The following is a 56,000-nucleotide window of genomic DNA, read 5'->3' as shown; positions in this document are numbered from 1 at the left end:
CGAGCCCTTGATGGTGGTGACGGTCTGCTTGCCCGCGTTGATCAGGTCGGCGTCGACCTGGTCCTCGGTCGGGAAGGGGCCTATGCCCAGCATGCCGTTTTCCGACTGCAGCCAGACTTCCTTGTCGCCGGTGAAATTGGCCACCAGGGTCGGGATGCCGATGCCGAGGTTCACGTAAAAACCGTCTTCGAGTTCCTGGGCGGCGCGCGCCGCCATCTGGTCTTGGGTCCAAGGCATATCAAACTCCCGCTTTCTCGGTAATCGTCCGCTTCTCGATGCGTTTTTCAGGATTCGCATTCAGCACGATGCGGTGCACATAAATGCCCGGCAGGTGGATGTCGTCGGGCGCCAGCTCGCCGACTTCGACGATCTTCTCGACCTCGACGATGCAGACCTTGCCGGCCATCGCGGCGGCCGGGTTGAAATTGCGCGCCGTGAGGTTGAAGCGCAGGTTGCCCGACTTGTCGGCCACATGCGCCTTGACCAGGGCCACGTCCGGCACCAGCGAGCGCTCCATCACATAGGTCTCGCCGTCGAAGTCGCGCAACTCCTTGCCCTCGGCCACCTGGGTGCCCACGCCGGTCCTGGTGAAAAAGGCCGGGATGCCGGCGCCGCCGGCGCGCAGCTTTTCGGCCAGCGTGCCCTGGGGCGTGAACTCCAGTTCCAGTTCGCCGGCCAGGTACTGGCGCTCGAACTCCTTGTTCTCGCCCACGTAGCTGGAAATCATTTTTTTGATCTGCCGGGTTTCCAGCAGCTTGCCCAGACCGAAGCCGTCGACGCCCGCGTTGTTGGAGATCACCGTCAGGTTTTTGACCTGGCTGCCCTTCAAGGCATCAATCAGCGCCTCGGGAATGCCGCACAGGCCGAAGCCGCCCACGGCCAGCAACTGGCCGTCCTTGACCACGCCTTTGAGGGCCTCCGCGGCGGAGGGAAAAAGTTTCTTCACAAATCATCTCCTTGTGTTCCAGGCAATCCATTACGATACTACTTATCAAGTTACGTAGTTTTCCCTAAAGGTTTGTACTGTGGAAGTGGATTACCAGCTCGCATTCGACCTGGCACCGGTGGGACTGGTGCTGTCCCGCAACCGCTCGATTGTGGACTGCAACCAGCATTTATGCGAGATGTTCGGCGCCACGCGCGAACAGCTCGCCGGCCAGTCCTTCCTGATCCTCTACCCCAGCGCGGATGAGTATGAGCGCATAGGGGCGCGCATGCTTCCCGCCCTGAATACCAGGGGCCTGTACTCCGACGACCGCATCATGAAGCGCGTGGACGGCCGCAACAAGGGCGAGACCTTCTGGTGCCACGTCACCGGCCGCGCCCTCAACCGCAGCGCGCCGCACGAAGCCGGCATCTGGACCTTTGAAGACCTCAGTTCGCGCCGCCCCGTCACGGCCGAACTGACCGCACGCGAACGCGAAGTGGCCGCCCACCTGATGGACGGTCTGACCTCCAAGGAGATAGGCCGCGCGCTGGTCATCAGCCACCGCACCGTCGAGATTTACCGCGCGCGCCTGATGCGCAAGTACAAGGCCTCCACGACGGCTGACCTGGTGCACAAGCTGATGGCCGGTTCCTGATTCCATTCCCAAATCAGGCGTGCACTTTGTCGGTCCGCCTTGCCGTGCTGTAGCACTGTCTGCGGCGGGCCTTCGCGTTCACACCTGATTTGGGAATGGAATGAAGCAAGCGGTCAGGAGCCCGGGCCGCCCTCTTCCCCCGCCAGCCGGTCAAACGGCAACGCCTGCTTGACCAGGATCACCGTGCAGGGCGCCGCCATGGCGACCTTGATGGGCACCGTCGCCAGCAGCCGCTGCATCTGCAAACCGTGCGTCGCCGCGCCCATGACGATGATGCCGACCTGGTTGCCCTTGGCATAGTGCAGCAGCGCCTGCGCAACGTCGCCCGACTCGATGACGTGGAAAGACAGCGTCCGGCTGTCCAGGCCCAAGGGCTGGGCCCACTGTCTGAGCATGCCCAGGTAACGCCGGTGCACACTGGTTTCACTCGCCCCGGTGTCGTGGCCGGCCGCTTTCGCCGTCTCGATCACCGTCACGCAGGCCAGCCGCGCGCCGGGGGCCGTGCCCAGCACCCGCATCACGGCGCGCCGCAGCGAATACAGCGTGGCGTCGCTCACGTCCAGGTAAGGCACGGCCACCATGACGATGGGCGCCGCGTCCAGCTGCCGCGAAGGCAGCGCGCTGGGCCGGTAGTGCTTGCCCGCCGCGCGCAGCCAGCGCTTGAAATGTGCCCAGAAGCCTGTGGCGTGCAGGCGCCGTCCCAGCTCCGTCACGGCGATCTGCGACGGATCCGACAGGTCCAGCGCCAGGTGCGCGGCCGACGCGTAACGCCGGCCGGCTTCGCCCTGCAGGCAATGCAGGATGACTTCCTGCAGCCACTCGGGCAGTTCCGGCCGCAAGGCGCGCGGCGGCACCGGGTCCATCCACAGGCGCTGGCGCAGGCCGCCCCGGGTCTGCGGGTTGCCAAAGGGCAGCTCGCGCGTGGCCAGCTCGTACAGCATCACGCCGATGGCAAAGATGTCGCTTCGCGGGTCGCCCCGCACACCCACCACCTGCTCGGGCGCCATCCAGGCGGGGGAGCCGACGGCGGGGCGCAGTTCTTCGGCCAGCAGGTCCGGGTAGTGCGCATGGCAGGACAGCCCGAAGTCCAGCAGCACCGCGCTGCCGTCAGGGCGCAGCAGCACATTCGCCGGCTTCAGGTCCAGGTGGCAGGCCTCCTGCAGATGCAGGCTGTGCACCGCCTGGGCCATGGCGGCACCCAGCCGGGCGATTTCCTGCGCGGGCAGCGGCCCCGGGCTGTCGTCCAGCAGTTGCTGCAGGGTCCGGCCGGGCAGGTATTCCATCACCAGGTAGGGCAGCTTTTCGAGGTCTCCCGCTGCCACGAACCGCGGCACGTGCGGCCCCGTCAATACCGACAGCAGCTGCAGCTCGACCTCGAAGCCCACGATGTTTTCAGCGCCGTCCCCGGCCGTCATGCGCGGCACCTTCATCACCATCGGGAAAGGCGCGGCCCGCGACGGGTCGGCATAGCCCACCTGGTAGATGTGCGCCATGCCGCCCGCATGCAGGCATTCGCCGACGACAAACCCGTCGACCAGGGTGCCGGGCGCCATCAGCCTCACAAGCCCGCCTCCAGCCGCGCAGCGAAATGGCCGGGCAAACCCGCCGCGCGTACGTCGGCCGCCGCGGCCAGGTGGTCGTAAACCACACGGTGGAACGTCAGCTCGGCTTGCGTGGTGTCGAACAGCGCATACATGGCCCTGGTGTCGCCGTCGCGCGGCTGCCCCACCGACCCCACGGTGGCGATCCAGCGGCGGTGCGGCGGCACCGGGATGGGCACGCCCGGCGTGGGCGCAAAGCGCATCAGCCCTTGCCCCGCGCCCCGGAAATAAAGCGCCTGCTCGTGCACGTGGCCGCAGAACACATAACGCACCGCCGGGTTCAGGCAGGCGGCATCCAGGCAAGCTTCGGCGCGGCGCTCGTTGTCGACATACAGCCAGCGCTCGGGCGCGTCGGCACTGGCATGCACCAGCAGCGCCGCATCGACGGTGGCCGTCAGCGGCAGCGCCGCAAGGAAATCCAGCGCATCCCGGTCCAGCCGTTCGTGGGTCCAGGCAGCGCCGCTCTGGTCGAGAGAGTGGGCCTGGCTGGGCGGTGCCACGGTGTACTCGTCATGGTTGCCCTTGAGCACGATGGCGCCCTCGCCTGCCAGTTCGCGAATGCGCCGCACCACCTCGGCCGGTTGCGCGCCGTAGCCCACCAGGTCTCCCAGCACGGCCAGCCGGCCGGCACCCTGCGCGGCGGCATGGGCCAGGCAAGCCTGCAGCGCGCGCAGGTTGGCATGTACATCCGACAGTAGGGCAATTTTCATGGGCTTGGCGCGAGCTTTCAATCCACCGTGAAACACGGCTTTGCCCCCAGTTTGCACCAGCCGGCAGCAAAATTTCCGCAACAGGAACAAAATCGGGGCCGGCGTCTTGGCGCCGCCCCGAATTCACCCCATCCCAGGAAAATTTCCATGTCGCTGACCCTCTACCAGGCCTCCATTCCCGTCTTTATCCGCGGCTTTCACAACCTGTCGGCCGTGCTTGAAAAAGCCAGGGCCCATGCCGAGGCCAACAAGGTGGACCTCGCCACCTACGTCAACGCCCGCCTGGCGCCCGACATGTACCCGCTCTCGGGCCAGGTGCAAGGCGCAAGCGATGCCGCCAAATTCGGCGCGGCGCGCCTGGCCGGCATCACCCCGCCCAGCTTCGCCGACACCGAAACCACGTTTGAAGAACTGCAGGCCCGCATCGCGAAAACGCTGGACTTCCTCAAGACCGTGGACGAAGCGCAGATCAATGCGCGCGCGGGCGGCACCGTGACGCTCAAGGTACGCGGCAGGGAAATGAACTTTGTCTGCGAGCCCTACCTGCTGGATTTTGTGCTGCCCAATTTATTCTTCCACCTGACCACCGCTTACGACATCCTGCGCCACCAGGGCGTGCCGCTGGGCAAGATGGATTACCTCGGGAAGTTCTGAGCGCATGCGCATCCGGCCTTGAATTGCGCGGCGCGCAGTTCAGGCGTTTCGCCATGGTGAACGCGCTGGACAGGCCTTGGAACCGCCGCACCTGAGATACGCTAAGGCGTCCCGGACTCAGGCGCGGGTTCGCGCCGTATGGTTTCGCGGTCGCGGTGGTGGTCGCGCAGTTTTCCCAGGGTATGGTCCAGCACGCGCTTGAGCTTGTCGCTGGCACCGCGAAACGCCAGGTCCTGGTTGGGCGCCTGGTGGTTGACGGCCAACGGGTCGTGGTGCGCCAGCCGCGCCTCCATCACGCAGCGCTTCTGGTCGGGGCTGGCCTTGTCGCCGTTTTCGTCGCTCATATGCACCTCGATTCGCGTGATCTCGCCCTTGAAGCGGCTCAGTGATTCATGCAGCTCGCCGCTGGCCCAGCGTTCAAAGGATTCGCCGGTATGCAGGGTGTGCTTGGAGTTGACCTGGATTTGCATGGGGAGTTTTTCCTTTCAGGAATCTTCGGGAACGGCAACGCGCGGGCCTGCGGGCCGGGCTGTCTTGTGATCCGCCAGGGTGGCGGCTGAAATTTCATTGTGCGCGCGATACGCATGCAGGTCTGTAGTCCTGGATGCAACCCTCAAGTAAGGGCGGGTTTGAACACCTGCTTGCATATCCTGACGCGGCGTTGCAAACTAGGTCTTGCTCAGGGCAGCGCAACGCTCCCCGATAAACTCCCGCAGCAAACGCAGGCCCGGCGTCAATTGCCGCCGCCCCGGTAACACCATGTACATCGGCGAAGCCTCGGTTTGCCAATCGGTGCACAGCGCCACCAGCCTGCCCGCAGCCAGGTCCACCATCACGTCCAGCCGCGATTTGTAGATGATGCCCCTGCCGGCCAGCGCCCACAGGCGCACCACGTCGCCGTCATTGGCGATGTTGCCGCCGCTGGCGCGCACCGCCAGCTCTTCGCCGTCGCGCCAGAACTTCCAGCGGTCGTACACATCCTCCCCAAGCATGAAGCACAGGCAGCTGTGCCCGGCGAGCGCCTCTGGCGTTTCGGGCGTGCCGTGCGCTTTCAGGTAGGCGGGTGATGCGCACAGCACACGGCGGTTGGTCAGGTGCACTGGCAGCGCCAGCATGCTGGAGTCGGGCGGCTCGCCCTGGCGGAATGCGGCATCAACGAGGTCGCTGTAGACATTGGTCACGCGGTCCGACAAATGCAGGCGGTACTGGATGCCGGGGTGCAGTTGCTGGAACTCTTCGAGCCAGGGCAGCAGCAGGTTGCGCCCGAAGTCGGAGGGTGCCGCCAGCTGCAGCATGCCGCGCACCTGCTGCCGGCCGCTGGCCAGTTCCAGCTGCGCATCGCGCAAGGCCGCCAGCGCGGGCCTGCAATGCGCAAGAAAAACCTCGCCCTCGCGCGTGAGGCGCAGGCTGCGCGTGGAACGCACAAACAGCGGCGCCTGCAGTTCTTCCTCCAGCCGCTTGAGCGCGGCGCTGGCAGCGGCGGGCGTCAGGTCCAGGCCGCGCGCGGTAGCCGACAAGCTGCCCGAATCCACGGTGCGTACAAAGATTTCGAGGTCTTGCAGGGCTTTCATTTACAAATTTTATTTGCAAATATCTTCAATTGGCCGCTTGTTTATCTTGATTTTCAAAATCCATACAGTTCAAGACCTGACTTCCACCTTATCCCCACTTTGAGGAACATCCCATGAAAGCCATCGGCTACACCCAGGCCCACGCACTCAACACCGCCGGCCAAGCCGGCCTTGCCGACATCACCCTGCCCGACCCGACACCCACCGGCCACGACCTGCTGGTGGAGGTCAAGGCGATTTCCGTCAACCCGGTGGACACCAAGGTGCGCACGGGCGTCTCGCCCGCCCCGGGCCAGAACTACAAGGTGCTGGGCTATGACGCCAGCGGTGTCGTGCGCGCCGTGGGCCCGGACGTCACGCTGTTCAAGGCCGGCGACAAGGTCTGGTATGCGGGCTCCATCACGCGCGCCGGCACCAACAGCGAACTGCACCTGGTGGACGAGCACATCGTGGGCCGCATGCCGGCGTCGCTCGATTTCGCGCAGGCCGCCGCGCTGCCGCTGACCAGCATCACCGCCTGGGAGATGTTGTTCGACCGCCTCGGCCTGCAACCGGGCAAAAAGCCCACGCACAAAAAACTGCTGATCATCGGCGCATCCGGTGGCGTCGGCTCCATCATGACGCAACTGGCCGCGCGCCTGACCTCGCTGACCGTCATAGGCACGGCCTCACGGCCCGAAACCCAGGCCTGGGTGAAAGAACTGGGCGCCCACCACGTCATCGACCACAGCCAGCCGATTGCCGCGGAACTCAAACGCATAGGCATTCCCGAAGTCGACTATGTGGTGAGCCTCACGCAGACAGACTCGCACCTGGACCAGATCGTGGAGGCGCTGGCGCCCCAGGGCCACTTCGGCTTGATCGACGACCCAAAGAACGTGGACATGACCAAGTTCAAGCGCAAGAGCATTTCCATCCACTGGGAGTCGATGTTCACCCGCTCCATGTTCGGCACCGCCGACATGGTGGCGCAGCACCGGCTGCTGACCGAACTGGCGCAGCTCGTCGATGCGGGACTGGTCCGCACCACGCTGACCGAGCGCTTCGGCAGCATCAACGCCGCGAACCTGCGCCGTGCCCACGCCCTGATCGAATCGGGAAAATCGCGGGGCAAGATCGTGCTGGAAGGATGGCTTCAGGGTTAAAAACCCACCCTAGCCCAAGGTCTTGAACATCACAAATGCATCCACCAGCCCCAAGCGCAAATGCCGAAAAGCCCTCGGCAAGGTCGCCACGGTCTCGAACCCCAATCGCTGCCACAGGCGAACGGCCCGTTCGTTGGTCGACACCACGAGGTTGAACTGCATCGCGAGAAAACCCATGGCCAGCGCTTCGCGCTGCGAGTGTTCGCACATCGCCGATGCCAGGCCCTGGCCCTGGGCCTCGGGCGCGACCACATAACCGCAATTGCAGACATGCGCGCCCAGGCCGGGCTGGTTGGGCTTGATGAAATAGGTGCCCAGCACGGGACCGTCACCTTCGCGCACCACGTAAGTGGCGCGCGGCGCCTCCATCCATGCGGCGTGGATTTCGGCCTCGGTGCTTTGCGGCGAAAAGGCATAGGTGTCGCCGGCCTCGAAGGTGGCGCGCAGCAGCGGCCAGACGGCCGGCCAGTCGGCTTCCTCGCAGCGGCGTATCTGGATCTGCGTCATGGTTTGGGCGCATCCACCACTTCGGCCGCCGTGCGGAAGGCTTCGACCGCGGCGGGCAGGCCGCAGTAGATGCTGGCGTGCAGCAACACTTCCTGGAGCTGCTCTGGTGTCACGCCGTTGTTGAGCGCGCCGCGCACATGGCCTTTGAGTTCATGCGGCTTGCCCAGGGCGGTCAGCATGGCCACGGTGATCAGGCTGCGTGTCTTCAGGTCCAGCCCCGGGCGTTGCCACACATCACCCCAGGCATTGCGCGTGATGTAGTGCTGGATGGGCATGGAAAAATCGCTCGCCTTGCCGAAGGCATTGGCCACAAAGTCTTCGCCCATCACCTGCTTGCGGGTGGCCAGGCCTTTGTCGAAGTCGCTGGAAGATGTAGCGGTCACGTGAGCTCCTTGGAACAGTCTTAAAAGCCCAAGCGTAGTGGAAAACAAAAAAGCCCGCCCAGGCTTTCACCAGGGCGGGCAAGATCAATACAGATCAGGCAAGGTCGTAACGGTCCAGGTTCATGACCTTGTTCCAGGCGGCCACAAAGTCGCGCACGAACAGATCCCGTGCGTCGCTGGAGGCGTAGACCTCGGCGATGGCGCGCAGCTGGGAGTTGGAGCCGAAAACCAGGTCGTTCACGGTCGCCGTCCACTTGAGCTCACCGCTCGCGCGGTCGCGGCCTTCCAGCACGCCCGCGTCAGTCGCCGACTTCTGCCACTTGGTGCGCATGTCGAGCAGGTTCACGAAGAAGTCATTGCTCAAGGTGCCGGGCCGCTTGGTGAAAACACCGTGCGGCACCTGGCCGACGTTGGCATTGAGGGCGCGCATGCCGCCGACCAGCACCGTCATCTCGGGAGCGCTCAGCGTCATGAGGCTGGCCTTGTCCACCAGCAGTTCGGCCGCCCGCGCTTCCTGCCCCTTGCGGCCGTAGTTGCGGAAACCGTCCGCGGTCGGCTCCAGCACGGCAAAAGCCTGCACATCGGTCTGCTCCTGCGAAGCGTCCGTGCGCCCCGGCGAAAAAGGCACTTTCACATCATGCCCGGCCCGCTTGGCGGCCGCCTCGACGGCCGCGCAGCCGCCCAGAACAATCAAATCGGCCAGTGAAATCTTCTTGCCGCCGGACTGCGCAGCGTTAAATTCGGCCTGGACCTTCTCCAGCACCTTCAGCACTTTCGCGAGTTCGGCCGGCTGGTTGACTTCCCAGTCCTTTTGCGGCGCGAGGCGAATGCGCGCGCCGTTGGCGCCGCCGCGCTTGTCGCTGCCGCGGAATGTCGCGGCGGATGCCCAGGCCGTCGTGACCAGTTGGGCGATGGAAAGCCCGGATGCGAGCAGCGTGGCCTTCAGCGCGGCAATGTCGTTTTCCCCGACCAGTTCATGGTCGACCGAGGGAACCGGGTCCTGCCACAGCAACTGCCCCTTGGGAACCAGCGGGCCCAGGTAGCGCGCGGCAGGCCCCATGTCCCGGTGCGTGAGCTTGTACCAGGCCTTGGCGAAAGTGTCCGCAAACTCCTGCGGGTTGGCCATGAAGCGCCGCGAGATTTTTTCGTAGGCCGGGTCCATGCGCATGGCCATGTCGGCCGTGGTCATCATGGGCGCATGGCGCTGCGCGGGATCATGGGCGTCCGGCACCACATTCGCCGCGGCGGGGTCTTTGGGCTTCCACTGGTGGGCGCCCGCGGGGCTCTTGGTCAGCTCCCACTCGTAGCCGAACAGGTTCTCGAAATAACCGTTGTCCCACTTGATGGGGTTGTTGGTCCAGGCGCCCTCGATGCCGCTGGTGATGGTGTGCACGCCATGGCCGCCGCCGAACTTGTTGGTCCAGCCAAAGCCCTGGTCTTCGATGCTGCCGCCCTCGGGCTCGGGGCCGACATATTTGCCCGGCTCGGCGGCACCGTGGGCTTTGCCGAAGGTATGACCGCCGGCGGTCAGTGCCACGGTCTCTTCGTCGTTCATGGCCATGCGGGCAAAGGTCTCGCGGATGTCGCGCGCCGAACCCAGGGGGTCCGGGTTGCCGTTCGGGCCTTCGGGGTTCACATAGATCAGCCCCATCTGGACGGCGCCCAGGGGGTTTTCGAGTTCGCGGTCACCGCTGTAGCGCTTGTCGCCCATCCACTCGGCTTCGGGTCCCCAATAAACTTCTTCCGGCTCCCAGGCGTCCGGGCGCCCGCCGGCAAAACCAAAGGTCTTCAGGCCCATGGAGTCCATGGCCACGGTGCCGGCCAGCACCATCAGGTCGGCCCAGGATATTTTGCGGCCGTACTTCTGCTTGATGGGCCACAGCAGGCGGCGCGCCTTGTCGAGGTTGCCGTTGTCGGGCCAGCTGTTCAGCGGTGCGAAGCGCTGCATGCCCGAACCCGCGCCGCCGCGGCCGTCGGCGATACGGTAGGTGCCCGCGCTGTGCCAGGCCATGCGGATGAAGAAGGGGCCGTAATGGCCGTAGTCCGCGGGCCACCAGTCCTGCGAATCGGTCATCAGCGCGTGAAGGTCCTTGACGACGGCATGCAGGTCCAGGGTCTTGAACTCCTCGGCGTAGTTGAAGGCCTCACCCATGGGGTCGGCCTTGGGGGAGTTCTGGTGAAGAATCTTGAGGTTGAGTTGCTCTGGCCACCAGCTGGCGTTGGTGGCAGCGCCGGCCAGTGCGTGTTTGCGGGCACCGCCCGAGAATGGGCAGGCGCTTTCGCCTTGTGTCGTGTGATCAGCCATGATGAGTTCCTTCGATGAATAGGGGGTGAAGCACAGTCTAGATTTCACAGCAAAATAATCAAAGACAATTAAAAATATTTATCTAATAGTTTTTCTTAATTACTTGCGTTTTGCACCCAGTCCACGTGGCAGGATGGGCCGTGTTGCCGTTACGCTTGAGCCGAGTCACTTATAACGCCTTTGAAGGAAACCCTCATGACCAAGCCCGCAACGCCAGGCGCAGCCCGCTACCCCGCTCCCGAACTCAAGGACCTGCCCGAGGACATCAAGGCCAAAGTCCTGGAAGTGCAGGAAAAGGCCGGCTTTGTGCCCAATGTGTTCCTGGCGCTGGCGCGCCGTCCCGCCGAGTGGCGCGCTTTTTTTGCCTACCACGATGCGTTGATGCTCAAGGAGGAAGGCTCCAACCCCGCCGGCACGCTGACCAAGGGCGAGCGCGAGATGATCGTCACCGCCACCAGCGCGGCCAACAACTGCCTTTATTGCGTGGTCGCGCATGGCGCCATCCTGCGGATTTATGAAAAGAAACCGCTGGTCGCCGACCAGGTGGCGGTCAACTACCGCAAGGCCGACATCACGCCGCGCCAGCGCGCCATGCTGGACTTCGCGATGAAGGTCTGCCTGCAGGCCGACCGGATTGAGGACGCCGACTTCGAGGCGCTGTACGGCCACGGCTTTGACGACGAAGACGCCTGGGACATCGCGGCCATCACGGCTTTCTTCGGCCTCTCCAACCGCATGGCCAGCTTCAGCAACATGCAGCCCAACCCCGAGTTCTACCTGATGGGCCGTGTGCCCAAACCACCCAAGCCAGCCTGACAACACGAGTTGAAAGGCGTATGGCAAAGCTCAATAATGCGCATCACCCGGCGTTCGCGCGGGGCTTGAATTGGACCAGGATTTCATGACCTCAACCGCTCCCCCCCTCGCTCCGGCCACACCCAACCCGGCATCGGCCAGCCCCTCGGGCCTGACCGTGCGCAAGCTCGAGATCGACCTGAGCCAGGGCTTTGACCGCCACTGGTACGGCGGCGACGCTTTCATGAGCCAGTACCACAACGCCCTGTCCATGAGCTTTCCGGTCGGCGAGCAGTCCTTTATCGACGCGGTGCGCGACTGCGCCAAACTGCTGCCCCAGACGCCCGAGCACGCCCTGCTGCACGAAGCGGTGGCGCAGTTCATAGGCCAGGAAGCCACGCACCGCCATATCCACGGGCTCTACAACGCGCACCTGGAAACCCAGGGCCTGGTCAACCGCTGGCAGCACTGGGCCACGGCGCGTATTGAGTATGCGAAAGAAAGAGGCGCGCAGCCCCTGCACTTCCTCGCGGTGACCGCCGCCTACGAGCACCTCACCGCGGTGCTGGCCGACTACCTGCTGCGCCACAACAACACGCTGGACAGCGCCGACCCGAGAATGCAGACGCTCTGGCGCTGGCACGCGGCCGAGGAGACCGAACACCGCGCTGTCGCCTACGACCTCTACCATGCCGTGCAGGGCAACTACGCCTGGCGCATACGCTGGTACATCTATGCGCTGCTGGTGTTCACCTTCGACTCAGGGCGGCAGACGGTGCTCAACCTGTGGCACGACGGCACACTGTTCAAGCCCGGCACCTGGTGGAGCGCAGCCAGATTCTTCTGGGGCCGCAAGGGCGCGATGTGGTACACCATAGGCCCGCTGCTGGCCTACTTCAGGCGCGATTTCCACCCGGACCAGGAAGCGTTTGCCGCGCCCGAGCAGCAGACGCGCGGCCTGGCCCGGCGCTGGTTCAAGGAGAACGGCGACAGGTTTCGCGTGGTGCGTTGAGCCGCCCTCTCAGTCCTCGACGATCTTGCGCATCCAGTCCGGCAGCGGCCGCGACTTCTGCGCGGGGAAATCCACCCAGATGGTGGTGGCGCCACCCGCGGCGCAGATCACGCCCGGCGCATCGCTGCGCTCCATGGTGGCCCAGCTTTCAAAGGTGCTGCGGCCCGGGTCGCTGACATACATCTTCATCAGCACGTCGCCCGGGTATTCGAGCTGCTTGTAGAAATTGCAAAAGGCGTTGACGATGACCGGGCCTTCTCCCCGCGGATCGGGCCGGCAGCCTATCGCGTACATCCAGTCAATGCGTATGGTTTCCAGGTAACGGAAGTAGCTGCCGTTGTTGAGGTGGCCCATGGCATCCATGTCGCCCCAGCGAATCGGGATGAGCATCTCATGGACCAGTTTTTTCTTCTCGGGGATTTCGATCTTCATGATGGACACCGCACCTAACGGTGCGCCCTGATGGAGGCAAGAATGCCCAGCGTGAACAGCACGCAGGCGGTGAGCTGCACCAGGGTGGGCCAGCGGCCGTCCCAGGCAAAGGAATACAGCAGCGCAAAAATCGTTTCGCTGACGATGAGCTGCCCGCACAGGCTGGCGCTGAGCCGCTGGCTGGCCATGTTCCACAAAATCGTGGCCAGCCAGGTCGAGCCCACGCCGGCCACCACGCACAGCAGCACAAAGGTTCCGAGGTCCGCGCGCGCGGCCAGCAGGCCGGCATCGGATCCGGCCGCCAGCCACATCAGCAGCGCACCCAGGCCGGTGGCCACGCCCAGCCAGTTGGCCCAGTCGGTGGCGTTGACTTCCGGATGCCGCTTGAGCCAGGCGGAGTTGAGGATCGCAAAAACCGTCCAGCACACCAGCGAGCCCACCACAAACAGCATGCCGCGCCAGAAATGCGCGGCCGCCCCCTCGCTGGCCTCGTGCGTGGAACCCATCATGAGCACCAGCCCGGCCAGCGTGAGCCCCAGCCCCGGCAGCAGCGCGGCCCAGCGCAGGCCCTGCGGTTTGCCCAGCAGCATGACCCAGATCGGGATGGTGCCTATGACCAGCGAGGGCACTTCGGTGCCCGCATCGCGTATGGCCAGCACCAGCAGCAGGTAGTAGCCGCTAAAGCCCAGGATGCTCATGAGCAGCGCGGCCCCCGCCTGTCGCAGCGTGGGCAGGCGGCGGCTGCGCAGCCCGGCCAGCATCACCAGCACGGCGACCACACCGTAAACGGCGAAGCGCCCGGCCGTGAGGTCTATCGAGGAATAAGCACCCGCGCCCATTTCGAGCATGCGCGGCGCCACAAACACCAGGCCCCACAGCGCGCCCGCCGCGAGCCCGGCCAGAATGCCGGTCAACATCTATCGGGCATCAGGCGGTGTGCGCGGTGGCGACCAGGCGCAAGCCGAGCAAGCCCATGGCACCGGCGGCCGTGCGGTCCACCACGGCCTTGCTGCGCAGATAGGCGGCGCGCGGCACCGACGAAGACAGCACCAGCGCCACCACGGCATACCAGCCGGTCTCCATCACCAGCACGCCGGCCAGCACCAGCATGGCGGCGGGCAAGGGAAATTGCGCGGGCAGCAGGGCCGCGAACACGCTGCTGTAGACCACCACGATCTTGGGGTTGCTCAGCTGCGTCACCAGCCCCTGGCGAAACGATTGCAGCACCGTGCGGCGCGCCGCGCCCTTGTCCTGGCCGGCCATCTCCAGCGGCTGGCGCGCGCCGCGCCAGATCTGAATGGCAATCCACATCAAATAGAGGCCGCCCAGGACCTTGAGCGCCATGTAGACGCCGGGCAAGGCGGCCAGCAGCGCCTGCAGCCCGGCCAGCGCCAGCGCGGCAAACACCAGCGCGCCCAGGCCCATGCCCAGCGCCGCGGCCAGGCCGTCGGCGCGCGAGCGCGACACCGCGATGCGCGCGACCTGCACAAAACTCGGGCCGGGACTGACCACGCCCGCGAGCAAGGCCAGGAAGATCAGGCCTATGGGGCCGAGGTAAGGCACTACGGAATCCATCATGTTGTTCTCCAGAAATTGATTGATATTGTGAGTATCAGGTTGCGGGTGGGTATTAAACCGGCCTGGAGCCGTTCACAAAACCCAGCGAAGCGGTCCTGGCTAGGCGCGTCGCCGCAGACAGTGCTGAAGGCACGGCAAGGCGACTGCAACAACGCCAGGAGGGTTTTGTGAGCGGCTCCTAAACGCCGAAGCCGTCGTCGGCGGCAATGACGGCGCCGTTGACGAAGTGGCTCTCGCCGCTGGCCAGCATCACCAGCAGCGCGTCCAGGTCCTGCGGCTTGCCGATGCGCTTGCGCGGCAGCATCTGCACCAGCTTCTTGCCCTGTTCGGTCTCCCAGTGGTGGTGGTTGATCTCGGTATCAATATAGCCGGGGCAGATCGCATTGACGTTGATGCCGAACTTGCCCCACTCCAGCGCCATGGCTTTGGTCATCTGCACCACGGCCGCCTTGCTCATGCAGTACACGCCGATCTGCGGCAGCACGCGCAGCCCGGCCATGGAGGCGATGTTGATGATGCGCCCGCCGGCATAGTTGCCGGGGCCGGCGCCGCGCGAGCGGGCCAGCATGCGCTTGCCGACTTCCTGCGCCACAAAAAAAGCGCCCTTCACATTGGTGTTGAAAATGAAGTCGTAGTCTTCCTCGCCCACGTCCTGGATGCGCTGCGTGGTGCTGACGCCCGAGTTGTTGACCAGGATGTCTATGGGGCCGACCTCGGTTTCGGCATGGGCCACGCCGGCCTTGATGCTGGCATGGTCGGTCACGTCGAGTTCGACCACATGCGCATCGCCGCCGGCCGCCTCGATCTGCGCGCGCAGGTCCTTGAGCTTGTCCAGCCTGCGGCTGGCCAGCACCACAGCCGCGCCGGCGCGGCTCAAGGTCGTGGCGAACTGGGCGCCCAGTCCACCGGAAGCGCCGGTCACGAGGGCGACACGCCCTGTCAGGTCAATGCTGTAAGCCATTAGAGGCTCCTCTCTCAATTTAAAGCACACAAAAGAGAACGACCGTTCGCATCGCTGCATTCGCGACATAAAATCCAACGCGAGACCGACAATCCTTCCTGAAAAATCATTATCAGCGAGTCCCCGATGAATACCCAAGAAATTCTGGCCCAGTTCGGCCCCCGTGAGGCGATGGAATACGACGTGGTCGTGGTGGGCGGTGGCCCCGGCGGCCTCGCCACCGCCATTCGCCTGAAGCAACTCGCGGCCGAAAAAGGCAAGGATATTTCCGTCGTGGTGCTGGAAAAAGGCTCGGAGCCCGGCGCCCACATTCTCTCGGGCGCGGTGATGGACCCGAAAGCGCTGACCGAGTTGCTGCCCGACTGGAAAGCCCAGGGCGCGCCGCTGAACCAGCCCGTCACCGCCGACGAGGTGCTGTTCCTCAGCGAAAAAAGCGCGGTCAAGACACCGGCCTTCTTTGTGCCGGACTGCTTTCACAACGAAGGCAACTACGTCATCAGCCTGGGCAATGTAGTGCGCTGGCTGGCGCAGCAGGCCGAGGGCCTGGGCGTTGAAATCTTCCCGGGCTTCGCGGCCGCTGAAGTCCTGTACAACGACGACGGCTCCGTCAAGGGTGTGGCCACCGGCAACCTGGGCATCGGCAAGGACGGCCAGCCCACCGACAACTTCCAGCTCGGCATGGAACTGCACGGCAAGTACACCGTGTTCGCCGAAGGCGCGCGCGGCCACCTGGGCCGCCAGCTCATCAACCGCTTCAAGCTCGATGAAGGCCGCGACCCGCAAGGCTACGCGCTCGGCGTGAAAGAGCTGTGGGAAATCGACCCGGCCAAACACAAGCCCGGCCTCGTGATCCACACCGCCGGCTGGCCCATGGACAGCCAGACCTACGGCGGCGGCTTTATGTACCACCTGGAGGACAACAAGGTCACGCTGGGCATGGTCACCGGCCTGGACTACAGCAACCCCTACCTCAGCCCCTTTGAAGAGATGCAGCGCTGGAAGACGCATCCCAGCATCAAGCAATACCTCGAAGGCGGCAAACGCATCAGCTACGGCGCACGCGCCATCACCGCGGGCGGCGCTTTAAGCCTGCCCAAGACCGTGTTCCCGGGTGGTGCGCTGATAGGCTGCGACGCCGGCTACCTCAACGCGGCGCGCATCAAGGGCAGCCACGCGGCCATCAAGTCCGGCATGCTCGCAGCCGAAGCCGCCTATGAGGCCGTCACCGCCGGCCGCCAGCACGACGAGCTGGCCGCCTACCCCGAGGCCTATGCCAAGAGCTGGCTCGCGCAGGAACTCAACCAGTCGCGTAACTTCAAGTCCTGGTTCAAGAAGGGCCTTTACGTCGGCGCCCTCATGACCGGCATCGAGCACTGGCTGCTGCCCAAGCTGGGCTTCAAGTCGCCGCCCTGGACCATCCACAACAGCATTCCCGACTACGCCAAGCTCAAGCCGGCGGCCGAGTGCACGCCCATCGTGTACCCCAAGCCCGACAACAAGATCACCTTCGACCGCCTGAGCTCGGTGTTTGTCTCCAACACCAACCACGAAGAACACCAGCCCGCGCACCTGACGCTGAAAGATGCCAGCGTGCCGGTCAACATCAACCTGGCCAAGTACGCCGGCCCCGAAAGCCGCTACTGCCCGGCCGGTGTCTACGAGTTCGTGAAGAACCCCGACAACAGCGACCGCTTGCAGATCAACGCGCAGAACTGCGTGCACTGCAAGACCTGCGACATCAAGGACCCGACGCAAAACATCGTCTGGGTCACGCCCGAAGGCGGCGGCGGGCCCAACTACGCGGGCATGTAAAAGCCGCCTCCCAAAAAGCCCGGATGCCTCCGGGCTTTTTTTATGGCCGCGCCGCATCGCGGCCTGCCCGGCCAAGTCGCATGCGCGCCACAACACGCGGCGCAAACCTTCGCAAGCTTTGTGACTTTCTGTCCGGCCCGGCACGCCGGCTCCTGCCGTGCACGCATGGTGCACACCCCGCCGGCAGGCGGTTTGTGCCTTCCATTCACAAGTGCTTACTGAACGATTCGACACGCTTTGAGGCCTGTGTCACACCATCCCACGCGGGCTCGCGGCTTACGCTGACACGCTTTCTCCCCTTGCCGCAAAGACACTGGAACTGTCCTTGATTCGGTATGTGGCCGCGCCAATTCACCGGCCGCCACACCGCCGTGTTCCCCTTTTTTGCCACATCCGTCCGCTGCCCGGCAGCTTTCCTAGCCCATTGATCCATGACAGAAAACACCCCCAGCGTACTGCTGACCGGCGGCGCCGGTTATATCGGAAGCCACACTTTTGTGGCCCTGGTGGAGGCCGGCTACCAACCGGTCATCCTCGATGATTTCTCAAACAGCCACCCCGCGGTGCTGGAACGGCTGGCGCAACTGACGGGCCGGCGCGTACCCTGCGAAAAAGGCAATGTGCTGGATACCGCCTTTGTGGCCGAGGTGCTGCGGCGCTACCGCTGCGTTGCCGCCGTGCACTTCGCCGGTTTCAAGGCCGTCGGTGAAAGCGTGCAGCAGCCCCTCATGTACTACCGCAACAACGTGAACGGCCTCGTGAGCCTGCTCGAGGCCATGGCTACCACCCCAGCCTGCCGGTCCGTGGTGTTTTCTTCCACCGCCACGGTCTACGGCAACCCGGCTAGCGTGCCGATTAACGAAGGCTTTCCCTGTGCGCCCGAAAGCCCTTATGCCCAAAGCAAGCTGATGTGTGAAAACATCCTGGCCTCGCTGCGCGTGTCGGACCCCTCCTGGCGCACCGGTGTGCTGCGCTACTTCAACCCGGTGGGCGCGCACCCCAGCGGCCTGATCGGCGAAGACCCGAACGGCATTCCCAACAACCTGATGCCTTTTGTGACCCAGGTGGCTGTAGGCAAGCGTGCGCGGCTGCAGGTCTTCGGCAGCGACTACGCGACGCCCGACGGCACCGGCGTGCGCGACTACCTGCATGTTTCCGACCTGGCCGACGGCCACGTGGCCGCCGTGCAAGCCCTGCTGGCCAAAGGCGACAGCTTTACCGTCAACCTGGGCACAGGCCAGGGCACCAGCGTGCTGGGCGTGGTGCGCGCCTTCGAACGCGCCAGCGGCCGGCCCATCCCGTTTGAATTCGCGCCGCGGCGCGCGGGCGACGTGGCGCAGTATTTCGCCGAGGTGTCGCTGGCTCGCGACCTTCTGGGCTGGCGCGCCACGCGCGGCATCGACGAGATGTGCAGCGACTCCTGGCACTGGCAGCAGCGCAACCCCGACGGCTACCGGACCCAGACGCCGGGCAGCACAGCCCTGCACATGCCGGCGCCTGTGCGCAATAGTCCGAACGGCCCCATGCGACCGGCGGTCAGCGCCTGATCCGTCTTGACACAAGGCCCACACCGGATGAGGACAGGACACATCTGCTTTCACCAGCACAAACCGGACCATGGGCCGTTCGGACTATTGCCGATTGCTGCACTGCACAACACACTCATCCCCTGCTTTGACAGAGGAGAAATTCATGCCTAAAGCTCTTATCACCGCCACTTTGCTGGCCGCCTGGATGGCCTCAGCATCGGCCTATTCCGATGCTTCCGACCAGCGACCGCGGCAGCCCCTGGCCAACAAGGCCGGCGCCGCCAAAACCACACCCATGAAACTGCAGGCCGGCGCCGACAGCGTCAAGGTGCGCGCGGTCTACAGCCCCGACATACGCCCGAATCCGCCACAAGCCTTCGCGGCCGACGATGAGGCGGACGCGGACCAGTCCGGCTGGCGCTCCTACGGCATGCTGCTGGCGACGCTGGTATTGATGGCCGTGATCGCCGTGCGGCGCTACAAGGCGGGAAGGCCCTGAGCATGAGCGGACTCGGCCGGCCCGGCGTCGCGGCGGTCAAATGGAGCGCGGCTTCCACGGTCGCCCGCTTTGCGCTGCAGCTGACGGCGCAAGTCGTCCTGGCGCGCACGCTGGGCCCGGAGATCTTCGGTATCTTCGCCATCGGCATGGTGGTGCTGACCTTCGCCACCTTTGTGTCCGGCTTCGGTTTCAGCTGGAGCCTGCTGCAGCGCGAGACCCTCAGCGACGAGGATGTGCGCTTTGCCTGGACCTGGCAGCTCATCGTGGGCCTGGCGACCACGCTGGCCGTCTACCTGCTGGCACCCTTGCTGGCAAGCTATTTCCGCGAGCCGCGCGCGCAGGCCGTCATTGAATGGCTGTCGCTGGCCTGCCTGCTGGGCGCGGCCGCCCAGCCGGCCACCTATCTGCTGCAGCGCGACCTCAACTTCCGCGCGGTGGGCCTGGTGCAGGTCGGCAGCTATGCGGCGGGTTATATCGCGGTGGGCCTGCCGATGGCGATGATGGGGCGCGGCGAGGCCTCGCTGGTGGCGGCCTGGCTGGTCCAGGTGGCCGTGCAGCTGGCGGCCAGTTACGCCCTCAAACCCCATGCGGTACGCCCCCTGCTCTGGTATGCCGATGCGCGCGCGGCCGTCGGCACCGGGCACACGGTGTTCTTCACCAACATCGTCAACTGGGTACTCAACAACCTGGACCGCGTGCTGATAGGGCGCCTGCTCAACGCGCAGTCCCTGGGCCTGTACAACGTGGCCTACAACCTGGCCACCATGCCCAACACCTTGCTGCTGGGCGCGCTGCAGCCGGCCTTCCTGGCGGCGGGCGCGCGCCTGCAGAACGACAAGCCCCGCCTGGGCCGCGCTTACCTGCAGATGCTCGCCACCATCGTGGTGCTGGGCCTGCCGGCCTTTGTGGCACTGGCCTTTGTCTCGCGCGACATCGTGCGCGTGCTTTACGGGCCGGCCTGGAGCGACGCGGCCTGGGTGCTGGGCACGCTGTTCCTGTGCATGCCGGCCTACGTCATCTGGGGCCTGTCGACGCCGGTGCTCTGGAACACCGGGCGCAAGCACTACGAGTGCCTGCTGCAGTTGCCTCTGCTGGCCATCGGCGCGCTGGGCTTTTACCTGCTGGCCGGCCGGGGCATCCATGTCGCCGCGGCCGTGGCCGGCGGGTTGCTGGTGCTGCGCGCGGCCGTTGTCGCCGCGGCAGCCTTTCGCGCGCTGGATCTGCGCGCCACGGCCCTGCTGCCGCACGCCTTGCGCGGCCTGTTGCTGAGCGCGCTCTGCGCCGTGGGGGCGCTGGGCGCGCAGCATGCCGTGGCGAGGTTTGACATGGCTCTGCTGTCGCTGGCGGCCGGCGCGCTGGCAGCCGGCCTGCTGCCTGGACTCCTGCTGCTGCTGCGGCCGCAGCTGCTGGGCCCGCACGCCTCCGACATGGTGATCCGCTTCGTGCCCGGCCTCGCGAATTTCCTGCGCCCCACGGCCGCGCCTGCTTCCGCCCTGCCCGCTGCGCTGGGCGAGCAGCGCCCCTGATCGAGGAGCCGTTCACCATGGACCAGCCCGTCGTCATTTCAGTCCTCGTCGCCGGCGCCATCCTGGCGGCGCTCATGGCGGCGCTGGGCATGGCGGGGGCGGTCCACGTGACCTCGCGCCGGGCGCACGGCTACATGCACTTCATCTTCTACGCCATCCTGCTCATGGTGGCCCTGGCCAACCTGCTCTCGGGGCGCGATCTTTCCAGCAGCAACATGAAGTTCGACGAAGTGGTCGTGGTTGTTCGCCATCCGCTGGTCTCGCTGATGCAGCCGCTGGCCTCGCTGCTGCTGCTCACGCTGGCCGGCGAACGCCTGATCACGCACTGGATACGCCGCGACAAGGCCGCGCAGGCGCCTTCCGCGCTGCTGGTAGCTTTCCTCACGTTCTGGCTCTGCACCGTGGCCGCGCCGGCCCTGCTGGGCGCCAACCCGCATGTCTCGCACGACTACGTGTACCCGCTGGTGATAGGCTTCGCAGCGGTGCTGGCCACCGCCACCGAACGCGACCTAGCCTTCGGCGCGGCGCGCAATGCCCTGCTGCTCTTTATCGCCGCCGGCTTGCTGCTGCTGCCCTTCAAGCCCAGCCTGGTGCTGGACGCCTCCTATACCCAGGGCCTGCTGCCCGGCGTGCCGCGGCTGGCGGGCCTGGCGCCGCACGCCGTGTCGCTGGGCATGCTGGCGCAGCTGGGCCTGCTGTGCCTGCTCGCGCGCCCCTTTCAGCGCGCCTGGCTCAACCGCGTGGCCTGGACCATGGGCCTGGGCGTGCTCTTCCTCGCGCAGTCCAAGACGGCGTGGATTTCGTTTGTGCTGTGCTCGGCCTGCATCCTGGCCGTGCGCCAGGGGCCGCGCTTCATGCGCCGCGTCGGCGACCCGGTGCGGCCCGAGTTCGGCATCGTCGCGCTGCTGGCCTTCATGGCCGCCGTCACGGGCCTGGCCGCCCTGCTGATGTTCGGCGAGGTCGACGCGCGGCTGAGCAGTTTCTTCGACAGTGCCCAGGGCGCGCAGCTGGCGTCCATGACGGGGCGCGACCAGATCTGGGCCATCGCCTATGACGAATGGCAGCGCAACCCGGTGTTCGGCTATGGGCCGACCCTGTGGGACGCGAGCTTTCGCGAAGCCATAGGCATGCCCAACGCGACCCACGCGCACAACCAGTTCATGGACACGCTGTCACGCTCGGGAAGCGTGGGCGCGGCCGCGCTGCTGCTGTATGCGCTGGTGCTGCTGGTGCTGTCCCTGCGTTATGCCCGCGCCAGCGGCGGCCTCACGCTGGCCTTGTTCGTGGCGCTGGCGCTGCGTGCCATCAGCGAAGTGCCGCTGCTGCTTTTCGGCTACGGCCCCGAACTCATTGCCCACGTGCTGCTGCTGATGGCGCTGGCCGCCGCCGGGCGCGAAGCCCGTGAACGCAAACGCAGCCTGGCCAAGGCACCGCCGGCCATGCCTCGCGCTCGCGCCGCGCCGGCCTTCGCCCGGGACACCCGAAATCCCAGAGACCCCAAAAACCCCCTGGCCGCCGCGCGGCTCCACTCATGAAGCCATGAAATTTTCCATCGTCATTCCGCTTTACAACAAGGCGCCCTATATCAGCGGCACCCTCGCGTCGGTGCTGGCGCAGACCTTCACCGACTTTGAAGTCATCGTGATCGACGACGGTTCCACCGACGGCGGCGCCGAACTCGTGAGCTTTATCACCGACCCGCGCGTGCGCCTGGTGCGCCAGGCCAACGCCGGTGTCTCGGCGGCGCGCAACCACGGCATCGCACTGGCGCGCGGCGAATGGGTGGCTTTTCTCGATGCCGACGACGGGCACCACCCGGACTACCTCGAGACACTGGCATGGGTGCAGGCGCGCTGCCCCGGCGCCGACACCGTGGCCACCGACTACCTGCCGGTGCCCGACACCCTGGACATGTGGCCGCCGCGCTGGCCCGAGATGCCGCGCGCGCCGGATATCGAGCTGATCACCGACCTGCCGCGGCGCTGGATGGCTTCGCCCACGCTGTGCACCAGCGCCGTCTCGGTGCGGCGCGCGCGGCTGCTGCGCCTGCAGCCCTGCTTTCCGCCCGGCGAGTCGCATGGCGAGGACCTGGACCTGTGGTTTCGCCTGGCGGAGCAGGCGCCGGTCGCGCTGGTCCACTCGCCGCTGATGGCCTACCGGCTTGCCGTCGAAGGCAGCCTCAGCAGCGGCCATGCGCCGCTGGCCATGCCGCCCTTCCTGCAGCGCATGGAGCAGCGTGCGCTGGCCGGCGCCATGCCGCCCGCTCGCCGCGGGTCCGCGCTATGGCTGGTGGCCCAGTACCAGCTCACGCTGGCGCGCCAGGCGCTGGCCGCCGGCAGCCGCCGCGAGGGCTGGGCCTGGCTGCTGAAGGCGCGCCGCGCGGCGGCCGGAAGACGCTGGTGGCTGACGGCGGCCATGGCGCTTTTCATGCCGGGCACGCTGGTCAGGAACTGGCAGCGCTGGCGCGTGCGCCGCACCGTGCACGCGGCGAGCCCCATGGAGGCGGGGTAAACCATGAACCCGATACCGTTTGGCAAGACGCCCGAAGCACCGCAGCCGGCACCGCCTGCCCCACCCGCTGCGCGCCCTTGCCGCGTCTCCGTGATCATCAAGGCGCTCAATGAGGAACGGCGCATAGAGGCGACCGTGGAAAGCGCGCTGCGCGCGGTCGCCGGTGTGGGCGGCGAGGTGATCCTCGCGGACTCGTACTCCAGCGACCGCACGGTGGAGCTGGCCAGCGCCTACCCGATACGCATCGTCCAGCTGGCCAACCCCGAGGAGCGCTGCTGCGGCGCGGGGCCGCAGCTGGGCTACCAGCATTCGCGCGGCGAGTTCGTCTACATCCTGGACGGGGACATGCAGATGCGCGAAGGCTTTCTGGAGCAGGCCCTGGCCTTCCTGGACGTGCATGCCGACGTGGCCGGCGTTGGCGGCCGCGTGGTGGAGCAGAACACCGAGAGCCTCGAGTACATGGCCCGTGGTGAACGCGCGTCGCCGCACCTGCAGCCCGGCCCGGTGGACAGGCTGGACGGCGGCGGCCTGTACCGGCGCAGCGCCATCGAGGCGGCCGGCTATTTTTCCGACCGCAACCTGCACAGCTATGAAGAATTCGACCTGGCGATACGGCTGCGTGCGCTGGGCTGGCGGCTGTGGCGCCTGCCTGTTGATGCGGCCAACCACTGGGGCCATGACGCGCCGCCCTACCGCCTGCTGGTGCGGCGCTGGCGCACACGCTACATCTGCGGCCTGGGCGAGCTGGTGCGCGCCGCCGTCGGCCAGCCGCGCCTGCCGCTGGCGCTGCAGGGCTTGCGCGAGCTGCGCCTTTACCTGGCGGTGCTGGGCTGGTGGGCGGTGCTGGCCAGCACCCCGCTGTGGCCGTTGCCGGCCAGCTTGCGCCTGGCATTGTTCTGCGCCATCGCCAGCGCGCCCGTGCTGCTGATGACCTGGCGCAAGCGTTCGGCCACCAAGGCGCTATATGCCGTGGTGTCCTGGTGCTTTAACGCCGCCGGCCTGCTGCGCGGCCTGCTGCGGCCGCAGCGCCCAGCGCGCGAGGCCATCGCCAGCCGTGTGCTCAAGGAACCGGCGCAGGAGGCCATCCCTTGAAGGGCGAGACACGGCAATTCACCGGCGTGCAGGTACTGCGCTTTGCCGCGGCCATGCTGGTCGTGGTCATGCACATTACCCAGGCGATTTCCATGCATATCAGCGGCACCGGGCCGCGCCATTATTGGGAGGCCGGCTCCGCCGGGGTGGACATCTTTTTTGTGATCAGCGGCTTTGTGATGGCCATGTCGACCGCCTCGCTGCCATCGGGCGGGCCCGCGCGCCCTTCGCAGTTGAGCGCCGCCTGGGTCTTCATGCGCCGGCGCCTCATCCGGATCGCCCCGCTCTACTGGTTTTACACCCTGCTCAAGGTGGCCCTGCTGCTGGCCATGCCGGCGCTGGCCGCGCGCTCCTCGGTGGAGCCCGGCCACCTCGCGGCCTCGCTGCTGTTCGTCCCCACCATGAGCCCCTGGGGCCTGGTGCAGCCCACGCTGCCGGTCGGCTGGACCCTGAACTTTGAAATGCTGTTTTATGCGGTGTTTGCCGTGGCCATTGCCCTGGGTGCGCCGCGCATACGCTTTTGCCTGGCGGCCTTTGGGCTGGTGTTCGCGGCCGGCTACCTGCTGCCGGACTCGGTGGCGCTGAATTTTTATGCGCAGACCCTTGTGTTCGAGTTCATCCTCGGCGTCTGCATCGCCCATGCCTATTTGCATTTCCGGCGCCCGGGGCCGCTGGCGGGCCTGGCCGTGATCGCGGCGGGCGCGCTGTACATGTTCGCGCCCGACTGGGGCCACTCGGCCGACCGCTTCGCCACCTGGGGCTGCGGTGCCGCGCTCATCGTGCTGGGCGCCGTCTGGCTGGAACCCTGGACCGTGCGCGCGCCGCTGGCTTCACGCCTGTCCTTCCTGGGTGATGCCTCGTATTCGATTTACCTGTCGCATACCTTTGTGGTGCCGGCCGGCGTGCAGGCGCTCAAGCGCCTGGGCGTGCAGGACAGCCTGGCCGTAGCGCTGGCCGTGGGCCTGGCCGTGGTGGTGGCGGGCTGCCTCTCCTATGTGTGGCTGGAACGGCCCATGACCGCCTTCTTCAAGCGCGCCCTGTTCGGCGCGCCCAAGCTCTCTTACCAAACTCCCGGAAAGTAATCTCCATGCGAAGTGAATCGCTGCCGCGCAGCGCCATCCGCGAACGCGAAGGCCGCTATATCTATATCGCCTGTCCCTGGACGCCCCTGGGCGGCGGCATGTTCAAGGTGGCCGACTACCTGATACAGGCCCAGGCGTCCTCGGCCGCCATCGCCTCGGCCGACGCGGCCGAGCTGCGGCCGCTGGACACGCGCGGCGGCGCCAACGCCCTGTACTCCTTCTGGGTGCTGGCCACGGCGCTGGCGCGCATCGCGCGCGGCCGCTTCAGCGGCCGGCTGGCCGGCGTGCATGTCAACATGGCCGAACGCCTGAGCCTGTTCCGCAAGGGTGCGGTCATCGCGGCCTGCCGCGCCCTGGGCGTGCCGGTGGTGCTGCACCTGCATGCCGCGCAGTTGCACCATTTCTACCGTTCGCTGCCGCGGCCGCTGCGGGCGCTGACGCGCTGGGTGTTCTCGCTGCCGGCCAGTGTCGTGGTGCTGGGCTCGGCCGCGCGGCGCTTTGTCACCGAAGAGCTGGGCGTGGCGCCGGATCGCGTGGACATCGTCATCAACGGCGTGCCCGAGCCCACCCATGCACGCCGCGCCGCCGGCGATACCACCATGCAGCGCGTGCTCTTCCTGGGCAACCTGTCGGAGCGCAAAGGCGTGTCCGACCTGCTGCAGGCACTGGCCCTGCCCGGCTTTGACACGGCTCACCTCGAAGTGACCCTGGCCGGCGGCGGTGACGTTCAGGCCTATGAAGCCAAGGCCAGGGAACTGGGCATAGACGGCTTTGTGCGGTTTGCCGGATGGTCTGACCAGCAGCAGGCGGCCCGGCTGATGGCGCGCACCGATGTGCTGGTCCTGCCCTCTTACGACGAAGGCCTGCCGCTGGTCATCCTGGAAGCGCTGGCCAACGGCGTCGCGGTGGTGTGCAGTCCCGTCGGCGAAATACCGTCTGTGCTCAACGACGGCGTCAACGCTTCATTTGTGCAACCCGGGGATGTCACCGGCATCGCGGCCGGCCTGCAGCGCGTGTTGCAGGATGGCGAATTGCGCGCAACGCTGGAGCGAAACGGCCGGGCGCTCTACGAACAGCAATTTTCCATCGCGCACTTCTTCAGCAGCGTGGCGCATATCCACCAGCGTGACTTCGGCGTGGCCGGGCGCCCTCTGCGCGCCGCCGCAGTTTCACAGGACGGCAAAGCATGATCCGGGACGCCGACAGCATTCCCAACGGCAGCCGGCTGGAAGCCGATGTCTGCGTGGTCGGCGGTGGCCCGGCTGGCATCGCGCTGGCGCTTTCGCTCAGCGACCAGGGCTATGCCGTGCTGCTGCTCGAGTCGGGCCGGCTGCAGGCGCATGCGCCCACGCAAGACCTGTATGAAGGCGAGGTGGCCGACGAACAGCTGCACAGCCCGCCCGGCAAATACCGGCAGCGACGGCTGGGGGGCTCCTCGGCGATCTGGGGCGGGCGCTGCATGCCTTTCGACCCCATCGACTTTGAAACCCGCGCCCATATCCCGCACAGCGGCTGGCCGATCTCGTATGAAGACCTGCTGCCCTGGTACCCGCGCGCCAACGCGCTGGCCGAGGCCGGGCGCTTCCTTTACGACGCAACCCAGGCATTGGAGCCGGGGACCGGCCCGCTGATTGCCGGCTTCGACAGTGAGCGCGTGCTCAGCAACGGGCTGGAGCGCTTTTCCTGCCCCACGCACTTCGGCAGCCGCTATGCCAGGCGGCTGGCGCTGGCGCCCACGCTGGAAGTACTGCTGGGCGCCAACTGCACCGCGCTGCGGCTGCAGGAGGACGGCCAGGCGCTGCGCGAGCTCGAGGTGCGCACGCTGGCCGGCACACAATTCACCGTCGCCGCGAAAAGCACCGTGCTGGCCGCGGGCGGCCTGGAGACCGCGCGGTTGCTGCTGGCCTCGCGCGATGTGGCACCGCAGGGCGTGGGCAATGCGCACGACGTGGTGGGGCGCTACTACATGTGCCACATCGCCGGCAATGTCGGCACGCTGACGGTGCACGGCCCCACAAGCGACGTGCGCCACGGCTATGAAATTTCGCCCGAAGGCATTTACTGCCGGCGCCGCCTCTCGGTCGCCGCCGGCGAGCAGCGGCGCCTGGGCCTGGCCAACGCGGTGGCGCGCCTGCACTTCCCGCGCATCACCGACCCGGCGCACCGCAGCGGCGTGCTGTCGGGCCTGTTCCTGGCGCGCAAGCTGATCAGCTATGAATACAGCAAACGTCTGAAAGACGGCGCGCCACCAACGGCCGGCGTCTATGCGCGCCATTTGCTCAACGTCATGGCCGACCCGCTGGACACCACGGCCTTCCTGTCGCACTGGTTGATGAAGCGCACGCTGGCCGAGCGCAAATTTCCCTCGGTGATCCTGCGCAACCGCAGCAACCGCTTCAGCCTCGAAGTGCACGGCGAGCAGATCCCCCAGGCCCACAGCCGGGTCATGCTGGCCGGCGGCGTCGACGCGCTGGGCATGCCCCGCCTGAAGGTCGACTGGCGCTACAGCCGCGCCGACATCGATTCCCTGGGCGCCAGCCTGGACGTGATGGCCGAGGAGTTCGCGCGCAGCGGCAAGGCCCGCTTCGACTACAAGCCCCACACCCTGGAAGAGGACCTGATGCGCTTCGGCGCCTACGGCGGCCATCACATCGGCACGGCGCGCATGGGCACGGACCCGCGCAGCAGCGTCGTCGACGCCGACTGCCGCGTGCATTCGGTGCGCAACCTGTTTGTCGCCGGCAGCGCGGTATTCCCGACCTCCAGCCAGGCCAACCCGACGCTGACGCTGATCGCGCTGTCGCTGCGGCTGGGCGACTTCCTGTCGCGGCAGCTGCGCGCCGAGCGCGCGCCCCTGCAGATGAAGGAGGCCGCATGAAAGTGCTGGTACTGGGCGCTTCCGGCCACATAGGCGCGCGCCTGCTCGAAATGCTGCAGGCCACGAATTGGGCCGCGGCCACGGGCGCGTCCAGGCGCAAAAAAAGCACCGCGAGCTGGCTGGAACTCGACAGCCGCGACCCGCGCCAGCTGGCCCAGGCCTTGAAGGGCTTTGACGCCGTGGTCAACTGCGTGGCAGGCGATGCGGCTTCGATCGCCGACGGCGCGCGCGCCCTGGTGCAGGCCGCGCTGCAGGCCGACTGCCCGCGCATCGTGCACCTGAGCACCATGTCGGTCTACGGACCCGCCGAGGGCAATGTGCGCGAGGACACGCCGCTGGACCCCACCCTGGGCTGGTACGGCCAGGCCAAATGCGAGGCCGAGGCCGCCATGCACGACTTCGTGCGGCACGGCGGCGAGGCGGTGATGCTGCGGCCCGGCTGCGTTTACGGCCCCGGCAGCCAGCTGTGGGTCGGCCGCATAGGCCGCTGGCTGCAGGCCGGGCGCCTGGGCGACCTGGGCATCGCGGGCGACGGCTGGGCCAACCTGGTCCATGTCGACGACGTCTGCCAGGCCCTGCTGCTGGCGCTGCGGCTGCCCGCAGCCCAGGGCAAGATACCGGTGTTCAACCTGGCGGCGCCCGACAGCCCGCGCTGGAACGATTATTTTGTGGACCTGGCCCTGGCGATCCAGGCAACGCCGGTGCGCCGCCTGGGCAGTCGCCGGCTGCAGCTCGATGCCTGGCTTTGCGGCCCGCCGCTCAAGGCGGCCGAGTTGGCCTTGAAGCGGCTGGGCAGCCACGGCATCAAACTGCCCGATGCCCTGCCGCCGGGCCTGCTGGGCCTGTGGTCGCAGCACATCCACCTGGACACGCAAGCGGCCACCGGCCGCCTCGGCGTGCAATGGACCCCGTATGCCGACGGCCTGCGCGATTCCGCCGCATGGTTTACTGCGCCCGCCGGCGCCGGCCAAACCACCCTGGACAAAATCATATGCACGCCCTGAAAGCCGACACCCACCGAAAATTCGGGTACACCGCCCCCCGGCTCGCGCTCAAGGGCGCACTGCTGGACCCGGCGTTTCGTGTTCTCGTGTGCCTGCGCCTGTGCCAGGCCGCGGATCAGCTCGCGCCCCACTGGCGCTGGCTGGCCGTGCCGCCCGCGCGAGTGCTTTACCGGCTGGTGAGCCAGTTGGCCGGCACGGAGATCCCCTGGCGCACGCAGATCGCGCCGGGACTGGCGCTCACGCACGGGCGCGGCATCGTCGTCAACGCCGGCGCGCGCATAGGCCGCAACGTCACGCTGTTCCATGGCGTCACGCTGGGCCAGCGCGACCATATCGACGCACAGGGCCGGCGGCACACGTTGTACCCGGTGATAGAGGACGAGGTCTGGATAGGCCCGCACGCCATCATCGTGGGCGGCGTCACCGTGGGCAAAGGCAGCCGCATTGCCGGAGGCGCCTATGTCTTCGAGGACGTGCCGCCCTATTGCGTGGTGCTGGGTAATCCGGGGCAGATCGTCAGGCGAGACTGCACGCCTGATGTGCAGAATCGTTATAGCGAGGAAGACATTCCCCTGGCCCAGGAGAACCATCCGGCCGCACGGGCCGATGCACATATCAACGCTGGTTAGAGTCGCTCACAAATCCGGTGAAGCGGTCTTCCGCAGACAGTGCATTTAGGGGCCGCTAATGTTGCCTATGCAAGATGCGTTACCTGTCATTTTTCTTAATCTGCGTAGATCTGCGAAATCTGTGGATAAGAAATTCATCCGCAGATTTCGCAGATTTACGCAGATTGAATACAGGGCATCTGTGGCTAAGGCTTTACCCATGGCGCCGCCGCAGACGGTGCTTGGCGTTCGCCGGCGCTGTTGATGCAAGATGCGTTGCCTGTCATTTTTCTTTATCTGTGTAAATCTGCGAAATCTGCGGATAAAAATTTATCTGCGGATGGGAATCAACGCCGGCCGGTGGACGCCAGCCGCAGCGCCCGCGTCAAAAACAGCGGGTTGCCGATCACATAGCGCTGAAACAGCCGGCGCGGCTCCAGCGCCAGGCGATACATCCACTCCACGCCAGCCTTGCGCATCCACAGCGGCGCGCGCGGCGTCTTGCCGCCCAGGAAATCGATGATGGCGCCGCCGCAGACGATCAGGCAGGGAAAGTCCAGCGCGGCGCGCAGCTGGGCCGCGACCTCTTCCTGCCGCGGCATGCCCATGCCCAGCACAATCAGCGCCGGCCGGTGCGTGGCCGCCAGCAGGCAATAGGTGCCCGTGTCGAGAAAGCCGTTGGCGCGTGTGAGCGTGCTGTGCGGTGCGAGTTCCTCGCGCACGCGCCGCGCGGCTCTTTCGAGCCAGGGCTCGCGCGTGCCGAACAGCGCGATGCCGCGGCCGTCGAAAGCCCGCACCAGCCGGGGGATCAGGTCGGTGCCGTTGAGGTTGAGGCCGGGCTCCATGCGCAGCAGCTTGAACAGGGTCGCCATGCCCGAGCCGTCCCTGAGCACCCTGTCGGCCGAGCGCATGGCCTCAAAAAACGGCGTCGACACCGCCATGGAATTCATTGCGTGTGCATTCGCGAAAGCCAGCACTGTCGGCACGCGGGGCTGGCTCAGCTCGGCCAGCAAGGCCTGGCCTTGGTCGGGGCTTTGCACGCGCTCGATTTTTGCCAGCAGCAGCGCCCAGCGCAAGCGCCAGTCGGAAGGATTGTCGGTGGAGGGATTCAGCATGGGTTTGCCCGTTTTCGGGTCTGCGGCATGAGAAAATCGGGCCCATGGCCAAAGCACTGTCCCTTGAAAATTTCCAGCGCAGCGTCCGCATTGCCGCGGCGCTGACGGTCGCCATGAGCGCCGCGGTGCTGTATGTGGGCGGCGCCCAGCCGGTGGCCGTGGGGTTGTTCCCCGCGCCCTGGGACAAGCTGGCCCACCTGCTGACGTTTGCCGTGGTCGGCATGGCCGCGGGCCTGGCCGGCGGCATGCGCGGCTGGCGCATGGCCCTCTCTTGCCTCGCGGGCGCACTGCTGGTCGGCGGCATGGACGAGCTGCACCAGATGTTCCTGCCGGGCCGCTCCGCGAGCTGGGCCGACCTGGCGGCCGACGCGGCGGGCGGATTGCTGGGCGCGGCGGTGCTGGCCGTGCTGCACCGCCTCTGGGGCGACCGCCTTACGCATCGACTCACGCATCGTTAAGCACCGAGCCCACCAGGGCCACGCCGAATTCGCGCAGGCTGTGCGTGAAGCGCGTCATCTGCGGCAGCGAGCTGGTGTTCTGCCGCGCCACCACCAGCGCGGCCCCCGCGCGCACCGCCACGGTATGGGCGTCGGCGCATTCGCTGGCGGGCGGCGTGTCGATGATGATGATGTCGAAGTCCTGGCCCAGCGCCTGCAGCAGCCTGGAAAATTCCTGCCGGCCCAGCAGTTCCTGCGGGTTCGGCGGAATCACGCCGGCCGGCAGCACCGACAAATCCTGCAGCGCCGCGACGCTGACGACGGCCTCCAGCCCGGCGCGGCCGGCCAGCATGTCCGACAGGCCCGCGCCCTTGCCGAGGTTGAACAGCAGGTGCTGGCGCGGCGCCCGCATGTCGGCATCGACCAGCAAGGTGCGCAGGCCCAGCTGCGAAAACACAATCGCCAGGTTGGCCGAGATGTAGCTGCGCCCTTCCCGGGAGCCGGCGCTCACGATGGCCAGCCCGCGGCGGTCCGGGCCGGTGTCGAACCAGCGCAGCATCAGCTGGCTGCGCAGCGCCCGCAGCTGCTCCACCGGCTGGCTGTTCGGATGGTGGGCCGCCACCAGTTCGCGGCTTAAGTTGCTTTCGCGGGCCAGGTAGGGATAGTCGAACTGCACCGACAGCGCATAGCGCACATCGTCATCGGTGAGCAGCCCCAGCGCCTTGCCGGAATCGCCGAAGCGCGCGCCGCGGTCCTTCTGGAAATGCACGATGCGCTCGGCATCCAGCGGCGAGAGCCGCCCGGCATCGACCAGGATGGCGCCTATGGAGCGGCCCGAGCCGGTGGCCGGCTTGCTGGGCACGGTCAGGGGAACGGGGCGGACCACCGTCTGGTTGTTGCTTCTGTTCATGTTGATGCTCATGCTCATCCTCCCAAACCAAGCGCCAGCCGGCGCGGACCGCTGAGCCGGGTGTTGCCCGTGCTCGAAGAAATGCTGGCCAGCACCGGCAGCTCCAGCATCTGCACCAGGTCCTCGGCGGAGCGCACGCGGCGGTTCGCCAGTTCCAGCAGCAAGGCGCAAGCAATACCCAGCAGGGTGCCGCCGAAGGCGGCAATCAGCAGGTTGACCAGCAGCCGCGGGCTGGACGGGTTGACGGGCGCCGTCGCGGCATTGAGACGCACCACATTGGTCTGGTTGGTCAGGCTCTGCAGGCGCGTCTGCGAAGCGCTCTGGCTCACGGTCTCATAAGCGCGCTGGGCCGACTCGACGTCGCGGCGGTAGACGTTGAGCTCGTCGCGCTGCTTGTTCAGGGCCAGCACGCGGGCCTTCTGCGCGCCGACCGCACCCTGCAGTTCGCGCTCGCGGTCCTTGCCGACGCGGTAGGTGGTTTCGATGGAGGCATTGATGCGCGCGGTTTCGCTGGCCAGGCGGCTCTTGAGCGCGGCCAGCTCGGACTCGGCGCGCTGGCGCTCGGGGTGGTTCTCGCCCAGGCGCACGCTGACTTCCTGCACCTTGGCCTCCTGCCGCGCCACGTCGGCCTTCAGGCCGTTGATCAGCGGGCTTTGCATCACCTCGGCGATGGTGTCGCCGCGCGAGCCGCGCTTGCTCTGGCTGTCGGTGGTGTCGCCCTGCACCGTGGTGAGCTGCGAGGACAGCTCCGCCAGCTTGGTGGTTTCGTAGTCCACGCGCTCGTCGCTGCTGACGATGCCGGCCTTTTGCTGGTATTCCGAGAGCCGGGCCTGGGCTTCTTCCAGCTTGGCGCGCGAGGCCTTGGTCTGCTCGTCAAACCATTCCGCGTAAATGCGGGCCGGTTCGGTCTTCAGCGCCAGGTTGATGTCCAGGTAGGCCTGGGCAAAAGCGTTGGCGACGTTCGCGGCTTCTTCGGGCTCGCTGCCCTTGTAGGTGATGTTGATCACGTTGCTTTCGCGCGCGGGCCGCACGTCCAGGCGCTTTTGCAGCGAATCGGCAAGCCAGCCTTCCAGCGTGCCGCGGCCTTCGGTCGCCTCCATCCAGCGCTCCTTGGTACGCGGGTTTTCGTCGAGCTTGAGCATCTTCACCACGCGTTGGGCCACGCGGTCGCCGCCGATGATGTCCACCTGCGTGGCCATATAGCTGGGGGCCACCAGGCCCTGTATGGGCGCGCTGCCGGCTCCGGCCACCGGATCGGGCGAGCGCACGTCGACCAGCACGGCGGTCTGGGCCGTGTATTTTTTCGGCAGCACCAGGCTGACCGCCAGCGCCGCGGAGATCGCCAGCAGGATGATCAGCACCGCCACCTTGTAGCGGGCGCGCAGTATCAGTAAAAATTGATGGAGTGTCATGGCTTTCCAGTCATGGCTGTTTAGAAAAGGCTTTCGCGGACGTAGATCACGTCCTCGGGGCGAACCAGGTCGTTGAGGTTGGGCGTGGTTTCCACGACCTTGCCCGCGGCATCGCGGCGATGCAGCTTCAGGCGGTTCTGACTGCCGCGCACGGTCGGGCCGCCGCCCTGGGCCAGCGCCTGCATGACCGTCATGCCGCGCTCGATGCGGTAAGGGCCGGGGCGCTGCGCCTCGCCGTAGATGTAGAACATGGGGGCCTTGTTGACGTACAGGGTGTCGCCGCCGGCCAGCACGATGTCCTCATCCGATTTTTCATTGAGAAACAGCGCCGGGATGTCTATCACCTTGCGAAACGGCTTGCCGTCGCGCTGGCCGGTGACGATCAGCACGTCGTCGCCGGTCGGGGTGGTGCCGCCGGCGGCGGCCAGCATGTCGCTGACGCGGGTGTTGAAGGTCTCCAGCGGGAAACGGCCGGGCCGGCTCACCTGGCCCAGCACCGCCACCTGGTTGCCGCGCACCTGGCGCAGCACGATGTTGACTTGCGGCACCTTGACGAAGCCGCCGCTTTTCAAGGCATCACCGATCTTCTTTTCCGCCTCGGAGATCGTCAGCCCGCCAAGCTGCACGCTGCCTATCAGCGGGTAACTGATCACGCCGCTTTCAGAGACGCGCGCATCGATGGACAGATCGGGGCTTTGGTACACCTGCACGCCGATGGCGTCACCCGCGCCCAGGCGATAGTCCTGGCTGTTGGGCAAGGCGGGTGTGGCCGACACCGCGGGTGGTGCTACCGGGCTGGTCGTTGCCGCAGCCTGCAAGGCCGGCGGGGCGACCGGCGAGGCGGGCGCCTGCGGGGTTTGCGCCCACAGCGGTGCGGCCGCCGCGCACAGCAGCAGGTTCAACAGGTATCGGGTCATGGGTTTCAAGTTCAGCGGGTTCATCTTGTCGCCTTTGGGGAAAGCAGGGATTCAGGAAAGCTCGGGAAAAGCGGAAAAAAGCCGGTCAGGAGAAGGTTTGCTCAAAAGCTCGCGTCGGCCGACAGGCCGAAGGAGTTGCTCTTGTAGTCAAAGCCCGGCTCGTTGGACTTGCGCCTGTCGCTTTGCACCGAAGCGGTCAGCTTGAGCGCACGCATGGCCTGCCATTCGAGGGCCAGGGACAGCAGGTTGGTGGTGTCGCGGCGGTTGCTGGCGGCAAAGCCCGGCAGCGGCCCCTTGAAGTCGCGCGCGCCGTGGTCGTAACGCAGGCGCACCGCGGTTTTTTCGCTGGGCTTCCAGGTCGGTGCGACAAAGAATCGCCAGCCCTCGTAATAGCTGGCGGTGTTGGTCTGATAGCTGGCCAGCTCGCGCACCAGGCCGCCCGCCAGCGTGGTCTTGGGCGTGAGGGCCCAGGCCGCGTCGAGCTGGCCGGTCACGCCGGAAAAATCCCGCGCCCCCAGGCCGTCGTGGTCGCGATCCAGGTACGCGACCTTGGCCCGCAGCGTGGTCTTGGCGCTGGGCGCCCAGTCAAAGCGGAACTCATGCTCGCGGTCCGTGAAGTTGCCGGCGATCCCCGGCGACAGGAAGCGCCCCGGGTACTCGCCCTTGCCTTCCCTGAAGCGGTAGGCCATGGAGGTGCCGGACGGGTAGACATAACGCACGCCGCCCTCGGCGCCGTGGATTTTGGAATCGGCCTCGAAGGTGTTGGGCTGGCTGTTGGAGCTGGTGCGCTCGAACAGCCCGCCCACCAGGCGCCAGGCGCCGTCGAGTTCGTACTCGGCATCAAAAATGGTGGAGCGGTTGGTGCGGCGGTTGATCTGCCCCGCGCCCTGCACGTCGGCATAGGTGTCGACATACTCGCGCCTGTCGCTGGTCAGGTTGCCGTGCAGCCTGGGCGTGAAGCTCCAGCGCCAGGCGGCCGCGTAGTTCACCGCCGTGAAATCCAGGTAGGAAAAGCGGCTGTACTGGTGGTCTTCGATATTCGCGTCGAATTCGAAACGCTGCAGCCCATAGGGCTTGTTGATCTTGAAGCCCGCCGTGGTCACCGCCACGTTGTCGTCGCGCTCGGGCCTGCCGAGCACTGCCTGCGTATTGGCGGAGTCGGACAGCCGGAACACATTGCTGTCGTGCGTCACGCTTTGCCCCAGCCGGAACTGCAGCGTGTCCAGGTCGTCGGCCTGCGCGGCCAGGGGAAACAGGCCCAGCAGCAGGAGCGGAATCGGGAGGAGTCTGGAATGGGGACTCAAAGCAAGCCCTCCGCGCCGGAAACGGCAAAAGTCTGGAAGTGGCTGCGCCCACCGCATGGAACGGCAACCGCAGGGGGGTCAAATGAAGATAGCGGATTCATGATGGGGAGGCGATAGTCCTTTTGTCCTATTGGCTGCGGCCCTGTCGGACTGGCGGATTCGCGCTTTTTTCCTTTCTTTTTTGTTTTTCCGGTTTCAACAAACTTCAGTAAGCCGCGCCATCCTTGAAGACCAGGCGAATGGTTTTCAGGATGATGAAAAAATCCAGTTGCAGCGACCAGTTGCGCAGGTAGTCCAGGTCGCAATCGATGCGCGACTGCATCTTGTCCAGCGTGTCGGTTTCGCCTCGCTGGCCGTTGACCTGGGCCCAGCCCGTGATGCCGGGCCTGACCTTGTGGCGCACCATATAACCCTTGATGAGCGAGCGGTACATCTCGTTGTGCGCCACGGCGTGCGGGCGCGGGCCGACGATGCTCATGCGGCCCTGCAGCACGTTGACGAACTGCGGCAGCTCGTCGAGCGAGGTCTTGCGCAGGATGGCACCCAGGCGGGTGACCCGCATGTCGTTCTTGCTCGCCTGGCGTATGGTGCCGCCGTCCTCGGTGACGGCCATGGAGCGGAATTTGTAGACCAGGATCTGCTCGCCGTCCAGGCCGTAGCGGCGCTGCTTGAAAATGACCGGCCCCGGCGAGTCCAGCTTCACCAGCAGGGCGATCACCAGCATGACGGGGAAGATCAGCAGCAGGATCAGCAGCGACAGCACGATGTCGCTGGCGCGCTTGAGGAAACCGTTGACGCCGCGGAAGGGTGTGTCGCAGACCGAGATCACCGTGACGCCGCAGACCGTGTCGCTGCGGCCCTGGATCAGGTCGGTGATGAACATGTCGGGCACAAAGTAGATCGAGGCGGTGGTGTCCTTGAGCCCGTCCAGCACCTGCAGGATGCGCGGGCGCGAGGCCATGGGCAGCGACAGGTAGATGAACTGGATGCGGTGCTGCTTGACGTAGGCCGGCAGGTCGTCGATTTTTCCGACCAGCCGGTGCTCGTCCTGCGCTTCCCTGCGGTCTTCGCCGCGGTCGTCGAAAAAGCCCTTGAGCTCTATGCCCGAGTAGGCCGAGCCGGCGATGTTCCGGGCCAGCGACACGCCCTGCTCATTCATGCCGACGATGACCGCCCCGCGCGGCGGCCCCTGCAGTTTCAGCAGCTGCGGCGCCGCGGCCCTGAGGGCCAGGTGCGCGCCGGCCTGGGCCACGGGCGCGACCCACAGCCAGTGACTCAGCACGGTCATGGAAAACTTGTGGAAATACTCCGTCACATAGCCCGTCAGCAGCAACAGGCCGGCGATCCATAGCCAGTGAAAGGCGATTTTCGAGAACACCTTCCATACCGGCAGGCGCAGCTGGGAACTGCCCGGAAAGGTCAGCGAGAACACGATGACGGACAGGATCAGGTAGGCGGGCCGGACCGAGCCTTCGAAATAAAACGCCAGGGCCCACAGCGAGAACACCAGCACCAGCGGATCCAGCCCGGCTTCGACAGCGGTGAACAGGTGGCTGCGGCCCAGCCCCATGGAGCGCGGTTCGCGCTGGTTGAGCCAGGCGGACGCCGAGTTGAGCTGGTTTGCTTCAGCCATACATGCCGACCCTTGTTACTTTGGAAACCGCCTGCGCGCGGTTGAAGACATTGAGCTTCTGGAAGATGCGCTGCATATGGTTCTTCACGGTGAAGCCGCTGATGTTGAGAATGGCGCCTATTTCGGAATTGGTTTTGCCCATGGCCACCCAGGCCATGATCTGGGTCTCGCGCTCGCTCAGGCCGCTGGCGTCCTCGGCCGGGCCGCGCATGGCGGCGGGCCGGCGCTGCTGCGGCAACGGCGTCATCTGGCGCAAGGCGGCATCCACGCTGGGCATCAGCATGCGCAGGGCCGTGCCGCAAGGCTCGGCCGGGATGTCGCCCGCGCTCATGAATACATACAGGCACTCCTGCTGCGCCCGCTCGTCCTGCAGCCCGTGGATCAGCACCGTGCGCATGCCGCGCAGGCTGCCCGGGAAGGAACCCGGCAAGCTTGCCTGGCCCAGCAGGTATTCGAATTCGCTGAAGTCCAGCCGGCAGGGTTGGCGGTCGGCGGCCAGCCAGCGCTCATGGAACTTGCCTAATAGAAAGGGCAGCCCGTCCGTGCCCGCGGCGTAGGAGCGCGCACCGGGAAGCCTGGACACGACGTCGTGCTGCAGGGCGCCCTGCTGAAAATCGCCCCAGCCCGCGAGCAGGATGTCGTGGGGAAGGAGTTGCTGCACGTCGCCCTGAAGCCAGGCCAGCAGTTCGGCATGCCGCGTGATGGCCGTGCCTTGCACGAGCAGCGCCGCATAGCGCGTGGAATCTTCGCTTGAAAGCGGAGTGTGAAAAGTCATTTCCGGATGTCACTTCCTGTGTGTTTGCCCCGCGAAATCGCCAGGTGACGGCGCTGCGGAAACAGCTGATTGAGGATCGAACACATCTGCGGGAGACGCCATGCGCCAAGCGAGACAGTTGATGTAGGAGATGAACCCAGTTTAGGGTTTTCCCGATTGATTCATTTGACAGAAGAGCGGCGGATTCGTTGCAACAACGTAACAGCTGTGCGCTGGATGTTGGATGCCGCGCAAAACGATACTGCTTGCAACAGTTTGCTTTTTTGCGGGCCTGAAGTTGCAGCCTTGCTTGATTACGCTCTAGGCATCTCCCGCATTGATCTCATTGATCCATTCATCATTCGGCGCTTCAACGCGCACGCGCGGCCCGCGATCCGGGTGGCGGGATTTCATGCACCATGAAGAAAGGAACCCGCATCCGATGACCGGCCAGAAAATGAAACGCAGTCTTGAGGTGGACACGTTGAGGGGCATTGCCTGCGTCCTGCTGGTCCTGTTTCACGTGGTGGGAGACACCCCCAGCGTCGGATTGAGGATTCCGGAAGGCCACTGGCTGCAGGTCTTCAACGAAGCGCTGGCCTACATCCGCATGCCGCTGTTCTCCTTTATCTCGGGCTATGTTTACGGCTTTCGGCCCTACCAGGGCAACGCCCCGGGCTTCATCAAGGGCAAGGTGCGCAGGCTGCTGCTTCCGCTGATCACGGTGGGAACCATTTTTGCCGTCGTGCAGGCGCTCACGCCGGGCGCCAACAATGCCGTGGATCGCTGGTGGCTGCTGCACATCGTGCCGGTAGGACATTTCTGGTTCCTGGAAGCGCTGTTCATCGTCTTCCTGGTCGTGGTCCTGCTCGAGCACTTCAAGGCGCTGTCAACGCCGGCCGGCTTCGCGCTGGCATGGGCCCTGAGTGCGGTGCTGTTCGACTACTTCAGCCCGCCGAATTATTTTGCCGCCCAGGGCGCCGTCTACCTCTTGCCCTTCTTCCTCGCGGGGCTGGCCTGCAAACGCTTCGAGATCAGCGGACCGGCGGCACGCGGCATCGCGGCGGCCGTCTTCATCTGCGCCGCGACCGCGGCCATGCTGCTGCCGCAGTATTCCGAACAAGGCAACTCCATGGCCGCGCTGGGCCTGGGTGTCTGCAGCGCCTTTTTGCTGCTGCGCAGCGGCTGGAGCTCGCCCCGCCTGGCCTATGTCGGCTCTTATTCGTTCGCAATCTACCTGCTGCACGTGTTCTTCACCGCGGCAAGCCGCATCGTCTTGAAGAAAATAGGCGTCACGGATATCTATGTGCTGATGGTGGCGGGCCTGGCCGCCGGCCTGGCCGGGCCGATTGTGTCGGCGCTGCTCATCAGCCGCTCCCCGGGCCTCAACCTCTGGCTGCTGGGCACAACCAGTGCCGGGCCCAAGGCAAAAGCAAAAACAGCGCCGGCCTGACACAGCCGCCTGGTTTGCGCCTGCGCGTTATCCGCCTGACGGCGGTAACACCTTTGCGCTATAAGGGTAACAACCTTTTACAGGACTCACCCCTGTGCGCATGGCGAAGTTGTACCAACAAAAATGGCTGTGGATCCGGCTGCCCATGGCGCTTGCCGCCGCAGCCATGGCCACGGGCCTGTGGCTGTTCGCCTATCCCATGCCGCCCGCGCAACTGAGCATTACCACGGCCGGCGCGGACGGCGCCTACTATCTCCATGCCCAGCGCTATGCCGAAAAACTCGCGGACCACGGCATCACGCTCAACATCCAGACCTCGGCCGGTTCGCAGCAAAACCTGGAGCGCCTTCGCCAGGCCGTGAATCCCTCGGACCTCGCCCTGATGCAGGGCGGCTTCGGTTACCTGGGCAGCTCACTCGAAAGGCGCGACCGCAGCCGCGTCGAAACCCTGGTCAATGTGGACGTGGAACCGGTGTGGGTTTTCACGCGCGGCCGCGAAATCGATTCGCTCAACCAGTTGCAGGGGCTGCGCGTGGCCATAGGCCCCGAGGGTAGTGGAACCCGCAAGGTGGCGCTCAAGCTGCTGGAGCAGGCGAGGATGGAGGCCAGGGACCTGACGCTCTCCCCGTTGACCAGCAGCCCGGCCGTCCAGGCCCTGCGGCAGGGTGCTGTCGACGTGGTCTTCATCGTCGCGGCGCCCGAGTCCTTTGTGGTGCAGAACATGCTGAGCCTGCCGGGCATCCACATGGCGAACATCCGCAAGTCCGCCGCCATCACCGAGCGCAACCCCTACCTCGAGTCGCGCCTGCTGGCGCAGGGCACGCTGGACGCGCGGCTGCCCCCTCGCGACATCACGCTGCTGACCACCTCGGCCAGCCTGGTGGCGCGCGAGGGCCTGCACCCGGCCCTCAAGCGCCTGGCCATCGCGGTGGCCATGGACGTCCACGCCGGCGGCGGACTGTTCCACCGCGCCGGAGACTTCCCTTCGCTGCGGCGCATCGACTTTCCCACCGCACGCGAGGCGCGCGAAACCCTGACCCACGGCCTGCCCTGGCTGGAGCGCGTGCTGCCCTTCTGGTGGGCCCAGGTCGCCGAGCGCATCCTGCTGATCGTGCTGCCGGTGGCGCTGCTGGCCCTGTGGCTGATGCGCCTGGTCCCGGCCTACCTGCGCTGGGTGCTGGAAAGCCGCGTGAACCGCTGGTATGGCGAGCTCAAGTTCATTGAAAACGACCTGGGCCAGGAATCGCTCTCGGGGCTGGACCTGACGCGCTTCCTGGTACGCCTGAACGGCATCGACAAGGCCATGATGGCTTTTGTCACGCCCCGCGACCTGATGGCGCGCTGCTACACGCTGCACCAGCACATCGAATTCGTGCGCCAGCGGCTGTACCGGATGCGGGGGCGATAAGGGCGATGAAACTGCTGTTGCTGTACCGCCGGCGCTGGTGGCTGTTCTATCTGCCGGTGCTGCTGTGCACGGCCCTGGCCTTGTGGTGGTCGGCCACCCGATGGAAAGTGCTGCCGCCCGCCGAAGTGGTCATAGGCGCGGGTTCGCCGCAGGACGGCTACTCCATGCTGGCGCAGCGCTATGCCGAGCAGCTCGAGCGCATGGGCGTGCGCGCCGAACTCGTGTATTCGGACACGCAAAAAGGCTCGCTGGAGCGGCTGGGCCGGCCGGGTGACGCCACCAGCATTGGTTTTGCCCAGGGCATTTATGCCGGCGCCGACACCGGGGTGCAGGCGCTGGCCGTCGTGGGCCAGGAGCCGGTGTGGGTTTTTTCCACCACGGGCGGGCCTTTGTCGCTGGCGCAGGCCAGGGGCTTGCGCATCGCGGCGGGGCCAACCTCGTCCTCATCCTTCATGGCGGCCAGGCTGATGCTGGCGCACGCCGGCGTGCGGCCCGCGGACGTGCAGTTCGACAGCAGCGCCGGCGTGGCGGCCGCCAACGCGCTGATCGACGGCAAGGTCGACCTGGTGTTCCATGTCGCCGGTGATGACTCGCAGGCCGTGCAATTACTCACGCGCAGCAGCGGCATCCAGCTGCTGGGTGTCGAACACGCGGGCGCGCTGGCCGCCCAGAACCCGCGGCTGCAGCCGCTGCTGCTGCCGCAGGGTGCGATCGAGCTGCGCGGCGACATCCCGCCCAAGGACCTCACGCTGATGAGCCTGCAAACCCACCTGCTGGTGAGGCAGGACGTGCACCCTGCCCTGCAGCGCGCCCTGCTGGACGCCGCCGTCGAGATCCACGAGATACCGAACTTTTTGCAGCGCCACGGCCAGTTCCCGAGTTTTCGCGGCAGCGACTTTCCGCTCTCCGCCACGGCCCGCGGCTACAGCCTGGGCGCGCGCCCCTGGATGGAAACCCTGCTGCCCTACCGCACGGCCCAGTACGCCGAGCTGGTCTTCTACGCCATCCTGCCGCTGCTGGGCATCGCGCTGTTGATGCTGGCCTGGATCCCCAGGCTGTTCGACTGGCGCATCAACTCCGCCCTGAACCATTTTTACGGCGACCTCAAATTCCTCGAGAGCGAGATGGACAGCGTCGCCGCCGACAACCCCGTGGCGCTGCGGCGGCTGCTGGAACGGCTGGACAACATAGAGCGGCAGGTGGTGTCGCTGGATCTGCCCGACGAATTTTCCGAGCGCTGGTATACCTTGCGCGAGCACATGGCTGCAGCGAGCGACCGGTTGCTCAAGCTCAGGGCGCGCTAAGGCGCGAAAACGCCGTTCGCACTAAACTGCGAAACCCACCGGGCAACAGGCTGCGGTGGATAACAACAGAGACTGAGGCAAACGTTCCTATGAACATCGTCATCACCGGCGGCGCCGGATTCCTGGGAGCCAGGCTGGCTCGCCAGCTGCTTGAACAAGGGAAGCTTTCCCTAGCAGGTGGCGCGCCGCAAACCATCAAGACCCTCACACTGGTCGACCGGGTTGCCCCACCCGCCACACTGACTGCGGACGGACGAGTGCGCGCAGTCGTCGGCGACCTCAACCAGCTCCTCGAAGCCAGCGATAAAACATTACAGGTCGTGCGCACCGACGACGCCCTCGTCTTTCACCTCGCCGCCGCCGTCAGCGGCGAATGCGAGGCCGACTTCGACCTCGGCATGCACAGCAACGTCGATGCCACGCGCGCGCTGCTGCAGGCCTGCCGCACGCTGGGCACCTCGCCCACCGTGGTGTTCGCGAGCTCGCTCGCGGTGTTCGGCAACTCGCCGGCGCAGCCCTTGCCGCCGGTGATTGACGACAGGACGCTGCCTACGCCGCAGAACAGCTATGGCATCCAGAAATTCATCGGCGAGCAGCTGGTGGCGGACTATGCGCGCAAAGGTTTCATACGCGGGCGCAACGTGCGGCTGATGACCGTCAGCGTGCGTCCGGGCAAACCCAACGGCGCGGCCTCCAGCTTTCTGAGCGGCATGATCCGCGAGCCGCTGGCGGGCCTGCGCGCAGCCTGCCCGGTGCCGCCCGACACCGCCGTGGCCCTGTCGTCCCCCGCGCGAACGATTGAAGGGCTGGTACGCGCGGCCGAAGCCGGCGACGCCGAATGGGGCGCGCGCACGGCCGTCAATCTGCCGGCGCTGAAAACCACCGTGGGCGAGATGGCCGCGGCACTCGAACGCGTGGCCGGCAAAGAGGCCTCCAGCCTGATCGACTGGACATCCGACCCGGCCGTCGCCGGCATCGTGACGAGCTGGCCGGCCACCATAGACGCGGCGCGGGCCCGGGGCCTGGGCCTCTTGCCCGACAAGGACTTTGACAGCATCATCGCTGCGCACTTAAGCGAAAACCCGCGCATCGCGCCCGAGGCGATGACGCAATAATAGGTGTGCATACGGCTGGCTGCATATCGCAGTCGCGGATTTTCTAAACACAACGATTATTTGGAGACACCATGAAAATTTCAAAACTGCTGGTCGGCATGGCTTTGGGCCTGGGAATCATCGCATCGGTGAGCGCGCAAAGCACCATGCGCATCAGCATTTCCACAGCCCAGAACTCGCACCAGGGTGTTGCGATCGATACCTTCGCCAGGGAAGTCGAGAAACGCACAGCCGGCCGCTACAAGATCCAGACCTTCTACAACGGCGCACTGGGCGGCGAGCGCGAATCCATCGAGGCCGTGCAACTGGGTACCCAGGAACTGGCCTTCTCGTCCACCGGCCCGGTGCCCAACTTCGTGCCCGAGACCAAAATCCTCGACGTGCCCTTCCTGTTTCGCGACAAGGCGCATGCGCGCGCCGTGCTCGACGGCCCCATCGGCCAGGACCTGCTGACCAAATTCGACGCCAAGGGCTTCAAGGCGCTGGCCTGGGCCGAGAACGGCTTTCGCCACATGACCAACAGCAAGCGCGACGTGAAGCTGCCGGAAGACCTGAAGGGGCTGAAGATGCGCACCATGGAAAATCCGGTGCACATCGCGGCCTACAAAGGCCTGGGCATCATCACCACGCCCATGGCCTTCCCTGAGGTGTTCACCGCGCTGCAGCAAGGCACCGTCGACGGCCAGGAAAATCCCCTGTCGGTGATCATGTCCGCCAAGTTCGACCAGGTGCAAAAGCACCTGTCGCTGACCGGCCACGTGTATTCGCCCTGCATTTTCCTGATGAACAAAGCCTCCTTCGACAAGCTCAGCGCCGCCGACAAAACGGCCTTCATCGACGCGGCCAAGGAAGCGACCAAAGCCAACCGCGCCCGCGTCGACCAGGACGACGCCAACGGAGTGGCCGATCTGCGCGCCAAGGGCATGACCGTGATCGAGAACGTCGACAAAGCCAGGTTCGTGGCCACGCTGGCGCCCGTCAATGCCGAATTCGAAAAGCAGTTCGGCAAGGCCAACATCGACGCGATCCGCAACTACAAGTAAGGGTGCGCAGGCTGCGGTTTTCGCCACGGTTTGCAGCATCCGGTGTCGCTGAATACGCCCGCAGGCATCGTACTGGCGGGCGTTTTCCATCTACCTTCCCCTATCCATCGGCCCTCTCATGAAACAAGCTTTCCTCAAACTTGAACGATGGACCACCGGCTTTTCCATGCTGGTGGCCTGCCTGATGCTGGTCATCGCCTCGGCGCTCGGAATGTTCCAGATCGTCACGCGCTTTGTTCTTGAGCAGCCCGCCGAGTGGAGCGAAATCCTGATCCGCCTGAGCCTGATCTGGATGGTGTTCATGGGCATCCCGATGGCTTTCCGGCAAGGCGCCATGGTCAGCGTGGACGTGCTCTACCGCTGGAGCCCGCCGCGCGTGCGGCGTGTGCTGGACTGGCTGGTCTGCCTCGCCGCCCTGGCGCTGATCGCTGTGATCGTCTGGTGGGGTTGGGACTATTCACTGCGCGGACGGGTGCAGTCCATGGCGGGCCTGGAGGCCATCTCGATGTTCTGGGGTTACGTGGCCATGCCCGTGGGCGGCATGTTTGCCGTGGTCGGCATCATCGGCAACCTGATCGACCCGCAGCGCAACGAACTGGAGACGGCGCAATGACTGCGGTGATGATTTCAACCATGGTGTTGTGCTTTGCGCTCACCGTCTCCGTGGCCGTGTCCATTGGCCTGGCCTCCATCTTCGGCATCCAGGCGTCCAACGCCAACATGCTGATCTCCGTCAAGGAGATGTTCTCTTCCATCAACAAGTTTCCGCTGGCCGCCATCCCTTTCTTCATCCTGGCCGGCAACCTGATGGAGACCGGCGGCATCTCGCGCAGGCTGGTCGAATTCGCCAAGAGCATTGTGGGCGGCGTCCAGGGCGGCTTGCCCATGACCTGCGTGCTGACCTGCATGATTTTCGCGGCCGTGTCCGGCTCGTCGGTGGCCACGACGTTTGCCATAGGCGCCATCCTGATACCGGCGCTCATCAAGCACGGTTACCCCACCGCCTACGCCGCGGCCCTGCAAGCCACCAGCGCGGAATTGGGCGTGATCATCCCGCCGTCCATTCCCATGATTCTTTACGGCGTGAGCGCCGAGGTCTCCATCGGCGAACTCTTTATCGCCGGCTTCGGCCCGGGCTTGCTGATCGGCTTCGCCCTGATGCTGTTCGTGCACCTGTACTGCCGCTGGAAGGGCTGGGGCAAGCATGATGGCGACGGCCGCCTGGGCTTCGGCAAGGCAACCTGGCAGGCGGGCTGGGCGCTGCTGATGCCGGTGATCATCCTGGGCGGCATTTACGGCGGGATTTTCACGCCGACCGAGGCGTCCGCGGTGGCGGTGTTCTACGCGCTGGTCGTCGGCGTCGTGATCTACCGTGAAATCAAGCCGGCCGACCTCTACGCCATCCTGCGCAAGTCGGTGCTCTCCAGCGCCGTGATCATGTTCATCATCGCCAACGCCGGGCTGTTCGCCTTTTTGATCACCCGGGCCGGCGTGCCGGATGCCATCGGCCACTGGCTGGAAGCCGTGCTGCAGTCGCCCGCCCTCTTCCTGCTGGGTGTCAACGCGGCGCTGTTCATCATCGGCATGTTCATAGAGACCAGCGCCGCCATCATCGTGCTGGCACCCATCCTGGCGCCGGTGGCCGTGCATTTCGGCATAGACCCGGTGCACTTCGGGCTGGTGATGGTGGTCAACCTCGCGCTGGGCATGATCACACCGCCTTTCGGCGTGAACCTGTTCGCGGCCTGCACCGTCGCCAGGATATCGTTGGACCGCATCGTGACCCACCTGGTTCCCTTTGTCCTGGTCATCCTGGCCTGCCTGATGGTGATCACTTACGTCCCGCAGCTTTCGCTGGGCCTGCGCGACCTGGTCTACGCGAAATAGTTTTTCAGGCGGGGTTTCACGCGCCTGTCATCTGCGCAGGCCATGCTCTGGCATTCATTGGAGGATGAAATCCATGCAGCTCCACAAAACCGACCGCGCCCGCGCCGAGCTCAGGCCCGGCGTGAGAACGCTTGGCCAGCGCGAGCGCACCCTGCTGCTGATGGCCGACGGCAGCAAATCCGCCCAGGATTTCCGGCCGTTGTTTGACGGCGACGGCGAAGCGATCGCCCTGCGCCTCCTGCGCGAAGGCTTTCTGGAGGCGCATCCGGGTAAAACGTCCGCGCCCGCCGCGGCACCAGTTCCCCCACCCAAACCCACGCCGGCCCAGCTGCAGAACTTCCCCAGCCCCGAAACCACCCAGGCCATCCAGGTCTCGGCCGACCAGTTTGAGGGCAAGCGCTCGCTCGCCACGACGCGCATGTTCCTCTTTGACATCTGCGAGCGCATGTTCGCCCGCCGCAACCCCGAGATGGCTGAGCGCTTTCGCGAAGCGCTGCGCAATGCCAAGGACCGCGAGAGCATGCTCACGGCTTCACGCGACATGATCGAGGAAATCGAGAAGATCGCGGGCCACGAGCGCGCCGACTCCATCAGCGAGCGCATCGCCATGCTGCTGCCGCAGTACATAGATATAGCGGCCTAAGTTACACTTGCCGGGTCAGGAGAGAGTTTTCCCCGGGAAAACCGCCGAAGGCGCACGTACACCCCCTTTTGGTGCACTGAACGCTCAGGCAAAAGGACTGGCAACCGCCCTGCGGCGCACCACGCGGCAGGGCGTTCCCTACTGGAGAGAGGCCGCCGCAAAGACGGCCCACCGAAGGAGCAAACCCGCATCGCCGGGCGAATCTCTCAGGTAAAGTGGACAGCAGGGGCAACTCATGGATCCAGAACCTGTTTGCCCCCCGGAGAATGCCTTGTCCGATTCGTCCACCTCTTCCGCCGCCCCTGAAACCCTGCTGAAAACGCCGCTGCACGCGCTGCATGTGGAATTGGGCGCGCGCATGGTGCCTTTCGCGGGCTATTCCATGCCGGTGCAATACCCCGCGGGCCTGATGGCCGAGCACCACCACACACGCCAGGCCGCCGGCCTTTTTGACGTCTCCCACATGGGCCAGCTGCGCCTGGTGGGCGCCGACGCCGCGGCGGCGCTTGAATCGCTGATCCCGGTCGATGTGCTGGACCTGCCCGCCGGCAAGCAGCGCTACGGCCTGCTGCTCAATGACGAAGGCGGCATCATCGACGACCTGATGTTCTTCAACCGCGACTACGCGAACGGCGGCGACCTGTTTGTCATCGTCAACGGCGCCTGCAAGGTGGGCGACATCGCGCACATCCAGGCAAAAATCGGCGCGCGCTGCCAAGTCATCCCCATGCCCGAGATGGCGCTGCTGGCGCTGCAGGGCCCACAGGCCGTCACCGCGCTGCAGCGCCTGGCGCCCGGTGTCGAAAAATTGGTGTTCATGACCGGCGGGCGCTTCACGGTGGCCGGCTGCGACTGTTTCCTCACCCGCAGCGGCTACACCGGCGAAGACGGTTTTGAGATTTCCGTGCACGGTTCGCAGGCCGAGACGCTGGCGCGCGCGCTGCTCGCCCAGCCCGAGGTCAAGCCCATAGGCCTGGGCGCACGCAACTCGCTGCGCCTGGAAGCGGGCCTCTGCCTCTACGGCAACGACATCGACACCACCACCACGCCGGTGGAAGCCAGCCTCAACTGGGCCCTGCAGAAAGTGCGGCGCACGGGCGGCGCACGCGCGGGGGGATTCCCCGGCGCGGACAAAATCCTGGCCCAGCTGGCCGACCCCGCCACGCTGGCGCGCAAACGCGTGGGACTGGTGGCGCTGGAGCGCGTTCCCGTGCGCGACCACACGGAACTGCAAAGCACCGACGGCACAAAGATTGGCGAAGTCACCAGCGGCCTGCTGGGCCCGACCATCAACCAGCCGGTGGCCATGGGCTATGTGAAACCCGAATTCGCCGCCCTGGGCACACGCGTGAACGCCATCGTGCGCGGCAAGGCCGTGCCCATGGAGGTCGCGGCCATGCCTTTTGTCCCCAACCGTTACTACCGCGGATAACCGTGGTTAAGCGCGGCTAAAGCCTTCTTTCCCCACCCCTCAACCCCTCCGGAGATTCTCATGACCGTCAAATACACCGAAGACCACGAATGGCTCAAGATTGAAGGCGACACCGCCACCGTCGGCATCACCGTGCATGCGCAGGACGCGCTGGGCGATGTGGTGTTTGTGGACCTGCCCGCCGTGGGCACGAGCTTCGCGCAAAAGGAAACCGCCGGCGTGGTCGAATCGGTGAAAGCCGCCGCCGACGTCTACATGCCCGTAAGCGGCGAAGTGACCGCCATCAACGAAGCCCTGAAGGACGACCCGTCCCTGGCCAACAGCGACCCCATGGGCGCCGGCTGGTTCTTCAAGATCAAGCTGTCCGATCCTTCGCAGCTCGATGCGCTGATGGACGAAACCCGCTACACCGCCTTCGCCGCCTGATTTCCCGGCCGACTTTTTTCTGACTCCTGCTGCCAAGCCCGACACGGAACCCGACATGTTGATGCAAACCGCCAAGCCCCTGGGCGACCTTGAAAACCCTTCCGAATTCATCGCCCGCCACATCGGCATCGACGAAACCGACGAAGTCCACATGCTCGGCGTCGTGGGCTCGGCCTCGCGCCGCGAACTGGTCGAAGGCATTGTTCCGCGCTCCATCGCGCGCAGCACGCCCATGGCCATCCCGGCCCCGGTGACGGAAGCCGCTGCGCTCAAGCAGCTCAAGGCCATCGCGGCCAAGAACAAGGTATTCAAGAACTTCATAGGCCAGGGCTACTACGGCACCTACACGCCGGGCGTGATCCTGCGCAACATCCTCGAGAACCCCGCCTGGTACACCGCCTACACGCCTTACCAGGCCGAGATCTCGCAGGGCCGCATGGAAGCGCTGATCAATTTCCAGACCATGGTCTGCGACCTGACCGGCATGCCCATCGCCAACGCCTCCATGCTCGACGAGGCCACGGCCGCCGCCGAAGCCATGACACTGGCCAAGCGCAGCGTCAAAAGCAAGAGCAATGTCTTCATCGTGGCGGGCGACTGCCATCCGCAAACCATCGAAGTGATACAGACCCGCGCCAAACCGCTGGGCATCACGGTCAAGGTCAGCACGGCGGCCGTCACGGTGCCGCAGCTGATGGCCGAGGGCGACTACTTCGGCGTGCTGGCCCAGTACCCGGCCACCACCGGCAGCATCCATGACCTGCGCCCGCTCGCGGGCCAGGCCCACGTGGACGGCGCGGCCCTGTGCGTCGCGGCCGACCTGCTGGCGCTCACCTTGCTGACGCCGCCCGGCGAATGGGACGCCGACATCGTGCTGGGCAACACCCAGCGCTTCGGCATGCCCATGGGCAACGGCGGCCCACACGCGGCCTACCTCGCCTGCCGAGACGAATTCAAGCGCTCGTTGCCGGGCCGCCTGGTCGGCGTCAGCGTCGACAGCCACGGCAACCCGACCTACCGCCTCGCGCTGCAGACGCGCGAGCAGCACATACGCCGCGAAAAAGCCACCTCCAACATCTGTACCGCGCAGGTGCTGCCGGCCGTCATCGCCAGCATGTATGCCGTCTACCACGGCCCGCAGGGCCTCAAGCGCATCGCCGAGCGCGTGGCGGCCTACACCGCCGTCTTTGTGCGCGGCCTGCAGGAGCTGGGCTACGAAATCACCAACACCGGCGCCTTCGACTCCGTGACCGTGAAGACCGGCGACGCGACCAATGCGATTGCCGAGCGCGCGCGCCAGGCCGGCGCCAACCTGCGCTTTCGCCTGAACAACCACCTGGGCGTGTCTCTGGACGAAACCACCAGCCGCAAGGACATCGAACTGCTCTGGTCCTTCTTCGCCAAGCCCGGCCAGACGATTCCCGTGGTCAGCGCCTTCGAAAAAGGCGTGGAATCACTCATCCCCACCGAGTTGCGCCGCGCAACACCTTTCCTCACGCATCCGGTGTTCAACACCCACCATTCCGAAACCGGCATGCTGCGCTACATCCGCATGCTCAGCGACAAGGACCTGGCGCTGGACCGCAGCATGATCCCGCTGGGCAGCTGCACCATGAAGCTCAACGCGACCAGCGAGATGATCCCCATCACCTGGCCCGAGTTCGCCAACATCCATCCCTTCGCGCCCGCCGACCAGCTGCAAGGCTATGCCGAGCTCGACAAGCAGTTGCGCGACTGGCTGTGCCAGGCCACCGGCTATGCCGGCATCAGCCTGCAGCCCAACGCCGGCTCGCAGGGCGAGTACGCGGGCCTGCTGGCCATCAAGGCCTTCCACGAAGCCAAGGGCCAGGGCCACCGCAACATCTGCCTGATCCCGTCCTCGGCCCACGGCACCAACCCGGCCAGCGCGCAGATGGTGGGCATGAGCGTGGTCGTGACCGCCTGCGACGCGCGCGGCAACGTCGACATGGCCGACCTCAAGGCCAAATGCGAACAGCACAGCGACAAGCTGGCCTGCGTGATGATCACCTACCCGAGCACGCACGGCGTGTTTGAAACCCAGGTGAAAGAGCTCTGCGCCATGGTGCACAGCCACGGCGGCCGTGTCTACGTGGACGGCGCCAACATGAACGCACTGGTCGGCGTGGCCGCGCCCGGCGAGTTCGGCGGCGACGTGAGCCACCTGAACCTGCACAAGACCTTCTGCATCCCGCACGGCGGCGGCGGCCCGGGCGTGGGCCCGGTCTGCGTGGTGGCCGACCTGGTGCCCTACCTGCCCGGCCACGCGACGGCGGGCATTCCCGGCAACGGCGTGGGCGCCGTCTCGGCAGCGCCTTTGGGCAATGCCGCGGTGCTGCCCATCAGCTGGATGTACTGCCGCATGATGGGCCCCGAGGGCCTGACGCAGGCGACCGAGGTCGCCATCCTGAGCGCCAACTACATCAGCTCGCGCCTGAAGGATCACTACCCGACGCTGTACGCCAGCGAAAACGGCCACGTGGCCCACGAGTGCATCCTGGACCTGCGCCCGCTGAAAGACACCAGCGGCGTCAGCGCCGAGGACGTGGCCAAGCGCCTGATGGACTACGGCTTCCATGCACCCACGCTGAGCTTTCCCGTACCCGGCACGCTGATGGTGGAACCCACCGAAAGCGAAACCCTGGCCGAGCTGGACCGCTTCATCGACGCGATGATCGCGATACGCGACGAGATCCGCAAAGTGGAAGCCGGCCAGTGGCCGCAGGACAACAACCCGCTCAAGCACGCACCGCATACCGCGGCCAGCCTGCTGGGCGCCGACTGGGACAGGCCTTACTCGCGCGAAACCGGCGGTTTCCCGCTGGCCTCGCTCAAGCAGGTGAAGTACTGGCCGCCCGTGGGCCGGGTCGACAACGTCTACGGCGATCGCAACCTGTTCTGCAGCTGCGTGCCGGTGAGCGATTACGCCTAGGACCTGTCAACACTGTGTTGGCAGGTTCTGACGCCCAGATCGTCCTGATCGTCGTGGGCGCGGCGGCGGCGGGCTTTGTCCAGGGCCTGTCGGGCTTTGGCTTCAGCCTGGTCGCCATGTCTTTCTGGGCCTGGGCCATCGACCCGAAACTGGCGGCCGTCATGGCGGTGTTCGGCGGGCTGGCAGGCCAGCTCATGGCGGCCTTCACGGTCAGCCGCAACACCGACTGGAAGCGCCTGCTGCCGTTTCTGGCAGGCGGCCTGCTCGGGCTGCCCCTGGGTTTGCTGCTGTTGCCGCAGCTTGACGTCCAGTTGTTCAAGCTGTTTCTCGGCGTGCTGCTGGCGGCATGGTGCCCGGCCATGCTGTTTTCGGGCAAGCTTCCGCGCATTCACCATGGAGGGCGCATTGCCGACGGCGCGGCAGGCGCCACCGGCGGTTTCATGGGTGCCTTGGGCGGCTTCAGCGGCGTCATTCCGACGCTGTGGTGCACCCTGCGGGGCTACGACAAAGCGGACCAGCGCGCCGTCATCCAGAACTTCAACCTGGCGGTACTGACCGCCACCATGGCCAGCTACGGAGCGGCCGGCCTGGTCACCCGCGAGACGCTGCCCATGCTGGCCATCGTGGCGCCCGCGGCGCTCATTGCGGCCTGGCTGGGCGGACGGCTTTACACGGGTATCAGCGACCTGGCCTTTCGCAGGCTGGTGCTGAGCCTGCTGACCTGCTCCGGCCTGGCCATGCTGGTCTCATCGGTGCCGGAGTTGTTGCGGCGAATCGGGTAGGCGGCGCATGTCATTTCAAGAGGAACGGGAGCTGGCCCGCAACTCGCGAATGGCTTTTATCATGGTGGGCGCCAGCATATTCCAGTGCAAGGCCCGCAGCGACCGGCGGTAACGCAGCCCGCTGCCCCCCACGGATGCCGACACCAGCTCCAGGGGATCGCTGACCACGCACAAAAGCCGCTTGATCATGGGGTCCTGCTCGCTGGGCTTGCCGCCCAGGAAGGCGTCGTTCTTCCCGTCCCACAAAAGCTGGGCGTTGACGTGTATCCCCCAGCCGCATGCCCAGCCGTTCGCTTTGAGGTGTTCAAGGGCGGCAGCCACGTATTCGGCATCAAAAATGAAGGTGTCGGTGCGCACCCAACGGCCCAGCCAGATTTCCGCCAGCGGGCGCGCCGCCGGCGTGGCTCTTGGGATCAGGCCGCGCAGCATTTCGCCGTTCATCTCCATGTAGCGCACCCGCGCCGGGATGCCGGCGGAGCGCATCAGCGCGATCAGCAGGGTCACCTTGTCGTCGCCGTCGCCTCCGCGCGTCTCGAGCACGTCGCGGGCCGTCGGGTATTGGAGCTTGACCCGCTTGGTATAAGGCAGGTGCTTGACGAAGCGATAGATGGCCAGTGCCTTGTCCCGGTCGGTGCGGCACAGCTGGACCAGCGCGCGAGCCTTCAGGCGCAGCTTGGTGTCGTCCAGGTCCAGCAGCGGCGTCGTGCCGAGCCAGTCCTGCGGCCGGTCGCTGACTCTTTTATTCAGCCGGCGGGGCGGATCGAATTGTGCGGCAAGTGCCACCATGGGGCCACCACGGAGTGAATCGTTCACGCATGGTAACCCCGCAGGCGCAATTTCGGCGAATTTCGGCGCCACGTCCGGGCGCTGAGGGCCTGGCTCCTTCTTCCCCGGAGAGAAGGCAAACATCAGGGCTCGCGACCTTGGATGTTGCATCGCAGCATGCCATCAAAAGCGCGTGGCCAGCCAGCGCTTCATGAGCCCGTGCACAAGGCGCCCCCGGTTTCGACCAAGGCATTGCGCAACTGGGCCTGTGCGATGGGCAGTCGCAGCGCCACGGCGCGCTCTACCACGGGTGCCAGGCGGCGCAGCTTCTTCTGCGCGTGGTCTTTGGCAATGTCGGCCAGGCGGTGTTCCAGAAACGGGTTGAGCAGGCGGTCGCGCAATTCCGCGAGGTAGGCGCGGGCCTCGGGGCCTGTGCCCTCGGCGTCAAATACCGGCAGCACCTCGTCGGCCCACACGGCCTCCAGCAGGGTGCGCAGCGCCGGGGTATGCATGGCCTGCACCACGGTCATGTCGGCGGCACCGCCCATCAGCCGCCAGCGCTCGGCCAATACCGTGTGACCCAGGTTCAGCAGCCAGAGCTTGCGTTGCTCGAATGGGGCCAGTGCATCCGTCACCACCAAGGCCGGGTGGCGGCAAGGAAGTACCATGCGCGGCTGGTGCTCGATGGCCCACAGCGCATAGGGCTCGGCCACCGCACCGGCGGGCTCCAGTGGGGACGACACGATGCGGTCCACCAGGGAATTGACCCACACGCAGTGCTCCAGCACATAGCGAAGGAAGGCGGGGGCACCGCCCCAGTTCTGCGCCAGCGTGGCTACCAGCTTGCGCAAGGTGTCGCCGTTGCGGCTGACCAGTTCGCAGGGGTACAGCGTCAGGGGAGCCTCCGGTTGCCGCTGCCAGCGGTGATGCAAAAGCGCCACCAGCTTGGCCGGGTAGCTGCGCGGCGCCGTCGTGGGGCTGTGCAGCAGCGCCGCGGTGTCGGAGTCGTCCAGTGCATAACCCGTATCCGCAGTGTTGGAGATGATGACCTGCACGCTGGTGGCCATGGCATCGCGCAATTGCGTCCAGTCGCGGCGAGCATGCCAGACGGCCTGCACCGCGTTCACCTGCACGGTTTCCTCGATACGCCGGCCCTGTTGCATGCCACGCAATTCCACGCGGTAGCCATGTGCCAGGGCCGCGGCGCGCGCGCTGCTCTGCGGGCTGTCCGTGCTCTGCACGACGGTAATGCCGCCCAGTGCCTGGCCTTGGGCCAGGGCCTGGGACACAAACAGGTCCGCATGCGCCTGCAGAAAGCGCCCGGTGCCGAACTGGAGGATGGGCGTGCTCACATGCAGGCTCCGCTTAGCATTCGATCAGCGCCTTGACCACGCCCTGCGTGGGATCCAGCAGGGTGGCGAACTGGGCGGGTACATCGGCCAGAGCCATGCGATGGGTGTTGAGTGCCGCGGTGGGAATCTTGCCGCTGCGCATCGCCTCAAGCACCGTTTCGAAGTCCTCCATGGTGGCATTGCGGCTGCCCAGCAGCGTCGCCTCGCGTTTGTGAAATTCCGGATCGGCGAACGTGATGTTGTCCCGCACTATCGACACCAGCACATACTTGCCGCCATGGGCAATGAACTGGAAGCCGCGTTCCATGGCCCTTGCGTTGCCCGTGGCGTCGAAAACGACATCGTAAAAATCTCCATCGGTCAGCGCGCGCAGCTGGTCCAGGTCGTTGTCGGCGATCAAGACACCCGCATGCGCACCCAGGTGTTGTTTGCAAAAGTCCACCCTCTCCTTTCGCGTGTCCAGCGCTGTGACCTGGCCGCCACGCAGGCCGGCGAACAGCAGGGAGGCCATGCCGATGGGGCCCGTCCCGACCACCAGTACACGCTGGCCGGGCTGCACGTCGGCGCGGCGCACGGCGTGGGCACCAATGGCCAGGAATTCCACCATGGCGGCCTGGTCCAGTGAGACACCCTCCGCCTTGCGCACAAACTGCGCGGGTACGTTGAGATACTCGGTGAAGGCGCCGTCGCGGTGCACGCCCAGTACCTGGATGTGGACGCAGCAGTTGGTCTTGCCCTGGCGGCAGGCGACACACCGGCCGCACGACAGGTAAGGCATGACGAAGACGGCGTCGCCGGGCTGAAGAGGGCTGCCCGCGGGAGCTTCCTCCACGGTACCCGCGACTTCGTGGCCCATGACGCGTGGATAGGCCAGGAAGGGTTGCGTGCCGGTGAAGATGTGCAGGTCGGTGCCGCACACCCCCACCCGGCGGATGCGCAGCAGCACATCGCCTTCGTTGCGGATGGGCATGGCCGCTTCGAGCGCGCGCAGCACGCCGGGAGTTTCGCAAATGACTGTCAGCATGGATGTCCTTGAGTGGAAGTGGTTAGTCAATATGGAATACGGATTCCATGGCGGCCCAGTGCTCGCCCGGGCTGCGGGTTTGAAGGGGGCGCTGGCAGGGGCCGCACAGGGCCCACCAACGCTGCGTTTGTGCATCGGCGGCGATAGCCGCCATGT

At 65.9% G+C, this 56,000-nt stretch carries 55 protein-coding genes and 2 riboswitches (1 of these 57 running past the window's edge); of the genes, 31 read left to right on the top strand and 24 right to left on the bottom strand.

The window, feature by feature from the left end:
- Positions 1-237: the 5' portion of a 3-oxoacid CoA-transferase subunit B gene (locus tag PMI15_RS12035; RefSeq protein WP_007868823.1), read on the bottom strand. Its footprint begins 399 nt before the window's first position; 237 of the gene's 636 nt are visible here — the first part of the coding sequence; the start codon lies at positions 235-237; the stop codon falls past the left edge of the window.
- Position 238: 1 nt separating this feature from the next.
- On the bottom strand, positions 239-946 hold the full coding sequence (locus PMI15_RS12030) for a CoA transferase subunit A (protein ID WP_007868821.1): 708 nt from the start codon (positions 944-946) through the stop codon (positions 239-241).
- 79 nt (positions 947-1,025) lie between these two features.
- On the opposite strand from PMI15_RS12030, the gene PMI15_RS12025 reads away from it, so the two are divergent.
- On the top strand, positions 1,026-1,583 hold the full coding sequence (locus PMI15_RS12025; RefSeq protein WP_007868819.1) for a PAS and helix-turn-helix domain-containing protein: 558 nt from the start codon (positions 1,026-1,028) through the stop codon (positions 1,581-1,583).
- 113 nt (positions 1,584-1,696) lie between these two features.
- Here the strand turns inward: PMI15_RS12025 and PMI15_RS12020 are convergent, their stop codons facing one another.
- Complete coding sequence (locus PMI15_RS12020; RefSeq protein WP_007868817.1) at positions 1,697-3,145, bottom strand: bifunctional serine/threonine-protein kinase/universal stress protein; 1,449 nt, start codon at positions 3,143-3,145, stop codon at positions 1,697-1,699.
- Positions 3,142-3,894 (bottom strand): metallophosphoesterase, encoded by a 753-nt coding sequence (locus PMI15_RS12015; RefSeq protein WP_007868815.1) that lies wholly within the window; start codon positions 3,892-3,894, stop codon positions 3,142-3,144. Before PMI15_RS12015 ends, PMI15_RS12020 begins: the two co-directional genes overlap by 4 nt.
- Positions 3,895-4,041: 147 nt before the next feature.
- Here PMI15_RS12015 and PMI15_RS12010 point away from each other — a divergent pair, with 147 nt between their 5' ends.
- Positions 4,042-4,548, top strand: coding sequence for a DUF1993 family protein (locus tag PMI15_RS12010; protein ID WP_007868812.1), 507 nt, complete (start codon positions 4,042-4,044; stop codon positions 4,546-4,548).
- Between the two features lie 101 nt (positions 4,549-4,649).
- On the opposite strand, the gene PMI15_RS12005 is transcribed toward PMI15_RS12010, so the two are convergent.
- Complete coding sequence (locus PMI15_RS12005) at positions 4,650-5,018, bottom strand: HPF/RaiA family ribosome-associated protein (protein ID WP_007868809.1); 369 nt, start codon at positions 5,016-5,018, stop codon at positions 4,650-4,652.
- A 198-nt stretch (positions 5,019-5,216) separates the two neighbouring features.
- The gene (locus PMI15_RS12000; RefSeq protein ID WP_007868806.1) at positions 5,217-6,119 is read right to left on the bottom strand and encodes a LysR family transcriptional regulator; all 903 of its coding nucleotides are present in this window, start codon (positions 6,117-6,119) and stop codon (positions 5,217-5,219) included.
- Between the two features lie 113 nt (positions 6,120-6,232).
- Between PMI15_RS12000 and PMI15_RS11995 the strand changes: the two genes are divergently transcribed.
- Positions 6,233-7,264, top strand: a complete 1,032-nt coding sequence (locus tag PMI15_RS11995; protein ID WP_007868787.1) for a zinc-binding alcohol dehydrogenase family protein — start codon at positions 6,233-6,235, stop codon at positions 7,262-7,264.
- A 9-nt stretch (positions 7,265-7,273) separates the two neighbouring features.
- Here PMI15_RS11995 and PMI15_RS11990 read toward each other — a convergent pair whose 3' ends face one another.
- From PMI15_RS11990 to katG, 3 genes are all read right to left on the bottom strand, one after another.
- Positions 7,274-7,771 (bottom strand): GNAT family N-acetyltransferase, encoded by a 498-nt coding sequence (locus PMI15_RS11990; RefSeq protein WP_007868784.1) that lies wholly within the window; start codon positions 7,769-7,771, stop codon positions 7,274-7,276.
- Entirely contained in the window at positions 7,768-8,097 is a 330-nt protein-coding gene (locus PMI15_RS11985; RefSeq protein WP_051001959.1) for a carboxymuconolactone decarboxylase family protein, read from the bottom strand. Before PMI15_RS11985 ends, PMI15_RS11990 begins: the two co-directional genes overlap by 4 nt.
- 151 nt (positions 8,098-8,248) lie before the next feature.
- Positions 8,249-10,459, bottom strand: a complete 2,211-nt coding sequence (gene katG / locus PMI15_RS11980) for a catalase/peroxidase HPI (RefSeq protein WP_007868778.1) — start codon at positions 10,457-10,459, stop codon at positions 8,249-8,251.
- Between the two features lie 195 nt (positions 10,460-10,654).
- On the opposite strand from katG, the gene PMI15_RS11975 reads away from it, so the two are divergent.
- Both PMI15_RS11975 and PMI15_RS11970 read left to right on the top strand, forming a co-directional pair.
- On the top strand, positions 10,655-11,275 hold the full coding sequence (locus PMI15_RS11975) for a peroxidase-related enzyme (RefSeq protein WP_007868776.1): 621 nt from the start codon (positions 10,655-10,657) through the stop codon (positions 11,273-11,275).
- Between the two features lie 85 nt (positions 11,276-11,360).
- Positions 11,361-12,266: a metal-dependent hydrolase gene (locus tag PMI15_RS11970; protein WP_007868774.1), complete on the top strand. Its 906-nt coding sequence runs from the start codon at positions 11,361-11,363 to the stop codon at positions 12,264-12,266.
- 9 nt (positions 12,267-12,275) lie between these two features.
- Here the strand turns inward: PMI15_RS11970 and PMI15_RS11965 are convergent, their stop codons facing one another.
- The 4 genes from PMI15_RS11965 to PMI15_RS11950 all read right to left on the bottom strand — a co-directional run bounded on the left by PMI15_RS11965 (position 12,276) and on the right by PMI15_RS11950 (position 15,237).
- On the bottom strand, positions 12,276-12,698 hold the full coding sequence (locus PMI15_RS11965) for a thioesterase family protein (RefSeq protein ID WP_007868772.1): 423 nt from the start codon (positions 12,696-12,698) through the stop codon (positions 12,276-12,278).
- 14 nt (positions 12,699-12,712) lie between these two features.
- Positions 12,713-13,615, bottom strand: a complete 903-nt coding sequence (locus PMI15_RS11960) for a DMT family transporter (RefSeq protein ID WP_007868770.1) — start codon at positions 13,613-13,615, stop codon at positions 12,713-12,715.
- A gap of 10 nt (positions 13,616-13,625) precedes the next feature.
- Entirely contained in the window at positions 13,626-14,276 is a 651-nt protein-coding gene (locus PMI15_RS11955) for a LysE family translocator (RefSeq protein ID WP_007868768.1), read from the bottom strand.
- 178 nt (positions 14,277-14,454) lie between these two features.
- Positions 14,455-15,237 carry an SDR family oxidoreductase gene (locus PMI15_RS11950; RefSeq protein ID WP_007868767.1) on the bottom strand — a complete coding sequence of 261 codons (783 nt, stop codon included), beginning with the start codon at positions 15,235-15,237 and terminating at the stop codon, positions 14,455-14,457.
- Positions 15,238-15,363: 126 nt separating this feature from the next.
- Here PMI15_RS11950 and PMI15_RS11945 point away from each other — a divergent pair, with 126 nt between their 5' ends.
- From PMI15_RS11945 to PMI15_RS11890, 12 genes are all read left to right on the top strand, one after another.
- Positions 15,364-17,049, top strand: coding sequence for an electron transfer flavoprotein-ubiquinone oxidoreductase (locus PMI15_RS11945; RefSeq protein ID WP_007868765.1), 1,686 nt, complete (start codon positions 15,364-15,366; stop codon positions 17,047-17,049).
- 431 nt (positions 17,050-17,480) lie between these two features.
- The gene (galE, locus tag PMI15_RS11940) at positions 17,481-18,596 is read left to right on the top strand and encodes a UDP-glucose 4-epimerase GalE (RefSeq protein WP_007868763.1); all 1,116 of its coding nucleotides are present in this window, start codon (positions 17,481-17,483) and stop codon (positions 18,594-18,596) included.
- Positions 18,597-18,741: 145 nt separating this feature from the next.
- Positions 18,742-19,077 (top strand): hypothetical protein, encoded by a 336-nt coding sequence (locus tag PMI15_RS11935; RefSeq protein WP_007868762.1) that lies wholly within the window; start codon positions 18,742-18,744, stop codon positions 19,075-19,077.
- Between the two features lie 2 nt (positions 19,078-19,079).
- Positions 19,080-20,603: a lipopolysaccharide biosynthesis protein gene (locus PMI15_RS11930; RefSeq protein WP_007868761.1), complete on the top strand. Its 1,524-nt coding sequence runs from the start codon at positions 19,080-19,082 to the stop codon at positions 20,601-20,603.
- Between the two features lie 17 nt (positions 20,604-20,620).
- On the top strand, positions 20,621-22,138 hold the full coding sequence (locus tag PMI15_RS11925; protein WP_007868759.1) for an O-antigen ligase: 1,518 nt from the start codon (positions 20,621-20,623) through the stop codon (positions 22,136-22,138).
- Between the two features lie 4 nt (positions 22,139-22,142).
- Positions 22,143-23,114: a glycosyltransferase family 2 protein gene (locus tag PMI15_RS11920; RefSeq protein WP_007868757.1), complete on the top strand. Its 972-nt coding sequence runs from the start codon at positions 22,143-22,145 to the stop codon at positions 23,112-23,114.
- A 3-nt stretch (positions 23,115-23,117) separates the two neighbouring features.
- Complete coding sequence (locus PMI15_RS11915; protein ID WP_007868755.1) at positions 23,118-24,206, top strand: glycosyltransferase; 1,089 nt, start codon at positions 23,118-23,120, stop codon at positions 24,204-24,206.
- Positions 24,203-25,288 carry an acyltransferase gene (locus PMI15_RS11910; protein WP_007868753.1) on the top strand — a complete coding sequence of 362 codons (1,086 nt, stop codon included), beginning with the start codon at positions 24,203-24,205 and terminating at the stop codon, positions 25,286-25,288. Before PMI15_RS11915 ends, PMI15_RS11910 begins: the two co-directional genes overlap by 4 nt.
- A 5-nt stretch (positions 25,289-25,293) precedes the next feature.
- Positions 25,294-26,478 (top strand): glycosyltransferase family 4 protein, encoded by a 1,185-nt coding sequence (locus PMI15_RS24035; protein ID WP_007868751.1) that lies wholly within the window; start codon positions 25,294-25,296, stop codon positions 26,476-26,478.
- Complete coding sequence (locus PMI15_RS11900) at positions 26,475-28,166, top strand: FAD-dependent oxidoreductase (protein ID WP_007868748.1); 1,692 nt, start codon at positions 26,475-26,477, stop codon at positions 28,164-28,166. The genes PMI15_RS24035 and PMI15_RS11900 overlap by 4 nt, the downstream gene beginning before the upstream one ends.
- Complete coding sequence (locus PMI15_RS11895) at positions 28,163-29,170, top strand: NAD(P)-dependent oxidoreductase (RefSeq protein WP_007868745.1); 1,008 nt, start codon at positions 28,163-28,165, stop codon at positions 29,168-29,170. Before PMI15_RS11900 ends, PMI15_RS11895 begins: the two co-directional genes overlap by 4 nt.
- Positions 29,158-29,799, top strand: a complete 642-nt coding sequence (locus PMI15_RS11890; protein ID WP_007868743.1) for a serine O-acetyltransferase — start codon at positions 29,158-29,160, stop codon at positions 29,797-29,799. The genes PMI15_RS11895 and PMI15_RS11890 overlap by 13 nt, the downstream gene beginning before the upstream one ends.
- A 326-nt stretch (positions 29,800-30,125) precedes the next feature.
- Here the strand turns inward: PMI15_RS11890 and PMI15_RS11885 are convergent, their stop codons facing one another.
- On the bottom strand, positions 30,126-30,893 hold the full coding sequence (locus tag PMI15_RS11885; RefSeq protein WP_007868740.1) for a WecB/TagA/CpsF family glycosyltransferase: 768 nt from the start codon (positions 30,891-30,893) through the stop codon (positions 30,126-30,128).
- Between the two features lie 44 nt (positions 30,894-30,937).
- Between PMI15_RS11885 and PMI15_RS11880 the strand changes: the two genes are divergently transcribed.
- Positions 30,938-31,351 carry a VanZ family protein gene (locus PMI15_RS11880; protein ID WP_007868737.1) on the top strand — a complete coding sequence of 138 codons (414 nt, stop codon included), beginning with the start codon at positions 30,938-30,940 and terminating at the stop codon, positions 31,349-31,351.
- Here the strand turns inward: PMI15_RS11880 and epsG are convergent.
- The 6 genes from epsG to epsA all read right to left on the bottom strand — a co-directional run bounded on the left by epsG (position 31,338) and on the right by epsA (position 38,281).
- Positions 31,338-32,240 (bottom strand): chain length determinant protein tyrosine kinase EpsG, encoded by a 903-nt coding sequence (gene epsG, locus PMI15_RS11875; RefSeq protein ID WP_051001958.1) that lies wholly within the window; start codon positions 32,238-32,240, stop codon positions 31,338-31,340. The genes PMI15_RS11880 and epsG overlap by 14 nt on opposite strands.
- Before the next feature lie 14 nt (positions 32,241-32,254).
- Complete coding sequence (gene epsF / locus PMI15_RS11870) at positions 32,255-33,652, bottom strand: chain length determinant protein EpsF (RefSeq protein ID WP_007868733.1); 1,398 nt, start codon at positions 33,650-33,652, stop codon at positions 32,255-32,257.
- A gap of 20 nt (positions 33,653-33,672) precedes the next feature.
- Positions 33,673-34,569 carry a polysaccharide export protein EpsE gene (gene epsE / locus PMI15_RS11865; RefSeq protein ID WP_157214601.1) on the bottom strand — a complete coding sequence of 299 codons (897 nt, stop codon included), beginning with the start codon at positions 34,567-34,569 and terminating at the stop codon, positions 33,673-33,675.
- Positions 34,570-34,670: 101 nt separating this feature from the next.
- Positions 34,671-35,873 (bottom strand): XrtB/PEP-CTERM-associated polysaccharide biosynthesis outer membrane protein EpsL, encoded by a 1,203-nt coding sequence (gene epsL / locus PMI15_RS11860; RefSeq protein WP_007868731.1) that lies wholly within the window; start codon positions 35,871-35,873, stop codon positions 34,671-34,673.
- A gap of 205 nt (positions 35,874-36,078) precedes the next feature.
- Entirely contained in the window at positions 36,079-37,506 is a 1,428-nt protein-coding gene (locus PMI15_RS11855) for an undecaprenyl-phosphate glucose phosphotransferase (RefSeq protein WP_007868730.1), read from the bottom strand.
- Positions 37,499-38,281, bottom strand: coding sequence for an XrtB/PEP-CTERM-associated transcriptional regulator EpsA (epsA, locus tag PMI15_RS11850; RefSeq protein ID WP_007868729.1), 783 nt, complete (start codon positions 38,279-38,281; stop codon positions 37,499-37,501). The genes PMI15_RS11855 and epsA overlap by 8 nt, the downstream gene beginning before the upstream one ends.
- Before the next feature lie 69 nt (positions 38,282-38,350).
- Here epsA and PMI15_RS24770 point away from each other — a divergent pair, with 69 nt between their 5' ends.
- The 13 genes from PMI15_RS24770 (at position 38,351) to PMI15_RS11790 (ending at position 52,703) form a co-directional block, all read left to right on the top strand.
- The gene (locus tag PMI15_RS24770) at positions 38,351-38,683 is read left to right on the top strand and encodes a hypothetical protein (protein ID WP_157214599.1); all 333 of its coding nucleotides are present in this window, start codon (positions 38,351-38,353) and stop codon (positions 38,681-38,683) included.
- Between the two features lie 34 nt (positions 38,684-38,717).
- Entirely contained in the window at positions 38,718-39,713 is a 996-nt protein-coding gene (locus PMI15_RS11845; RefSeq protein WP_238541111.1) for an acyltransferase family protein, read from the top strand.
- Between the two features lie 100 nt (positions 39,714-39,813).
- A complete protein-coding gene (locus PMI15_RS11840; protein ID WP_007868727.1) occupies positions 39,814-41,121 on the top strand; it encodes a TAXI family TRAP transporter solute-binding subunit in 1,308 nt (435 codons plus the stop codon).
- Between the two features lie 5 nt (positions 41,122-41,126).
- The gene (locus tag PMI15_RS11835; RefSeq protein WP_007868725.1) at positions 41,127-42,425 is read left to right on the top strand and encodes a TAXI family TRAP transporter solute-binding subunit; all 1,299 of its coding nucleotides are present in this window, start codon (positions 41,127-41,129) and stop codon (positions 42,423-42,425) included.
- An 89-nt stretch (positions 42,426-42,514) separates the two neighbouring features.
- The gene (gene denD / locus PMI15_RS11830) at positions 42,515-43,540 is read left to right on the top strand and encodes a D-erythronate dehydrogenase (RefSeq protein ID WP_007868717.1); all 1,026 of its coding nucleotides are present in this window, start codon (positions 42,515-42,517) and stop codon (positions 43,538-43,540) included.
- A 71-nt stretch (positions 43,541-43,611) separates the two neighbouring features.
- Positions 43,612-44,583: a TRAP transporter substrate-binding protein gene (locus tag PMI15_RS11825; RefSeq protein WP_007868715.1), complete on the top strand. Its 972-nt coding sequence runs from the start codon at positions 43,612-43,614 to the stop codon at positions 44,581-44,583.
- Between the two features lie 118 nt (positions 44,584-44,701).
- Complete coding sequence (locus tag PMI15_RS11820; protein WP_036838645.1) at positions 44,702-45,196, top strand: TRAP transporter small permease; 495 nt, start codon at positions 44,702-44,704, stop codon at positions 45,194-45,196.
- Positions 45,193-46,470, top strand: coding sequence for a TRAP transporter large permease (locus PMI15_RS11815; protein ID WP_007868711.1), 1,278 nt, complete (start codon positions 45,193-45,195; stop codon positions 46,468-46,470). Before PMI15_RS11820 ends, PMI15_RS11815 begins: the two co-directional genes overlap by 4 nt.
- Before the next feature lie 73 nt (positions 46,471-46,543).
- A complete protein-coding gene (locus PMI15_RS11810) occupies positions 46,544-47,113 on the top strand; it encodes a hypothetical protein (protein ID WP_007868709.1) in 570 nt (189 codons plus the stop codon).
- A gap of 14 nt (positions 47,114-47,127) precedes the next feature.
- Positions 47,128-47,215: riboswitch (glycine riboswitch) on the top strand.
- A gap of 29 nt (positions 47,216-47,244) precedes the next feature.
- A riboswitch (glycine riboswitch) is annotated at positions 47,245-47,346 on the top strand.
- A gap of 2 nt (positions 47,347-47,348) precedes the next feature.
- Entirely contained in the window at positions 47,349-48,545 is a 1,197-nt protein-coding gene (gene gcvT, locus PMI15_RS11805; protein ID WP_081499601.1) for a glycine cleavage system aminomethyltransferase GcvT, read from the top strand.
- Positions 48,546-48,605: 60 nt separating this feature from the next.
- A complete protein-coding gene (gcvH, locus tag PMI15_RS11800; RefSeq protein ID WP_007868705.1) occupies positions 48,606-48,971 on the top strand; it encodes a glycine cleavage system protein GcvH in 366 nt (121 codons plus the stop codon).
- A gap of 55 nt (positions 48,972-49,026) precedes the next feature.
- Positions 49,027-51,921 carry an aminomethyl-transferring glycine dehydrogenase gene (gene gcvP / locus PMI15_RS11795; RefSeq protein WP_007868704.1) on the top strand — a complete coding sequence of 965 codons (2,895 nt, stop codon included), beginning with the start codon at positions 49,027-49,029 and terminating at the stop codon, positions 51,919-51,921.
- A 14-nt stretch (positions 51,922-51,935) separates the two neighbouring features.
- Positions 51,936-52,703, top strand: coding sequence for a sulfite exporter TauE/SafE family protein (locus PMI15_RS11790; RefSeq protein WP_007868703.1), 768 nt, complete (start codon positions 51,936-51,938; stop codon positions 52,701-52,703).
- Between the two features lie 15 nt (positions 52,704-52,718).
- Here the strand turns inward: PMI15_RS11790 and PMI15_RS11785 are convergent, their stop codons facing one another.
- The 4 genes from PMI15_RS11785 to PMI15_RS24375 all read right to left on the bottom strand — a co-directional run bounded on the left by PMI15_RS11785 (position 52,719) and on the right by PMI15_RS24375 (position 55,998).
- Positions 52,719-53,489: a transglutaminase family protein gene (locus PMI15_RS11785; RefSeq protein WP_007868702.1), complete on the bottom strand. Its 771-nt coding sequence runs from the start codon at positions 53,487-53,489 to the stop codon at positions 52,719-52,721.
- A 188-nt stretch (positions 53,490-53,677) separates the two neighbouring features.
- Positions 53,678-54,820, bottom strand: coding sequence for a D-mannonate oxidoreductase (locus PMI15_RS11780; protein WP_007868701.1), 1,143 nt, complete (start codon positions 54,818-54,820; stop codon positions 53,678-53,680).
- Positions 54,821-54,833: 13 nt separating this feature from the next.
- Positions 54,834-55,844 carry a zinc-binding alcohol dehydrogenase family protein gene (locus tag PMI15_RS11775; RefSeq protein WP_007868700.1) on the bottom strand — a complete coding sequence of 337 codons (1,011 nt, stop codon included), beginning with the start codon at positions 55,842-55,844 and terminating at the stop codon, positions 54,834-54,836.
- Positions 55,845-55,866: 22 nt separating this feature from the next.
- Positions 55,867-55,998, bottom strand: coding sequence for an L-rhamnose mutarotase (locus tag PMI15_RS24375; protein ID WP_081499599.1), 132 nt, complete (start codon positions 55,996-55,998; stop codon positions 55,867-55,869).
- Positions 55,999-56,000: the final 2 nt, after the last annotated feature.

The organism is Polaromonas sp. CF318 (assembly GCF_000282655.1).
Taxonomy (GTDB): domain Bacteria; phylum Pseudomonadota; class Gammaproteobacteria; order Burkholderiales; family Burkholderiaceae_C; genus Polaromonas.
This window is presented reverse-complemented; position numbering and strand designations above follow the sequence as displayed.

Bases quoted from the DNA above. Each gene is read 5' to 3' on its own strand.
- PMI15_RS11815 (WP_007868711.1), top strand. From the start codon at position 45,193: ATGACTGCGGTGATGATTTCAACCATGGTGTTGTGCTTTGCGCTCACC.
- galE (WP_007868763.1), top strand. From the start codon at position 17,481: ATGACAGAAAACACCCCCAGCGTACTGCTGACCGGCGGCGCCGGTTAT.
- PMI15_RS11950 (WP_007868767.1), bottom strand. From the start codon at position 15,237: ATGGCTTACAGCATTGACCTGACAGGGCGTGTCGCCCTCGTGACCGGC.
- epsE (WP_157214601.1), bottom strand. From the start codon at position 34,569: ATGACCCGATACCTGTTGAACCTGCTGCTGTGCGCGGCGGCCGCACCG.
- PMI15_RS11930 (WP_007868761.1), top strand. From the start codon at position 19,080: ATGAGCGGACTCGGCCGGCCCGGCGTCGCGGCGGTCAAATGGAGCGCG.
- PMI15_RS11925 (WP_007868759.1), top strand. From the start codon at position 20,621: ATGGACCAGCCCGTCGTCATTTCAGTCCTCGTCGCCGGCGCCATCCTG.
- PMI15_RS11995 (WP_007868787.1), top strand. From the start codon at position 6,233: ATGAAAGCCATCGGCTACACCCAGGCCCACGCACTCAACACCGCCGGC.
- PMI15_RS12005 (WP_007868809.1), bottom strand. From the start codon at position 5,018: ATGCAAATCCAGGTCAACTCCAAGCACACCCTGCATACCGGCGAATCC.
- PMI15_RS11825 (WP_007868715.1), top strand. From the start codon at position 43,612: ATGAAAATTTCAAAACTGCTGGTCGGCATGGCTTTGGGCCTGGGAATC.
- PMI15_RS12000 (WP_007868806.1), bottom strand. From the start codon at position 6,119: ATGAAAGCCCTGCAAGACCTCGAAATCTTTGTACGCACCGTGGATTCG.
- PMI15_RS11915 (WP_007868755.1), top strand. From the start codon at position 23,118: ATGAACCCGATACCGTTTGGCAAGACGCCCGAAGCACCGCAGCCGGCA.
- epsA (WP_007868729.1), bottom strand. From the start codon at position 38,281: ATGACTTTTCACACTCCGCTTTCAAGCGAAGATTCCACGCGCTATGCG.
- PMI15_RS11965 (WP_007868772.1), bottom strand. From the start codon at position 12,698: ATGAAGATCGAAATCCCCGAGAAGAAAAAACTGGTCCATGAGATGCTC.
- PMI15_RS11900 (WP_007868748.1), top strand. From the start codon at position 26,475: ATGATCCGGGACGCCGACAGCATTCCCAACGGCAGCCGGCTGGAAGCC.
- PMI15_RS11845 (WP_238541111.1), top strand. From the start codon at position 38,718: ATGAAACGCAGTCTTGAGGTGGACACGTTGAGGGGCATTGCCTGCGTC.
- PMI15_RS11785 (WP_007868702.1), bottom strand. From the start codon at position 53,489: ATGGTGGCACTTGCCGCACAATTCGATCCGCCCCGCCGGCTGAATAAA.
- PMI15_RS12015 (WP_007868815.1), bottom strand. From the start codon at position 3,894: ATGAAAATTGCCCTACTGTCGGATGTACATGCCAACCTGCGCGCGCTG.
- katG (WP_007868778.1), bottom strand. From the start codon at position 10,459: ATGGCTGATCACACGACACAAGGCGAAAGCGCCTGCCCATTCTCGGGC.
- epsG (WP_051001958.1), bottom strand. From the start codon at position 32,240: ATGAACAGAAGCAACAACCAGACGGTGGTCCGCCCCGTTCCCCTGACC.
- PMI15_RS24035 (WP_007868751.1), top strand. From the start codon at position 25,294: ATGCGAAGTGAATCGCTGCCGCGCAGCGCCATCCGCGAACGCGAAGGC.
- denD (WP_007868717.1), top strand. From the start codon at position 42,515: ATGAACATCGTCATCACCGGCGGCGCCGGATTCCTGGGAGCCAGGCTG.
- PMI15_RS11810 (WP_007868709.1), top strand. From the start codon at position 46,544: ATGCAGCTCCACAAAACCGACCGCGCCCGCGCCGAGCTCAGGCCCGGC.
- PMI15_RS11935 (WP_007868762.1), top strand. From the start codon at position 18,742: ATGCCTAAAGCTCTTATCACCGCCACTTTGCTGGCCGCCTGGATGGCC.
- PMI15_RS11990 (WP_007868784.1), bottom strand. From the start codon at position 7,771: ATGACGCAGATCCAGATACGCCGCTGCGAGGAAGCCGACTGGCCGGCC.
- epsF (WP_007868733.1), bottom strand. From the start codon at position 33,652: ATGACACTCCATCAATTTTTACTGATACTGCGCGCCCGCTACAAGGTG.
- PMI15_RS11820 (WP_036838645.1), top strand. From the start codon at position 44,702: ATGAAACAAGCTTTCCTCAAACTTGAACGATGGACCACCGGCTTTTCC.
- PMI15_RS11975 (WP_007868776.1), top strand. From the start codon at position 10,655: ATGACCAAGCCCGCAACGCCAGGCGCAGCCCGCTACCCCGCTCCCGAA.
- PMI15_RS11840 (WP_007868727.1), top strand. From the start codon at position 39,814: ATGGCGAAGTTGTACCAACAAAAATGGCTGTGGATCCGGCTGCCCATG.
- PMI15_RS11945 (WP_007868765.1), top strand. From the start codon at position 15,364: ATGAATACCCAAGAAATTCTGGCCCAGTTCGGCCCCCGTGAGGCGATG.
- PMI15_RS11885 (WP_007868740.1), bottom strand. From the start codon at position 30,893: ATGCTGAATCCCTCCACCGACAATCCTTCCGACTGGCGCTTGCGCTGG.
- PMI15_RS11960 (WP_007868770.1), bottom strand. From the start codon at position 13,615: ATGTTGACCGGCATTCTGGCCGGGCTCGCGGCGGGCGCGCTGTGGGGC.
- PMI15_RS11855 (WP_007868730.1), bottom strand. From the start codon at position 37,506: ATGGCTGAAGCAAACCAGCTCAACTCGGCGTCCGCCTGGCTCAACCAG.
- PMI15_RS12010 (WP_007868812.1), top strand. From the start codon at position 4,042: ATGTCGCTGACCCTCTACCAGGCCTCCATTCCCGTCTTTATCCGCGGC.
- PMI15_RS11985 (WP_051001959.1), bottom strand. From the start codon at position 8,097: ATGGGCGAAGACTTTGTGGCCAATGCCTTCGGCAAGGCGAGCGATTTT.
- PMI15_RS11890 (WP_007868743.1), top strand. From the start codon at position 29,158: ATGCACGCCCTGAAAGCCGACACCCACCGAAAATTCGGGTACACCGCC.
- gcvT (WP_081499601.1), top strand. From the start codon at position 47,349: ATGGATCCAGAACCTGTTTGCCCCCCGGAGAATGCCTTGTCCGATTCG.
- PMI15_RS11775 (WP_007868700.1), bottom strand. From the start codon at position 55,844: ATGCTGACAGTCATTTGCGAAACTCCCGGCGTGCTGCGCGCGCTCGAA.
- PMI15_RS11970 (WP_007868774.1), top strand. From the start codon at position 11,361: ATGACCTCAACCGCTCCCCCCCTCGCTCCGGCCACACCCAACCCGGCA.
- PMI15_RS11895 (WP_007868745.1), top strand. From the start codon at position 28,163: ATGAAAGTGCTGGTACTGGGCGCTTCCGGCCACATAGGCGCGCGCCTG.
- PMI15_RS11880 (WP_007868737.1), top strand. From the start codon at position 30,938: ATGGCCAAAGCACTGTCCCTTGAAAATTTCCAGCGCAGCGTCCGCATT.
- PMI15_RS11920 (WP_007868757.1), top strand. From the start codon at position 22,143: ATGAAATTTTCCATCGTCATTCCGCTTTACAACAAGGCGCCCTATATC.
- PMI15_RS11835 (WP_007868725.1), top strand. From the start codon at position 41,127: ATGAAACTGCTGTTGCTGTACCGCCGGCGCTGGTGGCTGTTCTATCTG.
- gcvP (WP_007868704.1), top strand. From the start codon at position 49,027: ATGTTGATGCAAACCGCCAAGCCCCTGGGCGACCTTGAAAACCCTTCC.
- gcvH (WP_007868705.1), top strand. From the start codon at position 48,606: ATGACCGTCAAATACACCGAAGACCACGAATGGCTCAAGATTGAAGGC.
- PMI15_RS11955 (WP_007868768.1), bottom strand. From the start codon at position 14,276: ATGATGGATTCCGTAGTGCCTTACCTCGGCCCCATAGGCCTGATCTTC.
- PMI15_RS24375 (WP_081499599.1), bottom strand. From the start codon at position 55,998: ATGGCGGCTATCGCCGCCGATGCACAAACGCAGCGTTGGTGGGCCCTG.